This window comes from Agrobacterium tumefaciens (assembly GCF_009649785.1).
Lineage (GTDB): Bacteria > Pseudomonadota > Alphaproteobacteria > Rhizobiales > Rhizobiaceae > Agrobacterium > Agrobacterium tumefaciens.
Map to the genome: position 1 here is coordinate 281723 of NZ_WJOK01000002.1, position 56883 is coordinate 338605.

The 56883-nt window shown below is 58.3% G+C and carries 54 protein-coding genes, 2 tRNA genes and 1 riboswitch (2 of these 57 only partly in view); of the genes, 37 read left to right on the forward strand and 19 right to left on the reverse strand.

Going from position 1 to position 56883, the window contains the following annotated elements; all coding sequences use genetic code 11:
* The 7 genes from GH784_RS03305 to GH784_RS03335 form a co-directional block, all read left to right on the forward strand.
* Window positions 1-267 carry the 3' end of an alpha/beta hydrolase gene (locus GH784_RS03305; RefSeq protein ID WP_013635402.1) on the forward strand. Its footprint begins 1056 nt before the window's first position, so only the last 267 of its 1323 coding nucleotides appear in the window; the start codon falls outside the window, past its left edge; the stop codon is at window positions 265-267.
* Window positions 268-395: 128 nt separating this feature from the next.
* The gene (locus tag GH784_RS03310; protein ID WP_038489725.1) at window positions 396-1433 is read left to right on the forward strand and encodes a 4-hydroxyproline epimerase; all 1038 of its coding nucleotides are present in this window, start codon (window positions 396-398) and stop codon (window positions 1431-1433) included.
* 113 nt (window positions 1434-1546) lie between these two features.
* Window positions 1547-2584 (forward strand): dihydroorotase, encoded by a 1038-nt coding sequence (gene pyrC, locus GH784_RS03315; RefSeq protein WP_013635404.1) that lies wholly within the window; start codon window positions 1547-1549, stop codon window positions 2582-2584.
* A gap of 170 nt (window positions 2585-2754) precedes the next feature.
* On the forward strand, window positions 2755-3453 hold the full coding sequence (locus tag GH784_RS03320; protein ID WP_065703765.1) for an orotate phosphoribosyltransferase: 699 nt from the start codon (window positions 2755-2757) through the stop codon (window positions 3451-3453).
* 97 nt (window positions 3454-3550) lie between these two features.
* Window positions 3551-4477, forward strand: coding sequence for a carbohydrate kinase family protein (locus GH784_RS03325; protein WP_003514875.1), 927 nt, complete (start codon window positions 3551-3553; stop codon window positions 4475-4477).
* A 124-nt stretch (window positions 4478-4601) separates the two neighbouring features.
* On the forward strand, window positions 4602-5567 hold the full coding sequence (locus tag GH784_RS03330; RefSeq protein ID WP_153793200.1) for an acetylxylan esterase: 966 nt from the start codon (window positions 4602-4604) through the stop codon (window positions 5565-5567).
* Window positions 5564-6292 carry an esterase family protein gene (locus GH784_RS03335; protein ID WP_065703767.1) on the forward strand — a complete coding sequence of 243 codons (729 nt, stop codon included), beginning with the start codon at window positions 5564-5566 and terminating at the stop codon, window positions 6290-6292. Before GH784_RS03330 ends, GH784_RS03335 begins: the two co-directional genes overlap by 4 nt.
* 16 nt (window positions 6293-6308) lie before the next feature.
* Here the strand turns inward: GH784_RS03335 and GH784_RS03340 are convergent, their stop codons facing one another.
* The 3 genes from GH784_RS03340 to GH784_RS03350 all read right to left on the reverse strand — a co-directional run bounded on the left by GH784_RS03340 (window position 6309) and on the right by GH784_RS03350 (window position 10734).
* Window positions 6309-7178 (reverse strand): ornithine carbamoyltransferase, encoded by an 870-nt coding sequence (locus GH784_RS03340; protein WP_065703769.1) that lies wholly within the window; start codon window positions 7176-7178, stop codon window positions 6309-6311.
* Window positions 7179-7268: 90 nt separating this feature from the next.
* Complete coding sequence (gene pgi, locus GH784_RS03345; protein ID WP_038489735.1) at window positions 7269-8894, reverse strand: glucose-6-phosphate isomerase; 1626 nt, start codon at window positions 8892-8894, stop codon at window positions 7269-7271.
* 127 nt (window positions 8895-9021) lie between these two features.
* Window positions 9022-10734 carry a long-chain fatty acid--CoA ligase gene (locus tag GH784_RS03350; protein ID WP_003514883.1) on the reverse strand — a complete coding sequence of 571 codons (1713 nt, stop codon included), beginning with the start codon at window positions 10732-10734 and terminating at the stop codon, window positions 9022-9024.
* Between the two features lie 353 nt (window positions 10735-11087).
* Between GH784_RS03350 and GH784_RS03355 the strand changes: the two genes are divergently transcribed.
* The 6 genes from GH784_RS03355 (at window position 11088) to GH784_RS03380 (ending at window position 18923) form a co-directional block, all read left to right on the forward strand.
* Entirely contained in the window at window positions 11088-12137 is a 1050-nt protein-coding gene (locus GH784_RS03355) for an ABC transporter ATP-binding protein (protein WP_013635410.1), read from the forward strand.
* A gap of 154 nt (window positions 12138-12291) precedes the next feature.
* Window positions 12292-13308: an extracellular solute-binding protein gene (locus tag GH784_RS03360; RefSeq protein WP_065703773.1), complete on the forward strand. Its 1017-nt coding sequence runs from the start codon at window positions 12292-12294 to the stop codon at window positions 13306-13308.
* A 72-nt stretch (window positions 13309-13380) separates the two neighbouring features.
* On the forward strand, window positions 13381-15057 hold the full coding sequence (locus tag GH784_RS03365; RefSeq protein WP_065703910.1) for an ABC transporter permease: 1677 nt from the start codon (window positions 13381-13383) through the stop codon (window positions 15055-15057).
* A 172-nt stretch (window positions 15058-15229) separates the two neighbouring features.
* On the forward strand, window positions 15230-17419 hold the full coding sequence (locus tag GH784_RS03370) for a TonB-dependent siderophore receptor (protein WP_083211594.1): 2190 nt from the start codon (window positions 15230-15232) through the stop codon (window positions 17417-17419).
* 102 nt (window positions 17420-17521) lie between these two features.
* Window positions 17522-18403 (forward strand): helix-turn-helix transcriptional regulator, encoded by an 882-nt coding sequence (locus tag GH784_RS03375; protein WP_003514892.1) that lies wholly within the window; start codon window positions 17522-17524, stop codon window positions 18401-18403.
* 127 nt (window positions 18404-18530) lie between these two features.
* A complete protein-coding gene (locus GH784_RS03380; protein ID WP_003514894.1) occupies window positions 18531-18923 on the forward strand; it encodes a PRC-barrel domain-containing protein in 393 nt (130 codons plus the stop codon).
* A gap of 66 nt (window positions 18924-18989) precedes the next feature.
* Here the strand turns inward: GH784_RS03380 and GH784_RS03385 are convergent, their stop codons facing one another.
* From GH784_RS03385 to GH784_RS03400, 4 genes are all read right to left on the reverse strand, one after another.
* Entirely contained in the window at window positions 18990-19232 is a 243-nt protein-coding gene (locus GH784_RS03385) for a DUF982 domain-containing protein (RefSeq protein ID WP_003514896.1), read from the reverse strand.
* Between the two features lie 327 nt (window positions 19233-19559).
* Complete coding sequence (locus GH784_RS03390) at window positions 19560-19718, reverse strand: YqaE/Pmp3 family membrane protein (RefSeq protein ID WP_003514897.1); 159 nt, start codon at window positions 19716-19718, stop codon at window positions 19560-19562.
* 168 nt (window positions 19719-19886) lie between these two features.
* Window positions 19887-19962, reverse strand: a tRNA-Thr gene (locus tag GH784_RS03395).
* Between the two features lie 132 nt (window positions 19963-20094).
* Window positions 20095-21057: an NAD(P)H-dependent flavin oxidoreductase gene (locus GH784_RS03400; RefSeq protein WP_065703777.1), complete on the reverse strand. Its 963-nt coding sequence runs from the start codon at window positions 21055-21057 to the stop codon at window positions 20095-20097.
* Window positions 21058-21312: 255 nt separating this feature from the next.
* On the opposite strand from GH784_RS03400, the gene GH784_RS03405 reads away from it, so the two are divergent.
* Complete coding sequence (locus GH784_RS03405) at window positions 21313-22458, forward strand: hypothetical protein (protein WP_019564345.1); 1146 nt, start codon at window positions 21313-21315, stop codon at window positions 22456-22458.
* 61 nt (window positions 22459-22519) lie between these two features.
* Here the strand turns inward: GH784_RS03405 and ppk2 are convergent, their stop codons facing one another.
* Window positions 22520-23401, reverse strand: coding sequence for a polyphosphate kinase 2 (gene ppk2 / locus GH784_RS03410; protein WP_003514903.1), 882 nt, complete (start codon window positions 23399-23401; stop codon window positions 22520-22522).
* 240 nt (window positions 23402-23641) lie between these two features.
* On the opposite strand from ppk2, the gene phoR reads away from it, so the two are divergent.
* The 7 genes from phoR to phoB all read left to right on the forward strand — a co-directional run bounded on the left by phoR (window position 23642) and on the right by phoB (window position 31578).
* Window positions 23642-24901: a phosphate regulon sensor histidine kinase PhoR gene (phoR, locus tag GH784_RS03415; RefSeq protein WP_046205579.1), complete on the forward strand. Its 1260-nt coding sequence runs from the start codon at window positions 23642-23644 to the stop codon at window positions 24899-24901.
* A 195-nt stretch (window positions 24902-25096) separates the two neighbouring features.
* The gene (locus tag GH784_RS03420; RefSeq protein WP_003514907.1) at window positions 25097-26131 is read left to right on the forward strand and encodes a substrate-binding domain-containing protein; all 1035 of its coding nucleotides are present in this window, start codon (window positions 25097-25099) and stop codon (window positions 26129-26131) included.
* A 274-nt stretch (window positions 26132-26405) separates the two neighbouring features.
* The gene (gene pstC, locus GH784_RS03425) at window positions 26406-27890 is read left to right on the forward strand and encodes a phosphate ABC transporter permease subunit PstC (protein ID WP_003514909.1); all 1485 of its coding nucleotides are present in this window, start codon (window positions 26406-26408) and stop codon (window positions 27888-27890) included.
* Complete coding sequence (gene pstA, locus GH784_RS03430; protein WP_003514911.1) at window positions 27887-29209, forward strand: phosphate ABC transporter permease PstA; 1323 nt, start codon at window positions 27887-27889, stop codon at window positions 29207-29209. The genes pstC and pstA overlap by 4 nt, the downstream gene beginning before the upstream one ends.
* A 14-nt stretch (window positions 29210-29223) precedes the next feature.
* On the forward strand, window positions 29224-30039 hold the full coding sequence (gene pstB, locus GH784_RS03435) for a phosphate ABC transporter ATP-binding protein PstB (RefSeq protein ID WP_003514913.1): 816 nt from the start codon (window positions 29224-29226) through the stop codon (window positions 30037-30039).
* Between the two features lie 98 nt (window positions 30040-30137).
* Window positions 30138-30863, forward strand: a complete 726-nt coding sequence (gene phoU, locus GH784_RS03440; RefSeq protein ID WP_003514921.1) for a phosphate signaling complex protein PhoU — start codon at window positions 30138-30140, stop codon at window positions 30861-30863.
* Between the two features lie 31 nt (window positions 30864-30894).
* On the forward strand, window positions 30895-31578 hold the full coding sequence (gene phoB, locus GH784_RS03445; RefSeq protein ID WP_003493692.1) for a phosphate regulon transcriptional regulator PhoB: 684 nt from the start codon (window positions 30895-30897) through the stop codon (window positions 31576-31578).
* A 299-nt stretch (window positions 31579-31877) separates the two neighbouring features.
* Here phoB and GH784_RS03450 read toward each other — a convergent pair whose 3' ends face one another.
* The gene (locus GH784_RS03450) at window positions 31878-32411 is read right to left on the reverse strand and encodes a GcrA family cell cycle regulator (RefSeq protein WP_003514924.1); all 534 of its coding nucleotides are present in this window, start codon (window positions 32409-32411) and stop codon (window positions 31878-31880) included.
* A gap of 430 nt (window positions 32412-32841) precedes the next feature.
* Between GH784_RS03450 and GH784_RS03460 the strand changes: the two genes are divergently transcribed.
* The 3 genes from GH784_RS03460 to GH784_RS03470 all read left to right on the forward strand — a co-directional run bounded on the left by GH784_RS03460 (window position 32842) and on the right by GH784_RS03470 (window position 36229).
* The gene (locus GH784_RS03460; protein ID WP_003514925.1) at window positions 32842-34044 is read left to right on the forward strand and encodes an aspartate aminotransferase family protein; all 1203 of its coding nucleotides are present in this window, start codon (window positions 32842-32844) and stop codon (window positions 34042-34044) included.
* 54 nt (window positions 34045-34098) lie between these two features.
* A complete protein-coding gene (gene argF / locus GH784_RS03465) occupies window positions 34099-35016 on the forward strand; it encodes an ornithine carbamoyltransferase (protein WP_003514928.1) in 918 nt (305 codons plus the stop codon).
* Between the two features lie 223 nt (window positions 35017-35239).
* Entirely contained in the window at window positions 35240-36229 is a 990-nt protein-coding gene (locus tag GH784_RS03470; protein WP_003514930.1) for an Hsp33 family molecular chaperone, read from the forward strand.
* Window positions 36230-36266: 37 nt separating this feature from the next.
* On the opposite strand, the gene apaG is transcribed toward GH784_RS03470, so the two are convergent.
* The gene (gene apaG, locus GH784_RS03475) at window positions 36267-36659 is read right to left on the reverse strand and encodes a Co2+/Mg2+ efflux protein ApaG (RefSeq protein ID WP_003514932.1); all 393 of its coding nucleotides are present in this window, start codon (window positions 36657-36659) and stop codon (window positions 36267-36269) included.
* Between the two features lie 235 nt (window positions 36660-36894).
* Complete coding sequence (locus GH784_RS03480; protein WP_003514934.1) at window positions 36895-38079, reverse strand: O-succinylhomoserine sulfhydrylase; 1185 nt, start codon at window positions 38077-38079, stop codon at window positions 36895-36897.
* 42 nt (window positions 38080-38121) lie between these two features.
* Window positions 38122-38200, reverse strand: a riboswitch (SAM riboswitch).
* Window positions 38201-38273: 73 nt separating this feature from the next.
* Here GH784_RS03480 and GH784_RS03485 point away from each other — a divergent pair.
* The 4 genes from GH784_RS03485 to GH784_RS03500 all read left to right on the forward strand — a co-directional run bounded on the left by GH784_RS03485 (window position 38274) and on the right by GH784_RS03500 (window position 40724).
* Window positions 38274-39371, forward strand: a complete 1098-nt coding sequence (locus tag GH784_RS03485; RefSeq protein WP_065703911.1) for a 2'-deoxycytidine 5'-triphosphate deaminase — start codon at window positions 38274-38276, stop codon at window positions 39369-39371.
* Window positions 39372-39427: 56 nt separating this feature from the next.
* Window positions 39428-39501 (forward strand) — tRNA-Gly (locus GH784_RS03490).
* Window positions 39502-39655: 154 nt separating this feature from the next.
* Entirely contained in the window at window positions 39656-40342 is a 687-nt protein-coding gene (gene aqpZ, locus GH784_RS03495) for an aquaporin Z (RefSeq protein ID WP_065703780.1), read from the forward strand.
* A gap of 88 nt (window positions 40343-40430) precedes the next feature.
* Window positions 40431-40724: a hypothetical protein gene (locus GH784_RS03500; RefSeq protein WP_065703781.1), complete on the forward strand. Its 294-nt coding sequence runs from the start codon at window positions 40431-40433 to the stop codon at window positions 40722-40724.
* Between the two features lie 135 nt (window positions 40725-40859).
* Here the strand turns inward: GH784_RS03500 and GH784_RS03505 are convergent, their stop codons facing one another.
* Complete coding sequence (locus GH784_RS03505; RefSeq protein WP_162695629.1) at window positions 40860-42797, reverse strand: glycosyltransferase family 2 protein; 1938 nt, start codon at window positions 42795-42797, stop codon at window positions 40860-40862.
* Window positions 42798-42967: 170 nt separating this feature from the next.
* Between GH784_RS03505 and GH784_RS03510 the strand changes: the two genes are divergently transcribed.
* Window positions 42968-43729, forward strand: coding sequence for a transporter substrate-binding domain-containing protein (locus tag GH784_RS03510; protein WP_019564339.1), 762 nt, complete (start codon window positions 42968-42970; stop codon window positions 43727-43729).
* A gap of 40 nt (window positions 43730-43769) precedes the next feature.
* Here the strand turns inward: GH784_RS03510 and uppX are convergent, their stop codons facing one another.
* Window positions 43770-44996, reverse strand: a complete 1227-nt coding sequence (gene uppX, locus GH784_RS03515; protein WP_003514941.1) for a Wzx-type polysaccharide biosynthesis protein UppX — start codon at window positions 44994-44996, stop codon at window positions 43770-43772.
* Window positions 44997-45346: 350 nt separating this feature from the next.
* Here uppX and uppY point away from each other — a divergent pair, with 350 nt between their 5' ends.
* Both uppY and GH784_RS03525 read left to right on the forward strand, forming a co-directional pair.
* Window positions 45347-46642 (forward strand): Wzy-type polysaccharide biosynthesis protein UppY, encoded by a 1296-nt coding sequence (gene uppY / locus GH784_RS03520; protein WP_065703913.1) that lies wholly within the window; start codon window positions 45347-45349, stop codon window positions 46640-46642.
* Between the two features lie 27 nt (window positions 46643-46669).
* The gene (locus tag GH784_RS03525; protein ID WP_065658369.1) at window positions 46670-47422 is read left to right on the forward strand and encodes a polysaccharide deacetylase family protein; all 753 of its coding nucleotides are present in this window, start codon (window positions 46670-46672) and stop codon (window positions 47420-47422) included.
* A 74-nt stretch (window positions 47423-47496) separates the two neighbouring features.
* Here GH784_RS03525 and GH784_RS03530 read toward each other — a convergent pair whose 3' ends face one another.
* Window positions 47497-48147 (reverse strand): S24 family peptidase, encoded by a 651-nt coding sequence (locus GH784_RS03530; protein WP_003514944.1) that lies wholly within the window; start codon window positions 48145-48147, stop codon window positions 47497-47499.
* A 111-nt stretch (window positions 48148-48258) separates the two neighbouring features.
* Window positions 48259-48909 (reverse strand): response regulator, encoded by a 651-nt coding sequence (locus GH784_RS03535; protein ID WP_065703787.1) that lies wholly within the window; start codon window positions 48907-48909, stop codon window positions 48259-48261.
* A 244-nt stretch (window positions 48910-49153) separates the two neighbouring features.
* Here GH784_RS03535 and GH784_RS03540 point away from each other — a divergent pair, with 244 nt between their 5' ends.
* A complete protein-coding gene (locus tag GH784_RS03540) occupies window positions 49154-49507 on the forward strand; it encodes a DUF952 domain-containing protein (protein ID WP_003514946.1) in 354 nt (117 codons plus the stop codon).
* Complete coding sequence (locus tag GH784_RS03545; RefSeq protein WP_013635431.1) at window positions 49507-50598, forward strand: quinone-dependent dihydroorotate dehydrogenase; 1092 nt, start codon at window positions 49507-49509, stop codon at window positions 50596-50598. Before GH784_RS03540 ends, GH784_RS03545 begins: the two co-directional genes overlap by 1 nt.
* Before the next feature lie 125 nt (window positions 50599-50723).
* Here GH784_RS03545 and GH784_RS03550 read toward each other — a convergent pair whose 3' ends face one another.
* Together GH784_RS03550 and GH784_RS03555 are read right to left on the reverse strand one after the other, a co-directional pair.
* Entirely contained in the window at window positions 50724-51221 is a 498-nt protein-coding gene (locus GH784_RS03550) for a CAP domain-containing protein (RefSeq protein ID WP_013635432.1), read from the reverse strand.
* 1 nt (window position 51222) lies between these two features.
* A complete protein-coding gene (locus GH784_RS03555) occupies window positions 51223-51489 on the reverse strand; it encodes a DUF6460 domain-containing protein (protein ID WP_065703789.1) in 267 nt (88 codons plus the stop codon).
* Window positions 51490-51657: 168 nt separating this feature from the next.
* Between GH784_RS03555 and GH784_RS03560 the strand changes: the two genes are divergently transcribed.
* The 3 genes from GH784_RS03560 to GH784_RS03570 all read left to right on the forward strand — a co-directional run bounded on the left by GH784_RS03560 (window position 51658) and on the right by GH784_RS03570 (window position 54060).
* A complete protein-coding gene (locus tag GH784_RS03560; RefSeq protein WP_065703791.1) occupies window positions 51658-52599 on the forward strand; it encodes a class I SAM-dependent DNA methyltransferase in 942 nt (313 codons plus the stop codon).
* A gap of 134 nt (window positions 52600-52733) precedes the next feature.
* Window positions 52734-53345: a YitT family protein gene (locus GH784_RS03565; protein ID WP_003514951.1), complete on the forward strand. Its 612-nt coding sequence runs from the start codon at window positions 52734-52736 to the stop codon at window positions 53343-53345.
* A 73-nt stretch (window positions 53346-53418) separates the two neighbouring features.
* Window positions 53419-54060, forward strand: coding sequence for a YitT family protein (locus GH784_RS03570; protein ID WP_003514952.1), 642 nt, complete (start codon window positions 53419-53421; stop codon window positions 54058-54060).
* A 26-nt stretch (window positions 54061-54086) separates the two neighbouring features.
* Here GH784_RS03570 and GH784_RS03575 read toward each other — a convergent pair whose 3' ends face one another.
* Both GH784_RS03575 and GH784_RS03580 read right to left on the reverse strand, forming a co-directional pair.
* Window positions 54087-54548, reverse strand: coding sequence for a carboxymuconolactone decarboxylase family protein (locus GH784_RS03575; protein ID WP_003514954.1), 462 nt, complete (start codon window positions 54546-54548; stop codon window positions 54087-54089).
* A 100-nt stretch (window positions 54549-54648) separates the two neighbouring features.
* Window positions 54649-55152, reverse strand: coding sequence for an RrF2 family transcriptional regulator (locus GH784_RS03580; RefSeq protein WP_013635435.1), 504 nt, complete (start codon window positions 55150-55152; stop codon window positions 54649-54651).
* 152 nt (window positions 55153-55304) lie between these two features.
* Here GH784_RS03580 and GH784_RS03585 point away from each other — a divergent pair, with 152 nt between their 5' ends.
* Window positions 55305-56883: the 5' portion of a ligase-associated DNA damage response DEXH box helicase gene (locus GH784_RS03585; RefSeq protein WP_065703792.1), read on the forward strand. The gene runs 911 nt beyond the window's last position; the window shows 1579 of its 2490 coding nt (coding positions 1-1579); it begins with the start codon at window positions 55305-55307; its stop codon lies off the right edge, out of view.

Below are 56883 nucleotides of genomic sequence, written 5' to 3' on the forward strand. Positions count from 1 at the left end.
GCGCTGGGCGCGGTCAGCATCGGTGCCGCGCAAACTGTCGGAACGGCGGCAAGCGTCGTGGTCAGCGCGCCCATTGCGGTTTTCGATCCGCGCACGCGTGAAAATTACGGCAGGCAGGTGGAGAGGCTCGGCCGCTCTGTTGAAAACACCGTCGGATCGGTTGGTGATACGGCCGGCTCCGTGGTGGACGATCAGGCAGTTCAGTCTTCGCGAGTGAATTGCGACGCCGCCGCCAATCGTAACCGGGCGGAGTGCCGAAATCGCTAGATCATGATGAGAACTGGATGGCGAAAACCATAAGCGATTTTCGCCATCCAGCTCGCGCAGATTTGTATACAGCTTGTATTTTTACCTATATGGTCCGGTCAACAGCTCAACTTCCGGAGTAAGATCCCATGCGTTGGAAACGCACCCTGCAGCTTCTCGATGTTCATTGCGAAGGCGAAATCGGCCGTGTCGTCACCGGCGGCGCGCCGAAAATTCCCGGCAACACCGTGGCCGAGCAGCTTAACTGGATGAATACCGATCCAAAAGGGGAAGCCCTGCGCCGCTTTCTGACTCTGGAGCCGCGTGGCACGCCCATGGGGTCAGTCAATCTTCTGCTGCCGCCGAAGCACCCGGATGCCCATACAGCCTTCGTCATTCTCCAGCCGGATCAGGCGCATGCCAGTTCCGGCTCCAATTCCATCTGCGCGACGACAGCACTTCTGGAAAGCGGCATGGTGGAGATGCAGGAACCGGAAACGGTCGTCATTCTGGAAACGGCCGCCGGTCTGGTCAAGGCCACCGCCACATGCCGCGACGGGCGCTGCGAAAAGGTCAAGCTGACCATGGTGCCGTCCTTCGTGCATGAGCTGGATGTGACCATCGACACGCCCGAATGGGGCAAGGTGACGATGGATATTTCCTATGGCGGCATCTTTTACGCGCTGGTCGATGTGCGCCAGATCGGCCTGACCATCGAAAAGGCCAATGCAGCGAAACTGGTTGCTGCGGGCATGATCCTCAAGGACCTCGTCAACAGTGAAATGACGGTCGTGCATCCCGAAATCCCCGCCATATCAGGCGTGGCCTATGTGATGTTCCGCGATGTGGATGCCGATGGTTCCATCCGCACCTGCACCACCATGTGGCCGGGCCGGGCGGATCGCTCGCCCTGCGGTACCGGCAATTCCGCCAATCTCGCCACGCTTTATGCGCGCGGCAAGGTGAAGGTGGGAGACGAATACAAATCCCGTTCGATCATCGGTTCGGAATTCGATGTCGGCCTTTCCGCCGTCACCGAAGTGGCAGGTCGTCCGGCGGTCATTCCCACCATTGCCGGCCGCGGTTTCACCTTCGGGCTGCACCAGGTCGGCCTTGACCCCTTCGATCCCTTTGCGGACGGCTTTGCCATGACGGATGTGTGGGGTCCCGAAGCGGGCGGCATCTGAGGCTCGCTTCAAAAAAATGACATTTACAGCCGCCCGATGCCTCTCGGCGGCTGTTTTCCTGTGACGAAAGATGCTAAGCGGGCGCCAATTCCGTCATGCTCCGAGGTATCCCGATGAAGTCGCTCACCCTTCGCCGCCCTGATGACTGGCATCTGCATCTGCGCGATGGCGCCATGCTGGAAGGCGTGATCGGAGATACGAGCCGCCATTTCGCCCGCGCAATCATCATGCCGAACCTGGTGCCACCGGTGGTCACCTGCGCCGATGCCCGAGCTTATCGAGAACGCATCGTCAAGGCCATTCCTGCGGGCGACCGTTTCGAGCCGCTGATGACGCTTTATCTCACCGAGGACACGCAGGCCGACGACGTGGAAGAGGGCAAGAAAAGTGGCCTTATCACCGCCGTGAAGCTCTATCCGGCCGGCGCGACCACCAATTCCCACGGCGGCGTGCGCGACTTCAACAAGGCGATGCCGGTTCTGGAACGCATGGCGAAGATCGGCCTGCCGCTTTGCGTGCATGGCGAGGTGACGACGCCGGAGGTCGATATTTTCGACCGCGAGAAAGCTTTCATCGACACGGTTCTGGAGCCGCTGCGCCAGCGCCTGCCTGAGCTCAAGGTGACGATGGAGCACATTACCACCCGCGATGGCGTGGACTACATAAAGTCGTCCAAGGCCAATCTCGCCGGTTCCATCACCACTCACCATCTCATCATCAACCGCAACGCCATTCTGGTCGGCGGTATCAAGCCGCATTATTACTGCCTGCCCGTCGCAAAGCGCGAGGAGCACCGGTTGGCACTCCGTGCGGCCGCGATTTCGGGTGATGCCCGCTTCTTCCTCGGCACCGATTCCGCCCCGCATGTCGATCCGCTGAAGGAATGCGCCTGCGGCTGCGCCGGCATATATACCTCGATCAACACCATGAGCTGTCTTGCGCATGTCTTCGAGCAGGAAAACGCTCTCGACAAGCTGGAAGCCTTCGCTTCCCTCAACGGCCCAGCCTGGTACGGGTTGGCGCCAAATGAGGAGACCATCACGCTGGTGAAGCGCGATGAGCCGGTGTCGTTTCCCGCCAAGATCGAGACGGGCGCCGGGCCGGTGACCGTATTTGATCCGATGTTCCCGCTTCATTGGGACGTGAGCTGATTTTTTTGATGACCGCCGGCAATGCCGGCGGTTTTGTTATGGTCCACAGGCATCCATAAGTTCCGGTGCCGCCTGCGGACGTCTGCAATGCTGAACCGAGACGTTGTGCTTTCCGAAAACTGGCCCCGGTTTTCGGAGCGATAAACCAAGGCCGAAAAAGGAGAACGCCTATGAACCATTTCACATTCACTGACCGCACTGTCGTTGCAGAACTGGTTGCGAAGATGTTGTGGGAAATCAAGGCGGTCCACTTCAATTCGGAAAGCCCGTACACCTTCGCTTCGGGCATGAAGAGCCCTGTTTATATCGACATGCGCAAGCTCATTTCCTTCCCGCGTGTTCGCTCTGCGGCAATGGATTTTGCGGCAGCGGCGGTGATGCGCGAGGCCGGTTTCGAGAAGTTCGACTGTGTCGCGGGCGGTGAAACGGCGGGCATTCCCTTCGCGGCTTTCCTTGCCGAGCGTCTTGGCCTGCCGATGATCTATTGCCGCAAGAAGCCAAAGGGCCATGGCCGCAACGCCCAGATCGAAGGCCATATGCCGGAAGGCGCGCGCGTGCTCGTCATTGAGGACCTGACGACGGCTGGCGGCTCGATGTTCACCTTCATCGACGCCATCCGCGCGGCAGGCGGCATTGTCGATCACGGTATTGCGCTCTTCTATTACGGCATTTTCGAACAGGCCGAAGCGCGCTTCGCCAATGGCAATGTCAAGCTGCATTATCTCACGACCTGGCGCGATGTTCTGGCTGTTGCCCGGGCTGAAAAGCTGTTCGACGAAAAGACCCTGTCGGAGGTCGAGGCCTTCCTCGATAACCCGTTGCCATGGTCTGCAAAGCGCGGCGGCGTCAGCGAATTGCCGCAATCTTAATTTCGGATGCGGCCAGCCAGCTTGTGGCTGGCCTTCCGATCGATCTTCGTCTAAATCGATTTAAGTCCATTTGATTTGCTGTTTGAGGAGGACCGTAATGATCCTGTGTTGTGGTGAAGCCCTGATCGACATGCTGCCCCGGCAGACGACACTGGGTGAGGCGGGTTTTGCCCCCTATGCAGGCGGAGCGGTCTTCAACACGGCCATTGCGCTCGGGCGTCTCGGTGTCCCGTCCGCGTTCTTCACGGGTCTTTCCGATGACATGATGGGCGATATCCTGCGGACAACCCTGCGGGCGAGTAACGTGGATTTCAGCTATTGCGCAACACTTTCGCGGCCGACCACCATCGCCTTCGTCAAGCTCGTCGATGGCCATGCCACCTACGCCTTTTATGACGAAAACACCGCCGGCCGGATGATCACCGAGGCCGAGCTTCCGGCCTTGGGCGCCGATTGCGAGGCGCTGCATTTCGGCGCGATCAGCCTCATTCCGGAACCCTGCGGCAGCACCTATGAGGCGCTGATGGTGCGCGAGCATCAAAGCCGAGTCATCTCCCTCGATCCGAATATCCGCCCCGGTTTCATCAAGGACAAGCAGTCGCATATGGCCCGCATCCGCCGTATGGCTGCCATGTCTGATATCGTGAAATTCTCCGACGAAGACCTCGAGTGGTTCGGTCTGGAAGGTGACGAGGACACGCTCGCTCGCCACTGGCTGCATCACGGCGCGAAACTGGTCGTCGTCACCCGTGGCGCCAAGGGTGCGGTCGGTTACACCGCCAATTTCAAGGTAGAAGTGGCTTCCGAGCGGGTGGAGGTCGTCGATACCGTCGGCGCGGGCGACACCTTCGACGCCGGCATTCTCGCCTCGCTGAAAATGCAGGGGCTTCTGACGAAGGCGCAGGTCGCTTCGCTGACGGAAGAGCAGATCAGAAAGGCTTTGGCGCTCGGCGCAAAGGCTGCTGCGGTGACCGTCTCGCGAGCTGGCGCAAATCCGCCCTTCGCGCATGAAATCGGATTGTAAAGGATATGGTTGAACCGTTTTGAAAAGGCGGTTCATCACTCCTGCCTGGGCCAGGGTCGTAAAAAACCGATATTTGGATATCAAGAAGCTTGTGTCGGCCGGTCTTTCACGAAACAAGCATCGCATGAGCGTTCCAACAACCCATCCTTTCGATTTCGACCCGACCTATGGCATGCGGCGCGAGCAGTTGCTGGCCATTATCCCGCCTGAGGCGCCGCCGGGCTTTGATGATTTCTGGAAGAAGCGTTATCGCCGCGCGCTGGCCACGGATCCGCGACCGGTGCTGCGCAAGAGCAAACTCAGCCATCCCCGCTGGCATGTTCTCGATATCTCATACACATCCACCGGCGGCTTCCGCATCGGTGGATGGATGCTTCTGCCGTGCAAAGGACAGGTGCGGCGCGGACTTGTTGTCGGCCATGGTTATGGCGGGCGGGGAGAGCCCGATTTCGACGTGCCGGTGGAAGAAACGGCCGTGCTGTTTCCCTGTTTTCGCGGGCTTTCGCTAAGCGCCTGTCCGCCGATTTCGTCCGACCCGGCCCTTCATGTCCTCTACAACATCGAAAGAAAAGACGACTACATCATCGGTGGCTGTGTCGATGATCTGTGGATCGCCGTCTCCACGCTCGTCACGCTCTATCCATGGCTGGAAGGGCAGGTGGGTTACAGCGGCATCAGCTTCGGGGGCGGGATTGGGGCTTTGGCGATACCATATGATGCGCGCATCGACCGGGGCCATCTGGTCGTACCGACATTCGGACACCGGCCGTTCTGGCTGACGCTGCCGACGGTCGGCAGCGCGGATGCGGTCCAGACCTATCAGAAGACCCATGCCAATGTGCTGGAAATGCTGCGTCTGTTCGATGCCGCTTCTGCGGCTTCCCGCATAAAAGTGCCGATGCTGGTCGCGCCCGCCCTGTTCGATCCGGCGGTGGCGCCGCCGTGCCAGTTTGCGGTTGCCAATGCCCTGCCGCTCTCAAAATTTAATGAAATCTTCATCCTAGACGCGGGACATTTCGAATACGCTGACAGTGCATCCCAAGATGCGGTCCACAGGGACAAGGTCAGACAGTTTTTCAAGGTGCCATGAAACGCGAATATCTCCGCTGGTATAGTCAAAGGCTTCATCGTGATATGGAGCTGTTGATATTCGGTCATTCTGGCGCCAAGGTGCTGATGTTTCCTACACGCGACGGGCGCTTCTTCGAATATGAGGAACTTGGCCTTGTCGACAGTATGGCCGATAAAGTGGAGGCCGGTCATCTTCAGCTCTATTGTGTCGAGGGGCTGGCCAAAGAGACCTTTTATGCGGCCCATAATCACCCGGCCGAGCGCATTCGCCGCCATGCCGCCTTCGAAGATTATATTCTCAATGAAGTGCTGCCGCTGATGGCTGAGAAAAACCCGCATGGCGATACCATCGTGCAGGGCTGCAGTCTCGGCGCGTTTCAGGCCGCCAGCCTCGTCTTTCGTCACCCACATCTTTTCCGCAAGCTCGTCGCCTTTTCCGGCCGCTACGATCTGACGATGAAGGTGGAATCCTTCGGCGATCTGTTCGACGGTTACTACGATGACGATGTCTATTTCCACATGCCGAGCCACTTTCTGCCGGACCTCGCCTGCGGCTGGCGGCTTGAAAACCTCCGCCGCATCGACATGGTTTTCACCATCGGCGATGCCGATCCGTTTTTGGACAACAACCATCACCTAAGCCGGGTTCTTAATGACAAGCAGATAGGGCATCAGTTGCATGTCTGGGAGGGACGTGCCCATCGGGCAGGCCCCTGGCGCAAGATGGCGGCGCTGTATATCTGAGGCGACCGGCGCCGCCTCAGGCGAGGAGAAATTCCATCAGGGCATTCTGCGCGTGCAGAAGAAATGCCTTTGCGGGCCGGCTTTGACAGGCCGGATGGGTCATTGCGTCTGCCGTCACTTCCTGACCACGGGCGACCGGTGGGCAGGGTAAAAAGATCACCTCGGGCTGCATCCTGTCGAGAAGGGATGCGGATATGCGGTAGTCGATCAGGATATGATCCGAACCGGCGGGCCAGGAATCGGTAATGACCACATCCGCGTCCAGCAACTCCGCCATATCAGAGCTGGCCCGGAAATTCGGGTTGACGAGCGCAGCATCGGTGACGTGCCATTGTTCGGGGTAAACTTGTGTGACCTGAATTGGCAGGGAAATCGAGGCCTCGACCCACGAGCGCAAAATATTGGCATCCGGCGCGACGCCGACGATCTTGAGACCGTCGACCCGGCTTCTCAAGCTTTTGATGTGGGCAAGATCGCCAAGCGTCTCGCAGGGATGATTGGACTTGGTCCGCGCGTTGATGACGGGTGCGCGCATTTCGCCCGCAAGCGCCCGGAGGGTCGAGAGTTCTTTCGTGCGGATAATGACTAGATCGAACCAGTTGTCGAGATAGCCCGCCAGGTCGGCAATTTCTTCGCGGCCATTAAAGCTGATCGGGACGGTGACACAAATACCGCCCATGGCCTGAATGCCGAGATCGAAGGCAGCGGTGTTGCGCCAACCGGTGTCGTCGACGATCAGCCCGATGCGTTTTCCCTTGAGCAGCTGTGGCATCGTGCCCTTTGACCAGTCCTGCGCCAGACTGCCTGCACGGTCTATGATCGACAGCACCGCATCTTCAGGCAGGTCATGAAACGCCAGAAAATCCTTGCCTTGCCGCAGTGCCATATGTGCCTCCAATCGGCGTTCCATCGATGCTGAATTGAAAAAGCCGGAAGTTTCCTTCCGGCTTTCGTAATTATCAAGGGAGCAAGGATTTTACCCCGCCAGTCCCGACAGCGCTTTCACCAGACCCTGTGTCGAGCTGTCATGGCCGGCTGCACTTTCCTTGCCTTCAACGACGGGAAGCAGGCCGGTTGCCAGTTCCTTGCCAAGCTCCACACCCCACTGGTCGAAGGAGTTGATGCGAAACAGCACGCCTTCCACGAAGACGCGGTGTTCGTAGAGCGCGATCAGACGGCCAAGCGCAAATGGCGTCAGCTTGTCGTAGACGAAGGTAATGGACGGGCGGTTGCCGGTGAAAACGCGGTGCGGCGCGATGAAATCGGCTTGGCTGTCTTCCATGCCCTTGGAGGTGAGCTGGGCTTTCGCTTCGGCCAGCGTGCGGCCCTTCATCAGGGCTTCCGACTGCGCCAGGCAATTGGCGATGAGAAGCTGGTGCTGATGGCGCAGTTCCGGTTCGAAACCGTTGGCGGCGATCATGAATTCCGCCGGAATGACGCTCGTGCCCTGGTGGATGAGCTGGTAGAAGGCGTGCTGGCCGTTGGTGCCGGGTTCGCCCCAGACGACCGGGCCGGACTGGCCTTCGACAGGTGTCCCGTCGATCGTCACGCCCTTGCCGTTCGATTCCATGTCGAGTTGCTGCAGATAGGCAGGGAAACGCGACAGGCGCTGGTCATAGGGCAGGATCGCCCGTGTGGAATAGTTTAGCACGTTGCGGTGATAAAATCCGATGAGACCGAGCAGCATCGGTAGGTTTTCACGGATCGGTGCCTCGCGGAAATGCTTGTCCATGGCATGCGCGCCATCCAGAAACTTTCCGAAATTCTCCGGCCCGATGGCGATCATCAGCGGCAGGCCGATAGCCGACCAGATCGAATAACGTCCGCCAACCCAGTCCCAGAAACCGAAGATGCGATCGCTCTCGATGCCGAAGGCGGCAACCTTTTCCAATGCTGTCGAAACGGCGGCGAAATGGTGCTTCACAGCCTCTTCACCCAGCTTTTCGGCAATGAAACGGCGCGCGGTCGCGGCATTCGTCATCGTTTCGATTGTGGTGAAGGTTTTGGAGGCGACGATGAAGAGCGAGGTCTCGGGATCAACGAGCTTCAGCGTGTCGGCAATATGCGCGCCATCAATATTGGAGACGAAATGCGCACGCGGACCATCATGGAAAGGCGCAAGCGCCAGCGTCGCCATGACGGGGCCGAGATCGGAGCCGCCGATACCGATATTGATGATGTCGGTGATCTTCTTGCCGGTCGCACCTTTCAGGGAACCGGAGCGAATGGCGTCGGCAAACTTGCCCATGGCGGTGAGAACGGCGTTCACATCCGGCATCACATCCTTGCCGTCAACGAGAACCGGCGTGTTGGAGCGATTGCGCAGTGCGGTGTGCAACACGGCACGATCTTCCGTGAAATTGATCGCCTTGCCGGAGAACATCTCCTCGCGCTTTGCCTCGACGCCACCGTCGCGCGCCAGCTGTTCGAGAAGCGTGACGATTTCGTCATTAACAGCGCATTTGGAATAGTCCATCAGCAGGTCATCGAATTTGGCGCTGAAACGGCTGAATCGTTTGTCGTCGGCCGCAAAAGCAGCGCGCAGATCGGTTGCGGCTGTGCTGCTTGCCGTTGCTTTCAGTTTTTCGATGGTGGCCTGCATCTCGTGCTCCTCGGCTTCCTGGAAGGATGAGGAAACTATTCTTTTTCAGGCGACCAAATCAAGGCGACTTCGGTAAAAGAAATGGACTGGGAGAAAAGAAAAGAGCCGGTCACCCGGCTCTCGTCCTTCAGTTCAGATTGCGCAACTCACGCCGCAAGATCTTGCCGACGTTCGATTTCGGCAGCTCCGTTCGGAACTCGATGATTTTCGGCCGTTTGTAGTTTGTCAGGCTTTTGGCGCAGAAGGCCTTGAGTTCCGCTTCCGTCAGCGACTGATCCTTCTTGACGACGAAAAGCTTGACGGTCTCGCCGGAATGTTCGTCGGGAACCCCGATTGCCGCGCATTCCAGTACGCCGGGATGGCTGGCGGCCACTTCCTCGATCTCGTTCGGATAGACGTTGAAACCGGAAACGAGGATCATGTCCTTCTTGCGGTCGACGATCTTGGTGTAGCCGCGCTCGTCCATGAAGCCCATGTCGCCTGAACGGAAGAAGCCGTCTTCGGTCATTGCTTTCGCGGTTTCATCCGGCCTCTGCCAGTAACCGGCCATGACCTGCGGCCCGCGAATGCAGATCTCGCCGACCTCGCCGGTCGGCAGGCTTTTGCCTTCCTCGTCGCGAATGTCGATTTCCGTAGAGGAAATAGGCAGGCCGATGGTGCCGCTGAATTCCGTGGCATCGAGTCTGTTAACGGTGGCAACGGGCGATGTTTCCGATAGCCCGTAACCTTCGGCGATTGGGCAGCCGACCATGGAAAGCCAACGCTCGGCCACCGGCCGCTGCACCGCCATGCCGCCGCCGAGGACGAGAATGAGCGAGGACAGATCGAGCTTGCGGAAATCCTCATTGTTCATCAGCGCATTGAACAGCGTATTGATACCCGGAAAAATATGCGGTCGATAATGCGACAGCTCTTTCACGAAGCCGGGAATATCGCGTGGATTGGCGATCAGCAGGTTATGGCCGCCAAGCGCAATGCCCATCAGCGAATTCACCGTCAGCGCAAAGATGTGGCACAGGGGCAGCGCGCAGATGAAGTTGAGGACTTCTGGACGGTCCTTGCGTTGGGTGAACGCAGCATCCAGCCACAGGCTGATCTGCGCCTTGTTGGCCAGAAGATTGGCGTGGGTGAGGATCGCACCTTTGGAAATGCCCGTCGTTCCGCCGGTATATTGCAGGAATGCAATATCCTGCGGCAGGAGGCGGACCGCCTTCAGGGAAAATCCCTGACCTTCCTTCAACACGGCCTTGAAGCTGATGGAGCCGGGAATAGCGTAGGCCGGCACCAGTTTCTTCACCTTGCGAACCACAAGATTGACGATATGTCCCTTGAGGCCGAGGAGATCACCCATGGCCGCAACGACCACATGTCTGACGGCGGTTTTCGGCACCGCCTGCTGCGCCACATGGGCGAAATTCTCCAGTACGAAAAGTGCTTTTGAGCCGGAATCCTTCAGCTGGTGTTCCAGCTCGCGCGGCGTATAGAGCGGATTGACGTTGACCACGATCATGCCTGCCCGCAAAATTCCGTATACGGCGACGGGGTTCTGCAGGATATTCGGCATCATCACGGCAACCCGGTCGCCTTTTTCCAGCCCTCTGGATTGCAGCCATGCGGCCACCGCGCGGGTTTCAATATCCAGATCCCGGTAGGTCAGGGACTTTCCCATGCTGGAAAAGGCCTTCCTGTCGGCAAATTTCGCGCAGCTCTTTTCGAGAAGTTCGACAAGGGAGGTATTGGCGGATGCGGGGATTTCGGAAGGTACGCCCGGCGGGTAGGATGCCAGCCAGCGCTTCTCTGCGCTGACATTTTCCGGATGTCCCAGGGACAATTCACTCATGCTTCTCCTCCCAGAGTCTCTGTCGCGCCGTGCGTTCGATGGAACGCATGAAAGGCGCTATAAGCTGCCTGATCATCATGAGACCCCCAATCAACCGGCGTAATGGCCGGATTGAGGGAACCGCATGTGGCGTCACCGGATCGACTGCTCCTCCGCTCCCCGATGACGAATGATAGACGTCTAATCACCTGACGTCCATCGTATCGGCAAAGCCTATTTAACTCTAACGTAAACGTCAATATTCCTGCCGAACATCTCGCAACCTCGTGAATGGAAACCTATTTTCCCCGCCTTTTGACTTTAATCCTGATTTGAGCGATCAACATAATTCGCAAAGCAGGGCAGGATTGGAAATGGCAGGCAACGCAGCGCTTGAACTGAAATCGGTCGGAAAAAGATTCGGCGACACGGATGTATTGTCCGATATCGATCTGACCGTCGAACGCGGCGAAATCATTTGTCTGGTGGGACGTTCCGGCTGTGGAAAATCGACCCTGCTGCGCATTATAGCGGGTGTGGAAACGCCGGATCATGGCAGCGTTTGTGTGAATGGCGCAGTCGTTGCTGGTCCGGCTGGTTTCGTGGAACCGGAAAAGCGCAATATCGGTTTCGTCTTTCAGGATTATGCGCTCTTCCCGCATCTCACCGTCGAACAGAATGTGATGTTTGGTCTCAGGTCATTGCCAAAGGCCGAGGCCCGCCGCCGGGCTGCGGAGATGATCGAGCACGTTCATCTGCAGGAGTTGGCCAAGCGCTACCCGCACACGCTTTCGGGCGGTGAGCAGCAGCGCGTAGCCCTCGCCCGCGCCCTTGCCCCGCAACCGGGCCTGCTGTTGATGGATGAGCCTTTTTCCAATCTGGACCGGGGATTGCGCGACACTGTGCGCGAGGAAACGCTGGGCGTCCTGCGGCAACTGGGCACGACGGCGATCATGGTCACCCATGATCCGGAAGAAGCGCTTTCCGCCGGCGATCGTGTGGTGCTGATGCAGCGAGGGCGTATCGTCCAGAGCGGCACGGGCTACGAAATCCACGATCATCCCAAAAGCCGCTACGCCGCCGATTTTTTCTGCGCCTTCAACAAGATCGAGGGCAGGGTGAGGGAGGGGCGGGTGGAAACGCCGCTCGGGCCTCTGGGCGATGCGTCCGGTCTGGCGGAAGGTCTTGCCGCCACCGCCTATGTTCGCCCCAATGCGATTTCGATCATCGAGGACAGCGCTGCGAAAGACGGGATTGCCGGCGAAATATCAAGTCGTGTGTTTCTCGGCGAGATCGAACAACTCGGCATAGCCGTTCCCGGCCTTCCAGCCGACCTGCGCGTCAGGACGATGCAGCGCACACCCGCCAAGACCAAGGCCGTGCGCTTCGGCATCGATCCGAAGGGTGTCCTGATATTTACCTGAAGTTGAATGAGCGGATTTGCATGTTTATTTTCGCTCCATTTTCAACTGTTGGTGATCGAAACCCTCCTGAAAACGGCCAAATAAAACTTGATTTGATACGTCATGTATGATGTTTGCTCCCCCTATATTGCGCCATCGAAGAGGGAGACACACCATGACGAAATTTGCCAAACTTGCCCTGCTTGCCAGCACGGTCACTTTTGCAGCGGGATCAGTCAGCGCTGCTGAACTGAACATCTACACCACGAGAGAGCCGGCCCTGATCCAGCCCCTGCTGGAATCCTTCACGGCCTCCAGCGGTGTCAAGGTCAACACCGTATTCCTCAAGGATGGCCTTGCAGAGCGCGTTCTGAGCGAGGGTGCAAGCTCACCTGCCGACGTGCTGATGACGGTGGATGCCGGCAATCTCGTCGATCTCGCGGAAAAGGGTGTTACTCAGCCGGTTGAATCCGAAACCCTGAACAAGGCTATTCCGGCGGAACTTCGCGACGCCAAGGGCCACTGGTTCGCACTTTCCATGCGTGCCCGCGTTCTCTATGCGGCGAAGGATCTCGACCTTGCCTCCTTCAACTATGAAGACTTGGCAGATGCGAAGTGGAAGGGCAAGATCTGCATTCGCGCTGGCCAGCATCCCTATAATACGGCTCTCTTTGCCGACTACATCGCTCACTATGGCGCAGCGGACACCGAAAAGTGGCTTGCCGGCGTCAAGGAAAACCTGGCCCGCAAGGCAGGCGGCGGCGACCGTGACGTTGCCAAGGATATCCTCGGCGGCATTTGCGATATCGGCATCGCCAACTCCTATTATGTCGGCCTGATGCGCTCGGGCAAGGGTGGCGAGGAGCAGGTGAAATGGGGCGACGCGATCAAGGTCGTTCTGCCGACGTTCAAGAATGGTGGCACGCAGGTCAACATCAGCGGTGCGGCTGTTGCCAAGAGCGCTCCGAACAAGGCCGAAGCCGTCAAGCTTCTGGAATACCTTGTTTCGGACGAAGCCCAGAAGATTTATGCCGAAGCCAACTTCGAATATCCGGTCAGGCAGGGCGCAGCACTCAACGACATTGTTGCCTCCTTCGGCACCCTGAAGGTTGACAACAAGTCGCTGACGGAGATCGTCTCTCATCGCAAACAGGCGAGCGAGCTGGTCGACAAGGTCGGTTTCGACCAGTAAAGGCCAATTGGCGACAACAAGTTGGAAGGCGTTCGCATCCGCGGGCGCCTTCCCTGTATTTTCAAGAAGCTCATGAATCCAGACGCCGTCCAGCCATTGATGCCCCGCGCAAGACCAAGGTTTTCATCCTCCTTCTGGTGGCTGAGCCTGTCTCTGGCAGCGGTCTGTGGCGCCATGCTGCCGGTTCTGGCACTCGTCTCGCAGGCGGTGCAGGGGTCTGATGGCCTTTGGTTCCATCTCGGTTCCAGCGTGATTTTGACGGCTTTGCCGGATACCGCCGTTCTGATGCTCGGCGTCGGGTTGCTGGCCGGTGTTATCGGCACATTTGCCGCCTGGCTGGTTACGGCCTATGATTTTCCCGGCCGCAAAATACTGGAATGGGCGCTGCTGCTGCCGCTCGCCATGCCCACCTATATCGTCGCTTACGCCTATCTCGATATCCTGCATCCGATCGGGCCGGTGCAGGGGGCGATCCGCTGGCTGCTGGGCTATTCCAGCCCGCGTGAATTCCGCCTGCCGGACATAAGGTCCATGACGGGCTGCATCATCCTGCTCGGTTTCGTGCTGTTTCCCTATGTCTATATTCCCGTGCGCGCCATGTTCCTCACGCAGGCGGGCAACCTGCTTGAAGCGGCACGCACGCTTGGCGTTTCCAGACGCGCGGCTTTCTTCAAGGTTGCGGTGCCTTTGGCGCGCCCGGCCGTCGCGGTCGGCATCAGCCTTGCCCTGATGGAAGCGCTGAACGATATCGGCGCATCGGAATTCCTTGGTGTCCGAACACTCACCGTTTCGGTCTATACCACATGGGTCACGAAATCCGACCTGCCCGGTGCGGCGCAGATCGCGCTTTCCATGTTATTCATCGTGGTTGCCCTCGTGGCATTTGAACGATGGGCGCGGCGCAAGCAGCGTTATACCGTGTCGGCGCAGAAAAGCAGGGAACTGGAGCCTGTGCGTCTCACCGGTCTTAAAGCTTGCGGTGCCTTTGCGCTCGGCAGCCTGCCGGTTCTGATCGGCTTCGTGGCGCCGGCAAGCTATCTCGTCACCGAGGCATGGAAGCGTTTCCGGTTCAGCGGACTGTCGTCCCGTTTTGCCGATGAGGCTCTGAATACCATCCTCTTTGCCGGACTGGCGACGGCGATCACCCTCGTCCTCGGCCTTGCGGTCGCTTACGCGATGCGCCTTGCTCCGGGACGCCTCTCGCTCTGGTCCTACCGGCTTTCCACGGTAGGTTACGCGGCCCCCGGCACGGTCATCGCCATAGGTGTGCTGATTGCGCTTGGCGGCTTCGACCGGTTTGTCGACCAGACCATGCGCGACTGGTTCGGCATATCCACCGGCCTCATTTTCATCGGCAGCGGTGCGGCCCTGATTTACGCCTATTCGGCGCGGTTCCTCACCATTGCGGCTGGCGGCGTCGATGCCGGCCTGAGTCGTATCCCGCAATCCTTCGATCACGCCTCGCGAACACTGGGACGATCCGCAACACAGACATTCAGACAGATCCATCTGCCGCTTTCAAAGGCATCGCTGGCCGCCGCCGCCTTGCTGATCTTCGTCGATTGCGTCAAGGAACTTCCCGCCACACTCCTGTTACGGCCGCTGAATTTCGAGACTTTCGCGACCCATCTTTACGGTGAGGCGGCGCGTGGCACCTATGAGGAAGCGTCGATTGCGGCACTGGCGATTGTCGTCGTCGGCATCCTGCCGGTCATGCAGCTTGCAAGGATCGGGCGGCGCAAGAGCTGACGCCTGCACCATAAATGACAGGCGCAAAACTGTGCGAGAAGCCAATAAGCTTCAAATCTCCCCAGAAAACGACAAGCATCCGGCCTTAATCCTGATGTAAATACTCAGCTTAATTGAGGTGCTGCGGCCTGCCGTATATAAACGTCGGCCGTGATCTGTTTCGGGGCATATCTTGAAAAATTTGCATGAGATGTTTTTGGGCCGCCTGGCTTTGGGAACGGCTGCCATTGTTTTGATGGCGCCATTGGTAGGTCACGCACAGCAGACGACCGTCCTGCGTGAGATTACCGTCGAGGGGCAGGGCGCGGAAAACGCCACTGGTCCGGTCCGGGGGTACGTTGCGAAGAAAAGCGCGACGGGTTCGAAAACTGAGACGGAAACGAAGGACATTCCTCAGTCCGTATCGGTCGTCGGCCGCAAGGAAATGGATGACCGCGGTGTCGTGACCAAGATCGACGAGGTACTGCGCTACACGCCCGGCGTAACGGCGGAACCTTTCGGCACCGATCCGGATACGGACTGGTTTTACATTCGCGGTTTCCAGGCAACCCAGACCGGCGTGTTTCTGGATGGGCTGAACCTGTTCAGCTACGGTTTCGGCGGTTTCCAGATGGATGCCTATGGTTTGGAGCGGGTGGAGGTGCTGAAGGGACCGGCTTCGGTGCTCTACGGCGGCGCCAATCCCGGCGGCATCGTGCAGATGGTTCGCAAGCGCCCGCAGGATGAGCCGGTCCGCGAAACGGAAATCGGCATCAACAATTTCGGCAATGCTTTCTTCGGTTTCGATCTCGGCGACAAGATCGATGGTGAGGGTGTGTGGAAATACCGCGTCACTGGCAAGGTCTCGGGCGGCGATAATTACACCGACTACTCCGAGGATCTGCGTGGCTTCATCATGCCGCAGATCACCTTCGAGCCGGATGCTCAGACCAGTGCCACGCTCTACGGCTATTTCTCGGCGCTGGATCAGGTCCATGTCGGCAATGGCTTCCTGCCCTATGTAGGCACTGTGGTTGACGCACCTTTCGGCAAGCTCGACCGCAAGGCCTTTTATGGCGAGCCTGATATCGACAATGGTCGCGTCTACCAGTCCATGGTGGGTTACGAAGTCAGCCACGAATTCGACAATGGCTGGAAGATCAGCCAGAACGCACGCTACGGCCACCTCTACAAGCATGAAACCGGACCCTATGCGGGCGGCTGGGCCAATACTGACGCCAATGGCCAGCCAATCCTCGATGCCACCACCAATGACTATATGCTGACCCGCTTTGGTTATGACGGCCTGTCGAAGGTCGACAGTTTCGGCGTCGACAACCGCGTCGAAGGCCAGTTCGATACCGGTGCTGTCAGCCATTCGCTGCTCTTCGGTCTCGATTATAAATACTACAAGCTGGATCAGGTGCAGGCGTGCTGCGGATCGAATGCGATCGGTGCGCTCAAACCGGTCTATGGTTCGACGCAGGGAACGAATTTCGTCTACGCCAATAACGTCGTGACGCAGCAGCAGATCGGCATCTATGCACAGGATCAGCTGCGTTTCGGCGATGGCTGGCTGGTAACGCTGAACGGGCGCTACGATTACGTCGATACCGAACTGAACAACAGGCTGCCAGCGGGTGTGTCTCGCCGCTCAAATGACGATGCGCTGAGCGGTCGCGCCGGTCTTGCCTATGAATTCGACAATGGCCTGACGCCCTATGTCTCGGCGGCCACCTTCTTCAATCCGCTCATCGATACACTTGCGGATGGCAGCTCCGCCGTACCCGAGGAAGGACATCAGTTCGAGGCCGGTATCAAATACGAGCCGACCTTCTTCGATGGCAGCATCACCGCCTCTGTCTTCAAGCTTGTGAAGGACAACGCCATCGTTTCCTATACCGCCGGCGGCGTAACGACGAGCGGCCAGTTCGGACAGGTGGAGTCCACCGGCTTTGAGCTGGAGGCGAAGGCCAATCTCACCGACAACTGGAAAACCATCGCCTCCTATTCCTATACCGATCTCGATATCACCAAGGACGCCAATCCTAACCTGATCGGCAAATCGCCGTGGATCGTGCCTGCTCACACCGCGTCGCTTTGGGTGGATTACGCCTTCACCGATGATACGTTTGAAGGCCTCAGCATTGGCGGCGGCGTGCGTTATCAGGGCAAGTCCTGGGCAGATGCGGCAAACACGCTGCGTGTTCCGGATGCTGCGGTCTTCGATGCCGCGATCCGCTACGAGAAGAACGACTGGACGGCATCCGTCAACGTTGCGAATGTCTTCGACAAGGAATACGTCAAGAGTTGCGCCGGCGTCTCGGTTTGCGGCTGGGGTGACAGCCGCACCATCACCTTCAAGCTTTCCAAGAAGTGGTAACGGGTAGCTGGCAGTTGCGGGGAAAATAGTTTGCCCCTATAAATATGAATAATCTTATCATGTTTATAGGGGCGCCTTTGCGCCTTGCGGGATCGAGAGGCCATGGCTTTCCGCGTTCGGATGGAAAATGAGATCGAGGGCTTTGCCGTCATCGGCGGCCCACGCTCGCGGGTGTGGAACGGCATCGTCGCCGATCTCTGGGACGTGCGTTGCGCATCGAAGGCGGGTGGCCGCTATGTCGGCAAGGACCCGCGTTTCGTTTTCCTGCTTGATATGGATGGGACGGATGATGGGCGGTTCATGATGAATCGTAGCCGCCGCGACAATTACGCGTCATCCGAAGCGAACCGCATTTCCTTCGTACCGGCCGACCTGGACGTACATGCGGAACTCAGCAATGTTTCCTTCGTGCGCCATCTCGATCTGCACTTCGATGCGGGATTGCTGGGGGCGCGGCTGGTGCAGGGGTTCGATCCGCACGGGTTGCTCGATCCGCACCTGATGTTCGAGGATGAGCGCCTGCTGGTGCTTGCGCGGCTGATCGCCGCAGAATGTGATAATCCAGACCCTTTGCACGATCTATACGGCGAAAGCCTCGTGCTGGCGCTATTGACGGATTTCCTCAAGGTGAAGCGGGAGCCGGTCAAAAAACGCAGCAAGCTGGCCTCCTGGCAGTTGAGGGCGGCGACCGATTACATTCGCGAACATTGCCTGCGGTCGATAAGGCTGGAGGAACTGGCAGAACTCACCAACCTGTCGCAATCCCATTTCAGCCACGCCTTCAAGGCGTCGACAGGCGTACCGCCGCATCAATGGCAGATGCAGGCGCGTATCGATCGGGTCAAGGACCTGATGATGCGAACCGACATGGCGCTGACCGACATCGCCATCGCAGCCGGGTTTTCGGATCAGGCGCATTTTTCCCGCGTCTTCCGTAAAATGGTCGGCGTTTCTCCTTCCGTCTGGCAAAAAATCCGCCAATAGGGCTTTTTCCGCGCCTCCTGATCCGCGTCTTCAGTCCGCAGCGCGCGAAAAGCTTCGGAACGAATTTCCGGTGGAGGGGTTTACCAAGTGTAATACTCACGAGGAAAATCCAAGGAGGAAAGACGTTATGTTGCATCAAGAACCCCGTGCCGGGCAGGACCCTTACGTCAAAGACACACCGAGCCTGATCGCCAGCGACAAGGTTGAAGGCACGCGCGTCTATGGCGCCGATGGCAAGCATATCGGCTCGATCCAGCGGATCATTCTGGAAAAACGCGGCGGCCGTGTCGCCTACGCGGTATTGAGCTTCGGTGGCTTTTTCGGAATCGGCGACGACTATTATCCGCTGCCGTGGGAAAAGCTCCATTATGACGAAGAGCTTGATGGCTATCGCATCGATCTTACCAAAGAGCAGATCGAAAATGCGCCTCACTTCGCCAACCTGGACGATGATGACCTGCTGCATGCGCGAGACCGCAAGGTTTACGACTACTACGGCGTCGCACCTTACTGGATGTAGATCGAACGAAATATGGCAAGCATGAAAATGGCCCCTTTCGAGGGGCCATTTGTCGTCTGAATATGGTCAGTGCGGATTTTTCTGCATCTCGGAAACCGCATCGGTAAAGCACTTTCGCGCTTCCTCCGGCGATTTGCGTCCATCAAGCGCAGCGCGGCAGGCGCTTCTGGCTCTCACGAAACTCAATCCGCGAATTTTGGGCCAGCCTTCCGTCAATAACATCAGTGCCTCGAACGGGCCGGCGATAACGCTTTTGCCCTTCGCCTCGAGATTGACCTCGACAGGCTCTGTCCATCTCTCGTTCTTCATCGTGCACCTCCCAGAGCAACGCGATCCCGAAATACACCCGACAGCAAAGCAACCCATGAACGCAGCCGTGTGTTACCGCTGATTAGAATAAGCGCAAGCGATCGAATTGACAACGGTGATCAACGAAAGCCGAAAAACGAAAGAATCGCCAGAACGATGACGACGAGGCCCACGATGTAGATGATCTGGTTCATGATTTTCTCCTTAGCTGGTGTCATCACCATAACGTGAGGGAGAAGATGAGGTTCCAGTCGGAATTACGAATTTAATCACGCACTAAAATATTGTGCGCATCTGATGGTTGTCCCGTCATATGCCGCGCAAATCTCATTTGCGCAGGATCACCCAGATCGCGTGAATGATGCCGGGAATGTAACCGCAAAGCGTGAGCAGGATATTCAACCAGAAATGCAGGCCTAGTCCGACCTGGAGAAACACGCCAACCGGCGGAAGAATGATGGCGATAAGAATACGAAGGACATCCACGATGGCAGGCTTTCCATTTGATTGCGACTTGCTGCTCAACGTGCGGAGGCCCGTTTGGTTTCAAAGGTTTTATGATTGCAGCAGCAGCGCCAAATGACGATTTCCGCCAGTGGACAACGCCGCGCCAAAGGCAACTAAGTGTCGGAAATGAATTTTTTTAGGAAGAAATGGTGCCGCTTACGTGACTCGAACACGTGACCCCGTCATTACGAATGACGTGCTCTACCAACTGAGCTAAAGCGGCCCGATTGTGACCCGTTTGTTACGGATCAGCTTCATGGCGGGCTGATACAGGCAATGCTGACGGATTTCAAGCCTTGAATGCGCGGGTTTCGAAAAATCCGAAAAAAAGCCTGCCCGTTGTTTATAGGTGGCCTCAGCCTCTCGCGCAGATGCGCTGTCTGGCTGCCTCATACTCGCGTGCCAGCCGATCGACGAGGTCAGCCACCGGCTCCACCACCTTGACCGCTCCGATGCCTTGTCCGGCGCCCCAGATATCCTTCCAGGCCTTTGCGCCGCCGGTGGCGGTTTCGAAGTCCATCTTGGAAGGATCCGCTTCGGGCAGGTTGTCGGGGTCCATGCCTGAGGCGACGATCGAGCTTTTCAGGTAGTTGCCGTGTACGCCCGTGAAATAGTTCGAATAAACGATGTCCTTGGCCTGTGCCTCCACGATCGCCTGCTTGTAAGCGTCGGAGGCCCGGGCTTCCTGCGTCGCGATGAAGGGGGAGCCTATATAGGCCATATCCGCGCCCATGGCCTGCGCCGCAAGGATGGAGCCGCCATTGGCGATGGCGCCAGCCAGCAGCAGGGGGCCATCAAACCATTCGCGGATTTCCTGAACCAGGGCGAAGGGCGAAAGCGTGCCCGCATGTCCGCCGGCACCCGTTGCCACTGCAATCAGCCCGTCCGCGCCCTTGCGGATGGCGGAGCGGGCGTGGCGATCGTTGATGACATCATGCAGCACGATACCGCCATAGGAATGCACGGCCGCATTGACTTCCGGTACTGCACCAAGCGAGGAAATCACCACCGGCACCTTGTATTTGACGCAAAGGCCGAGATCGTGTTCCAGCCGCCGGTTGGACATATGTACGATCTGGTTGACGGCGAAAGGAGCAGCCGGGCGCTCGGGGTTAGCCTTGTTGTGGGCGGCCAGATCCTCGGTGATCATTGCCAGCCATTCGTCCAGCTGGCTTTCGGGCCGCGCATTCAGCGCCGGGAAAGCGCCGATGACACCCGCCTTGCATTGCGCCAGCGTCAATTGCGGATGCGAAATAATGAATAGCGGTGACGCTATGACCGGAAGACGCAGATTGTCTTTCAGCACGGACGGCAGCATGTCTCCTCCCACGGATTACGTTTACGCGCACGTAAGTCAATATCGTGTTCGGCAGCGGATTGAAAGCGAAAACAGCGTCGTACTGGCCCGGCAGACCTGCGCTCACAGCGCCACAATGGATCGATTTTCCCCAAGGCAATCCGGTCTTTATCGCAAACGATGCTTGCGGAGGCGCGGCATAGCCGTTACCGAATCGTAAACCAATGGCGCACTGCCACATATTTTTTGCGAAGAGCAGTAGAATAAGGATCGGTCGTGAGCGGACTGGAAACGGCAATCAGAAATGCTCTGGAAAAATCGGACAGATCGAACGCCGAAGTTCGTGCACGAATTTACCAATCGTCCCGTCAGGCACTGGAAGCGGGCCTGCGCAAGCAGGGCATAGACGACCCGCAGATTGTGGGCCAGCAGCGCCAGCGGCTCGAAAGCCTTATCCATGTTATAGAGAATGAAGAGCGGAATCGTCTTCTGGACAGGGTGGAGCAGCAGTTGCGGCCGCCTGTGCCGGAAAGTGCGGCGCATGACGGCCCCTCGGTCGATCCCGTCTCACAATCGCAGCATCACGGCGATATGGCAGTCGAGCCGGAATTGCGTGGCGAAACGCGCGACGTGCGGCCTGGCGTCGCTGCCTCTCCGGAGCCGCTGAGTGCTGGACGTCGTAATGGAAAACCGCCAAGGAGAGGCTCCAGCGCAGGTGACGCCTCGCTCGCGTTTCGTCCGGAAGGTGCCGTTGGCCGCCGCAAGCGTCGCGGACTTTTCGCCCGGCTTTTCATGCTCGTATCGCTTCTGGCCTTTGTCGGTTTCGGCGCCTGGTGGGTCTATTCCTCCGGCCTGCTGCTCACGCCGGAGCAGCGCGATACCAGCGTGCCTAATCCGCCGGCACAAGTCCAGGCGGAGGACTTCAACGGTACTGAGCCCGCGCCGAGCCTTTCCGCCGGCCGCGGTTTTTCTGACGACTGGGTGGAAGTATTTAATGCGGAGCGCGGCAGTTCCGGAGTTTCGGCAGGCTCCCGCGCCAGTGTCGAGAACATCGCCACACCCGCCGGCAAGGCGATACGGGTGACGTCGAGAAGCGTCTCTCAGGACGGCGCAATCAGCGTCGAGGTTCCGGTGGAAGTGATGCGCGACATGGCGGGTAAATCCTCGACCATCTCGATCACGCTGCAATCCTCCAGCGATCGGCAAACGCAGGTTTCCGTAGCATGCGATTTCGCCACGTTGGGCGATTGCTCCCGTCACCGTTTCACGGCCACGGCCGAGCGTGCGGATATGCTGCTGAACACGACGTTCGAGCGTTCGCTTGCCCCGAATGCGCCCGGCAAGATCTTCATCAACAGCGATATCGATGGTAATGCCCGCCCGGTGAACCTGTACTCCGTGCGCATTTTGCCGGGTCAGTAAGAATCCAGCAAGAAGAGGGAACAAGCGCCGCAGCCGGGGCGCTTGTTGACGTCTCCCAGTCTTATTTCAGAAAACCCGGTCCTGATCCCAGGATCTTGTCGTCGATTTCGCCAATCGCCTTTTTGTCCTTGCCGTCGTAGTCAAGCGTATTGAGGATGTGGCGAATGAGGTTCACCCTCGCACGGCGTTTGTCGTTGGCGCGCACCACCGTCCACGGGGCGACATCGGTGTGGGTCTTTTCCAGCATCTCGTCGCGCTTTTGTGTGTAGTCGTCCCACTTCGTCAGCGCGGCGATATCCATGTCGGAAAGCTTCCAGCATTTCAGCGGGCTGTGGCGACGGTCATGGAAGCGCTCGATCTGCGTTTCGCGGCCGATATCAAGCCAGAACTTGAACAGATGAACACCCTCATGGACCAGCATCTTTTCGAGGCGTGGTGTTTCCTTGAGAAAGCGCTTGTGCTCTTCCGGGGTGCAGAAGCCCATAACAGGCTCCACCCCGGCGCGGTTATACCAGGAACGGTCGAAGAGGACGAATTCTCCAGCCGTCGGGAAATGCGAGATATAGCGCTGGAAATACCATTGGCCACGCTCGGTCTCGGTTGGTTTGGTCAGCGCCACGACACGGGCATAGCGGGGGTTGAGGTAAGCGTGGGCCGCAAAGATCGCGCCGCCCTTTCCGGCAGCATCGCGTCCTTCGAAGACTGCCATCACCCGTTTGCCGGTGGCCTGCAGCCAGAACTGCACCTTGACCAGCTCCACCTGCAGCGCCTCGAGGGTGGCGTCGTATTCCTCCCGCTTCATCTTTTTGTCGTAAGGAAAATCTCCGGCGGAAAGCTTTTTCTCCTCCACCCAGTCGGGAAGAACCGGATCATCGATGTCGAAGCTGCGCAGCTTGCCGCCAATGGTGATCTCCACCGATCGCTTCTTCGTTTCTTCGCCCATGCTTTCCTCCTGATGTTGTTGTGTAAAGGCAACTCGCTGCCAATGAGTTCATATCCACCCGCATAATTCAAGTGAAAGAGGATTGGTTAGCCGGAGTGCTACCGCAGTGACGATTGCGGCGCAGATTTTGCGCATATACGCTGTGGAAAATACGCGATGATGAATCTCTGTCATGAAGCTGGCCTATGAGACTCCGATGCGCTGTCAGGTGAAAGTGGAAAGTGTGCTGAAATGGCAGTCATGAAAGGCGAGAGCGGATTGAAGCTTTTTGCGAAAAAGCTTGGCCGAAACTGGTTGCCTGTTCTCGTCGTCAGCATGCTTGCAGTCGCTGCCGTTTCTGAGTTGCAAACGCCCTACATGCCCGCCGTCCTGTGGCTCTGTGCCGTCATCGCTATTTTGACCGCCCGGCAAAAGCCGGAGGAGCCGGCTAAGGATGAAACCGCAGCTGCTGAGGCGGAAGAACCTGATGTGCCCGGCGAAAACGTCATTTCCGGGGTGAGGGCGGGTCTGGCCGTTCTGGATACGCCGGTCTTCATCCTCGATAAAAACGCAGGCGTTCTTTATCAGAACGGCGCGGCGGAACGCGCCTTTGGCCAGCTTCCGGCCGGCGCGCATATTTCCGCCCGGCTGCGTTCGCCGGGCTTGCTGGATGTCATTCGCGAGACCATCACCACCGGCCAGCCCAACCAGGTCGAGCATTCCGAGCGTTTTCCCTCAGAGCGGGTCTTCATCGTCCGCATTGCCCGGGCGGATGCGGGAGAGGCAGCGGGTCCACCGTTCTACATACTTTCGTTCCGCGATGTTTCGGAGCTTCGCCGCATCGACCGCATGCGCAGCGACTTCGTCGCCAATGCAAGCCATGAATTGCGCACCCCGCTCGCCTCGCTGCGCGGTTTCATCGAAACCATGCAGGGGCCGGCCCGCAACGACCCCAAAGCGCAGGAACGTTTCCTCGCCATCATGCTGGATCAGGCCACACGCATGAGCAGGCTGGTGGATGACCTCATGTCGCTTTCAAGGCTGGAATTGCGGGCGAATATTGCGCCGGACCAGAAGGTCGATCTCGTCCCAGTCATCGGCCATGTGCGGGATGCGTTGCTGCCGCTCGCCAACGAGCTGGATGTGGTTATTACGCTGCATCTGCCCGACCGGCCGGCAGAAGTGCAGGGCGACCGCGACGAGCTGGTGCAAGTGTTTCAGAACCTCGTTGAAAATGCTTGTAAATATGGCCAGGAAGGCAAGGTCGTGGATGTCTGGCTGCGTGCCGAACCCGGTAAGCCGGTGGAGGTGAGCGTCATTGACAAGGGGCCGGGCATTCCTGCTGAACATGTGCCGCGTCTGACGGAACGGTTTTACCGCGTCAGTGTCGCTGACAGTCGCTCCAAAAAAGGGACCGGCCTCGGGCTTGCCATCGTCAAGCACATCCTCACCCGCCACCGCGCCCGCCTCATCATTAAATCGGAACTGGGCAATGGCACTGACTTTACCGTCAGATTCTGACATAGAGTACGTAACAGTCTTTAGCTTCGAAAAATTTTATAAATAAAATCAATAATTTAGGCTGTCACAAATCTTTCACCGAAGTGACATAAAAGGAAGTGGTTACGGTGGTTAAGAAGAGACCGCCGAGCGCATGCTAAGAGCGTCTGCCGCTATCGGCTGCGTCCACAAACAAGCCCACGACGGGAGAGACAAATGAACTTCGTTAAATTTTCCGCAGCAGCTCTGGTGGCTTCTGTCGCCTTCGCTGGCGCCGCCGCTGCTCGCGACCAGATCCAGGTTGCTGGTTCCTCCACGGTTCTGCCCTATGCCAAGATCGTTGCCGAAACTTTTGCTGAGACTTTCCCGAACTTCAAGGCTCCGGTTGTTGAGTCTGGCGGCACGGGCGGCGGTCTGAAGGCGTTCTGCTCCGGCGTCGGCGAAGGCACCATCGACATTGCAAACGCTTCGCGCCCGATCAAGAGCGACGAACTCGCCGCTTGTAAGGCCGCTGGCGTTGCCGACGTTCAGGAAGTGAAGATCGGCTACGACGGCATCGTCTTCGCAATGGACTCTTCCAACAAGGACATCAAGCTCGAGCCGAAGGATCTGTACCTCGCGCTCGCCGCTGAAATCGTCAAGGACGGCAAGCTCGTTGCCAACCCTTACAAGAAGTGGTCGGAAATCAACAAGGAACTGCCTGATGTAGCGATCGCCGCTTACATTCCGGGTTCCAAGCACGGCACGCGCGAAGTCTTCGAAGAGAAGATCATGGCTGACGGCTGCAAGGAAGCCAAGGCGACCGACGCCATCAAGGCGCTGATCACCGACGCCAAGCAGGCTGCTGCCAAGTGCGTTGCAGTTCGCAAGGACGGCGCTGCAGTCGACATCGACGGCGACTACACCGAGACGCTTGCCCGCATCGACGCCAACAAGACCGGCCTCGGCGTTTTCGGCCTGGCATTTTACGAGAACAACGCTGACCGCCTGAAGGTTGCGACCGTCAGCGGCGTTGTTCCGTCCACGGAAACCGTTGCCAGCGGCAAGTACCCGGTTTCGCGCCCGCTGTTCTTCTACGTGAAGAAGGCTCACCTGGGCGTTATCCCGGGCCTCAAGGAATATGTCGAGTTCTTCGTTTCTGACGAAATGATCGGCCCCGACTCTCCGCTCGCAAACTACGGCCTCGTTGCCGCTCCGGAAAAAGAACGCGAAGAAATTCGCTCCAAGTTCGCTGCCGGCGCTTCGATGTAATAAACAAGGAGGGGTGCGGCCTGCCGCACCCCTCTCTCCGCTCCGGTACCGTTGTGCTTAAGGCGGCTGTCTCCGGTTGACAGTTCCCATCCATCGCCGTCCACATAATTGTTGATGGATTACAGATGGATAGGATGTATCAACCTTGACGCTTGCCAGACTTTGTTACAGTCAGGCGGCAAGCATCTCTGGATGGTCCAGCGGTCTCGTTTTGATGACTTTTTGATTTGCCCGATATCGCACCGTGCTCTTGAGGCACGACGAGGGAACTCTAATGAACACATCGATCCTTTTGCTGATACTGGTGTTGATCGGCATCGGCAGTTATCTGCTCGGCAGCCGCCGCGCCGTTGCTTTGTCTGGTGGGCGTCCCTCCAGCATGCATTCCCGTGCCGGTTATCACGGTTCCTACGCTGTCGTCTGGGCGGTGCTGCCCGCAGCGCTCATTCTCTGTATCTGGCTTGTTATCAGCCCGCTGATCGTTACCTCTGCGGTGCGTGGCGAATTTCCCGAAGATGTGCGCTCCCAATCCGAAGCGCAGCAGAGCCTGACCTACGGCATGGTAACGTCCATCGCCCGCGGTCTTCAGCGTCTGACGCCGGAAGAAACCGCAAAGGTTGATGCGGATACGGCTGCGGTAAGATCGCTTCTGGCATCGAAGGGCGTGGCAATTGCCGGCGAACCCCAGCGTTTCATGGTCGATGCCGCCCAGACGCTGAATGCGATGACCTCCACCAGCCGCCTGGGCATGATCGCCACCGTGCTGCTGGCCGCATTCGCCGGTGCCGCTTATGCACTGCGTTCAATCGCGCCGCGTTTTCGGGCGCGCAACAGGGTGGAGCGGGTCATTCTCGCGGCTCTGGTCGTCGCGTCGTCCATCGCCATTCTGACGACCATCGGCATCGTCCTTTCGATGCTTTCAGAAGCAATCCAGTTCTTTACCATGGTTCCGGCGCACCAGTTCTTCTTCGGAACGGTATGGGATCCGCGTTTTGCCGCTGCCGGTGCGACTGACTCTTCCGGCCAGTTCGGCCTGATCCCGCTGCTCGCCGGCACGCTCTATATTGGTTTCGTCGCCATGCTGGTCGCCGTTCCGGTCGGGCTGTTTTCTGCGATCTATATGTCGGAATATGCGACGCCGCGCCTTCGCTCGATAGTAAAGCCACTGCTCGAGGTGCTCGCGGGCATCCCGACAATCGTCTACGGCTTCTTTGCGCTGACGACCGTTGGTCCTTTCCTGCGAGATATTTCCACGCAGATCAGCGGTCTTGCGACAGGCAACTACGCCAACTTCATCCAGGCGCAGAGCGTCATCACCGCCGGCTTCGTCATGGGCATCATGCTGATCCCTTATGTTTCGTCGCTGTCTGACGATATCATCACCGCCGTGCCGCGTTCGCTGCGCGATGGCTCTCTCGGTCTCGGCGCCACGCGCTCTGAAACCATCAAGAAGGTCATCCTTCCCGCCGCTCTTCCCGGCATCGTCGGCGCCGTGCTGATGACGGCGTCGCGTGCGATCGGCGAGACCATGATCGTGGTTCTTGCGGCTGGCGTCGCTGCCCGCCTGCAGCTCAACCCCTTCGAACCCATGACAACAGTGACGGTCAAGATTGTCAGCCAGCTGACGGGTGACCTTGAGTTTACCTCGCCGCAAACGCTGGTGGCCTTCGCGCTGGGCATAACTCTTTTTGCAATCACGCTTTGCCTGAATATCTACGCGCTTTACATCGTGCGCAAATACCGGGAGCAATATGAATGACCGACATCGTTTCCCCGGCGGCCGGTGCTGCCGCCGTGAACAAGGCCACGCGCCGTGATATCGGCATCAAGCGTCGCTATGCAGCTGAACGCCGCTTCCGCGCCTATGGATTGGCAGCAATCTCGTTCGGCCTAATCTTCCTCTTTCTGCTGCTCTGGTCGGTCGTATCCAAGGGTCACACCGCCTTCCAGCAGACGATGATCACCGTTCCGGTCGAGTTTTCCGAACTGATCATCGATCCAAAGAACGAGCGCGCAACCAATCCGGCAAAGCTGATGACGGCCAACTACCCCGTCCTCGCCCGTGATGCGGTGGCAAAGGTTCTCGGGGTCGCGCCGACGGATAAGGCCGGTCTTCGCGCCGTCAACGTCATGATCTCCGACAGCGTACGCACCCAGCTGCGTGATATCGTCGTCGCCGATCCGTCCGTCATCGGCACCACGCGCAGCGTCACGCTTCTGGCGTCGGGTGATGTCGACAGCGCCTTCAAGGGCCAGGTCGACATGTCGGGGGATGAAGCAAACCGCCGTATCTCGAACCAGCAGCTCGGCTGGATGAACCAGCTCGTGGAAAGCGGACAGCTTGGCAAGCATTTCAATACCGGCATCTTCGTCAACGGCGCTTCGAGCCGTCCGGAAGCCGCGGGTGTTGGCGTTGCGCTGATCGGCTCGTTCTACATGATGCTGATCGTGCTGGTGCTGTCGCTGCCGATCGGTGTTGCGGCCTCCATCTATCTGGAGGAATTTGCCCCCAAGAACCGTTTGACGGACCTTATCGAGGTCAACATCAACAATCTGGCGGCTGTTCCCTCCATTGTTTACGGTCTGCTCGGTCTCTCCGTCTTCATCAACTTCATGGGCTTTCCACGCTCGGCCTCGCTGGTCGGCGGCCTCGTCCTGACGCTGATGACCCTGCCGACGATCATCATCGCCACCCGCGCTGCATTGAAGGCCGTGCCGCCGTCGATCCGCGCCGCCGCACTCGGTCTTGGCGCTTCCAAGATGCAGACGATTTTCCATCACGTCCTGCCGCTGGCAATGCCTGGCATTCTGACCGGCACCATCATCGGTCTCGCCCACGCACTGGGCGAAACGGCGCCGCTGCTTCTGATCGGCATGGTGGCATTCGTCGCGAACTATCCGACAACGCCTATGGATCCGTCCACGGCCCTGCCGGTGCAGATTTACATGTGGGCGAACGAAGCTGAGCGTGCCTTTGTCGAACGGACATCTGGCGCTATCATCATCCTGCTTCTGTTCCTCATTCTCATGAATGTTGGCGCAATCCTGTTGCGTCGCCGCTTTGAGCGGCGCTGGTAGAGGGAGCTAGAGCAATGAACATGTTGTCGGAAGCAGCAGTTGAAAAGGCGCTGGACAAGAAAATGAATGAAGTCTCATACAAGATGATCGGCAAGGATGTTTCGGTTTATTACGGCGAAAAGCGCGCGCTTTACGACGTGAACCTCAATGTCCGCGAAAACACGGTGACTGCACTTATCGGCCCGTCCGGTTGCGGTAAATCCACTTTCCTGCGCACCTTGAACCGCATGAACGACACGATCGACGGTTGCCGGGTCACCGGCAAGATCACGCTCGATACCGACGATATCTACGATCAGCAGATCGACGTCGTGGAACTGCGTGCCCGCGTCGGCATGGTGTTCCAGAAGCCGAACCCGTTTCCGAAGACGATTTATGAGAACATCGCCTACGGCCCGCGTATCCACGGTCTCGCCCGCAACAAGGCGGATATGGACCAGATCGTCGAGCATAGCCTGCAGAAAGCGGGTCTCTGGAACGAGGTGAAGGATCGTTTGCTGGAATCCGGCACGGGCCTTTCCGGTGGCCAGCAGCAGCGTCTGTGCATCGCACGCGCGGTTGCCGTCAGCCCGGAAGTGATCCTGATGGACGAGCCGTGCTCGGCGTTGGATCCGATCGCGACTGCGAAGGTCGAGGAACTCATCCACGAACTGCGCACCAACTACACCATCGTCATCGTCACGCACTCCATGCAGCAGGCGGCGCGCGTTTCCCAGCGTACGGCCATGTTCCATCTTGGTCATCTTGTCGAAGAAAACGAAACCGACAAGATGTTCACCAATCCGGACGACCAGCGCACGCAGGACTACATCATGGGCCGCTTCGGCTGATCCCCGGCCGGTGCTTTATCGTAACCGTACAAGACTGGTGCCTCTGCCGTGCCCCGCTGTTGGGCACGCGCATGCAGGCCAAGCCGGAGGAATAGACCATGACACAGACAACGACCCATTCGCATATCCTGTCTGCCTATGACGACGAACTGAAGTTTCTGACGCGCCGCATCGCCGAAATGGGCGGTCTTGCCGAGCAGATGTGCGGTGACGCCGTGCGCGCACTCGTCAATTCCGATGCTGCGCTCGCGCAGAAGGTCATTTCGGACGATACCATTCTCGACCATGCTGAGCGCGAAATCGGCGACAAGGCGATCGTAACCATCGCCAAGCGTCAGCCGATGGCGGCAGACCTTCGCGAGATCATCGGCACCCTGCGTATCGCCGCCGATCTCGAACGCGTCGGCGATCTTGGCAAGAACACGGCCAAGCGCGTTATCGCTGTCGCCGGCACCGGCGTTCCGCGCAAGCTCGCCCGCGGCATCGAGCATCTGTCCGACCTGGCGCTGGTGCAGCTCAAGGAAGTCCTCGACGTCTATTCCACGCGTTCCGCCGAAAAGGCCAATGCGATCCGTGAACGCGACGAGGAAATCGATGCCATGTACACGTCGCTCTTCCGGGAGCTTCTGACCTACATGATGGAAGACCCGCGCAACATCACCACCTGCACGCATCTTCTGTTCTGCGCCAAGAACATCGAGCGTATCGGCGATCATGCGACGAATATCGCAGAGACGATCTATTACATGACCACCGGCAGCCAGCCGGAGGGCGAGCGTCCGAAGGACGACAGTTCCAACACGCTTGGTTCGGTGACCGAGTAACAGACAAGCAGAAGCTTGCGGAGTTCAGCATATGGTGCCCAAGATTGCAGTTGTGGAAGACGAGGAAGCGTTGAGCGTCCTGCTTCGTTACAATCTCGAGGCTGAGGGATACGACGTCGACACGATACCCCGTGGCGATGAGGCGGAAATCAGGCTGCAGGAGCGCATTCCGGATCTTCTCATCCTGGACTGGATGTTGCCCGGCGTCTCCGGTATCGAACTGTGCCGGCGCTTGAGAATGCGGCCGGAAACAGAACGCCTGCCCATCATCATGCTGACGGCGCGTGGCGAAGAGAGCGAACGGGTTCGCGGTCTCGCTACCGGCGCTGACGATTATGTCGTCAAGCCGTTCTCGACGCCGGAACTCATGGCCCGGGTCAAGGCCATGTTGCGCCGGGCCCGTCCGGAGGTTCTGTCGTCGGTGCTCAAATGCGGCGATATCGAACTGGACCGCGAGACCCATCGCGTTCACCGCAAAAGCCGCGAAGTGCGCCTCGGCCCGACGGAATTCCGCTTGCTGGAATTCCTGATGACGTCGCCGGGTCGGGTGTTTTCCCGCTCGCAATTGCTGGATGGCGTCTGGGGTCATGATATCTATGTCGACGAGCGTACTGTCGATGTGCATGTTGGACGTCTGCGCAAGGCCCTGAATTTCTCGCACATGCAGGATGTCATCCGCACGGTGCGTGGTGCGGGATATTCGATGGAAGCCTGAGCGAAGCGGAACCAGATAGTTTCGCTGGCGAAGTAGTGCACCAAAAAATCAGGAAGCCCGAAATCTGAAACGATTTCGGGCTTTTTCTATATGAGTATCCGCCAAACTCGATGCCATTATCCGTTTTGACCGGAGAAGATCGGCTGCGCGTTGAAATCCGGATTGAGGGGTCACGCCCAATAGTAAGGGGAAAGGGTGCGGCCTGCCATCAAGCCGCCCAGAAAGCCGCTTTATTTTTGTCATAAAAAAACGGGCCCGAAGGCCCGTAATTTTTGAGTGCTGAATGCGTGCCGCAACACTCAAGCCTTGCGGCGCTCGCTCACCGGCTGGTAGGCGAGTTTCGCATGGAACTTGCAATAGGGCGAAGATTCCAGCGCTTCACAACCGCAGAAATGGAAGTCGTCCTTCAGCGGATCGCCAACCGGCCATTTGCAGGTGCGCTCGGTCAGTTCCGTCAGCGTCAGGCGACGGGAAATCGGCGTGACAACGTTCTTGGAAGGAACGTAATCGAGAACCTGCGCGGTCTCGATATCGATCTCCTCGTGCAGCGCCGTTGCCGCGTTCGAACGGGTGAGGATGCGTGCCGGTGCCGCGTTGACGCGACCTGCGAAAGTCGTCGCACGCGGGGCAGGGGCAGCGGTGCGCTTCGGCGCGGAGCGTGCCGAAGTCACTGGACCGCCAGCCTTGACGCGTCCCGGCAGATTGAGACGATGGACCTTGCCGATCACGGCATTACGGCTGACGCCGCCCAGCTGCGCTGCAATCTGGCTGGCGCTAAGGCCCTCGGACCACAATTTCTTGAGCTTTTCGACTCGTTCGTCTGTCCAGTTCATGCCGCTTCTCCGCTTGTCGCGTGTATTTTCGGCAGAATCCCTCTCCGTCTCGCGCGCATGCCGCAAGCGTGGTTTCCGCCTGATTTTCGGTGACTAGTTCCGCCGCAATGCAGTCTAGTAATTAGCGATTAACCTAGTGCCAGCCCGACTCCGTGGCAAGAGTCGCGGGAATCATCTGGAATCGATTTTCCGGTTTTCCCCAACTTGCTGGCGTATTGAGTCTGAAAGGCAACACCTTGGGGCTGGCCCGCCGCCGCATACTAGTGCTTGAGAAGCCCGGGAAACGCTGACTTTTGTTGACATCGGCAAACGAAGTGACAATAGTGCCCCTGCCGCCGCAAGGCGGCATTTTGATTTTCAGGCGAGGGATAACCCCGCAAGCCTATTGACAACAGTTTGACAGCGCATCTGCGCAAGGAGTGATACAGCCATGGCCGAAGCCGGCGCGCCATTGTTTGATACGTTCTCAAGAGCCCCCCTGCGCTTCGAGCGCGGTGAGGGTGTATGGCTGTTCACGGAAAGCGGCGAGCGATATCTGGATTTTGCGGCCGGTGTTGCTGTCAACTCGCTGGGCCACGCCCATCCTCACCTCGTTGATGCGATCAAGACGCAGGCCGAGAAGGTCTGGCACGTCTCGAACCTTTATGAAGTACCGGGACAGGAAAAACTCGCCAGGCGCCTGACGGAAGCGACTTTCGCGGACAAGGTATTCTTCACAAATTCAGGCGCGGAAGCCCTGGAATGCGCCATCAAGACCGCCCGCCGTTATCACTATACCAAGGGCCATCCGGAGAAGTTCCGCATCGTGTCCTTCGAAGGCGCTTTCCATGGCCGTACACTGGCGACGATCGCCGCGGGTGGCCAGCAGAAATACCTCGAAGGTTTCGGTCCCAAGGTCGAAGGTTTCGATCAGGTTCCGTTCGGTGATGTCGATGCCCTCAAGGCCGTCATCACGGCTGAGACTGCAGCACTTCTGATCGAGCCCATCCAGGGCGAGGGCGGCATTCGCTCGCCCAGCAAGGAATTCCTGCAAATCCTGCGCGGATTGTGCGACGAGCACGGTCTGCTGCTGATTTTCGATGAGGTCCAGACGGGTGTCGGCCGCACAGGCAAGCTGTTTGCTTATGAACATACCGGTGTTGCGCCCGATATCATGGCGGTCGCCAAGGGTATCGGTGGCGGTTTCCCGCTCGGCGCATGCCTTGCCACGGCAGATGCCGCTTCCGGCATGACGGCGGGCGTACATGGCACCACCTATGGCGGCAACCCGCTGGCCATGGCAGTCGGCAATGCCGTGCTTGACGTCGTTCTCTCCGAAGGTTTTCTCGAGAAGGTCCGTGACGTCGCGCTGGTCTTCCGGCAGGGTCTGGCCTCGCTCAAGGACCGTTATCCTGACGTGATCGACGAAATTCGCGGCGAAGGTCTGCTTCTGGGCATCAAGGCGAAGATTCCTTCGGGCGAATTGCTGCAGGCCATGCGCGCAGAGCATCTGCTTGGCGTTCCTGCGGGCGACAATGTCATCCGTCTTCTGCCGCCGCTCGTCACCACGGCTGAAGAGGCCCGCGAGGGTCTTGCACGTATCGACGCGGCTGCCGCCTCCCTGACGGTTGCGAAACAGGCAAAAAGCGCCTGAAAAAATCAAGAGCGGGCCTCTCTTCAGGGGCTCGCAAGCATGGGACAGATTAGAATGGGTTCACCAAAACATTTTCTGGACCTCTCGGCCGTCGGGTCGGAGGATCTGCGGACAATTCTTGATGATGCGCGCACGCGCAAGATTGCCACCAAAACCGGCACGGCGGAAAAGCCGCTTGCTGGCAAGATGCTGGCAATGATTTTCGAAAAACCGTCCACACGCACCCGCGTCTCCTTCGATGTCGGCATGCGCCAGCTCGGCGGTGAGACCCTGTTCCTGTCGGGCACGGAAATGCAGCTGGGCCGCGCGGAAACGATTGGCGATACGGCCAAGGTGCTGTCGCGCTATGTCGATGCCATCATGATCCGCACCACGGATCACTCGCGTCTGCTCGAGCTTGCCGAACACGCCACCGTGCCTGTTATCAATGGCCTGACGGACGACACGCATCCCTGCCAGATCATGGCGGATATATTGACGTTCGAGGAACATCGCGGCCCGGTCAAGGGCAAGACCATTGCCTGGACGGGTGACGGCAATAACGTGCTGCATTCGTTCGTGGAAGGCTCCGCCCGTTTCGGTTACCGCATGGCGATGGCAGTACCGATGGGTTCGGAACCGCACGACAAGTTCCTGAACTGGGCACGCAACAATGGCGGCGAAATCTCGCTGTACCACGACGCCGACAAGGCAGTGGCGGGCGCTGATTGCGTCGTCACCGATACCTGGGTGTCCATGAACCAGGAACACAAGGCGCGCGGCCACAATATCTTCCAGCCTTATCAGGTCAATGAAGCGCTGATGGCGAAGGCCAACAAGGAAGCGCTGTTCATGCACTGCCTGCCGGCGCATCGCGGCGAGGAAGTAACGGATGCAGTGATCGACGGGCCGCAATCGGTGGTCTTCGACGAGGCGGAAAACCGGCTCCATGCGCAGAAGTCCATTATCGCATGGTGCATGGGCGTCATCTGACCGCTATCGGCCGGGTGCTTGAACTCGGCGATGCACATTCCCATCTGTGGGGCTTCGAAGACGCTCGTCGGCTTTTCGCTGGCGGGCCACCTCACGATTTGCACGATTTTCCCCGGAGGCGGTTTCGCTTCCCGGATCTCTGTGCGACAAGCTGAAAAAGTACATTTTAAAAGCCGGACTTTTGGACGGTAGCGGCGCAACGGCTGCGCCAGGGAGTTATGACATGGCAGATGTAACGGTTGAACTGGACAATCTCGATTTAGCTGGCGACGACAAGGTTGTGCCCTTTCAGGTCGAGGGTCTGGACGTGCGCGGTCGCGCCGTACAGGTCGGGCCGCTGTTGAATGCCATCCTCGAACGTCACGAATATCCCGAGATTGTCGCCCGCCTGCTCGCGGAAGCAACGGTTCTGACGGCGCTGATCGGCACATCCCTGAAATTTTCCGGCAAGCTGACCGTGCAGACCAAGGGCGACGGCCCGGTTGACCTTCTGGTGGCGGATTTCACCGCGCCCGAGAGCATGCGCGCTTATGCTCGTTTCGATGAGGAGCGGCTGGCGGAAGCTGTCGCTGCGGGGCAAACCTCGCCCGAACAACTGCTCGGAACCGGCATTCTGGCCTTCACCATCGATCAGGGCGTCGGCATGCAGCCTTATCAGGGCATCGTGCCGCTGGACGGTTCTTCGCTGGAAGAAATCGCCGGGGTTTATTTCCGTCAGTCGGAACAGCTTCCCACCCGCGTGCGCCTCGGCGTTGCCCAGTTCTTCGACCGTGACGGCGAAGGCAAGCCGCGCCATAGCTGGCGTGCAGGCGGCGTGATTGCCCAGTTCCTGCCGCAGGCGCCCGAGCGTTTGCGCATGCGCGATCTCCATGGCGGTGACGGCGACGAGGGCGATTATGAAGTGGCGGAGGACGATGCTTGGACAGAGGCGGTGTCGCTGCTGAATACGGTGGATACCGACGAGCTGACCGATCCGCAGGTGCCAGTGGAGCGTCTGCTTTACAGGCTTTTCCACGAGAGCGGCGTGCGCATCTACGATCCGCAGGTCATTTTCGACCGTTGCAGCTGTTCACGGGACAAGATTAAGGGTGTGCTGTCCGGTTTCACCGCCGAAGAGATCAAGGCGAGTGAGGAAGACGGTGCGATTGCCGTAACGTGCGAGTTCTGCTCCACGACCTATCGCTACGATGTCAGTGAATTTGAAAACGTCTGACGAGGAGAGCCGCGCTTGTGAATGGCGCGGCTTTTTGTCAGTTCAGCACCCGCAACAGGCCGGGTGAATCCAGTGAAAAGGCGGGTATGGTGACGTTGAACACCTCGCCTTTGTCCGTTTCCATTTCATAATGGCCAAACATAAGGCCAGACGGCGTATCCAGCGGGCAGCCGGATGAATATTCGTAACTGTCGCCGGGGTTCAGATGCGGTTTTTCGCCGACGACACCCGGCCCGTAGACCTCATCCACCTGTCCGTTCTGGTCGGTGATGTGCCAATAGCGGTTGACGAGTGTTATCGGAACATCGGAATTGTTCGAGATCACGACTTTATAGCCCCAGACATAACGATCGTCATCCGGGTCGGACTGCTCCTCGAGATAATACGGATCGACCGTTACCTCGATATCCCTTGTCAGAGCACGATACATACGCGCCACACCTCGATATTTTCCCTGCTGCCATCATCCTACACTACAGGTTCTGGCTATCGTCAAGAAAATGAATGACTTGACGACCACGCGCATCTTCTGTTGCGCCGTTTTTTCACCGTTAGGGATAACGGTAAAGGTAAATATTGGTTGCCCGACGCGGGCTTTCACCCAGGCGGGATGTGTGCCATGGCCCGACGGGAAGTCGGGCCATGGCGATATGTCGATTGAATCCTTAAACTGAAACGGCCGCAAGACCCTTCGCCAGATCTTCCAGCAGATCGTCCGTATCTTCGATACCGCAGGAAAGACGCAAGGTCCCGCCGGAAATACCCAGTTCGGCACGCGCCTCGTCGGTCAGGTTCTTGTGCGTCGTGGTGCCAGGGTGGGTAATGAGGCTCTTGGCATCGCCGAGATTGTTGGAAATCTTCACGATATCAAGCGCATTCTGCAGTGCGAATGCCGCTTCCTTGCCGCCCTTCAGTTCGAAAGCCACGAGCGTCGAGCCGCCCGACATCTGCCGCGCGATGATGTCTGCCTGCGGATGGTCGGCGCGACCGGGATAGATCACTTTGGCAACCTTGCCGCTGTCGGCGAGGAAATCGGCGATCTTCGAGGCATTGGCCGTCTGCTGCTTGACACGCAGCGGCAGGGTTTCGATGCCCTTCAGCAGTGTCCAGGCATTGAACGGCGACATGGCTGGGCCGGTGTGGCGGAAATAGTCCTGCAGCTCTTCCTCAATCCACTTCTTGTCGGAAAGGATCACGCCGCCAAGGCAACGGCCCTGACCGTCAATGTGCTTCGTCGCCGAATAAACGACGATATGGGCGCCGAGTTCGAGTGGCTTCTGGAAAAGCGGTGTGGCGAAAACATTGTCGACAACCACTTTCGCGCCGATCTGGTTGGCGAGCTTCGCCACGCCGGCAATATCCACCACTTCGAGCGTCGGGTTGGTCGGGCTTTCGAGGAAAAACAGCTTGGTGTTCGGCTGGATCGCCTTTTCCCAATTGTTGAGATCGCGTCCGTCGATCAGCGTGCACTCGATGCCGTATTTGGGTGCAAGCGTTTCTACCACCCAACGGCAGGAGCCAAAAAGCGCGCGGGCAGCAACGATGTGATCGCCGGCACGCAGCTGGCACATGATGGCGGCTGTCACGGCGGCCATGCCGGAGGCAAGCGCACGGGCGTCTTCCGCACCTTCCAGCAGGCACATGCGCTTTTCGAACATGTCATTGGTCGGGCTTGCATAGCGGGCATAGATGAAGCCATCCGTTTCGCCCTTGAAGCGCGCTTCGGCGGCTTCGGAGTTTTCGTAAACGAAACCCTGGGTCAGATAGATCGCTTCCGACGTTTCACCATAGGGTGAGCGTAGCGTACCACCGTGAACGAGCTGGGTTGCCGGGCGCCATTTATTGCTCATGTGATCACCTCAAAACAAAAAAACCGGTCGCAAAAGCAGACCGGTTCCTAGCACCCGGTCTTTTTAGCCACTTGTTTAACGTGGCTGCAAGCCGACCGGCCAAATCACCACGGGATAAGCTTGCCATACTGCCGTTACCGGCTTGCGTCAATGCTTTCCTTTTGGTTTTGTCGCCGTAAAAAGGAATGATGATCATGACCAGAACCACGGGCATTTTGGCGGATGGCGCGATCAGGGCGCTGTTTGCGGGCGGCAAGCTGAGAAGCGAGGCTGATCTCGATGGCGATCAGGTGCAACCCGCCAGCCTCGATCTGCGACTGGGCTCCAAAGCCTATCGCGTGCGCGCCAGTTTCATGCCCGGCCCCGGAACGCGAGTCATCGACAAGCTCAACCGCTTCAGCCTGCACGAGGTCGATCTGAGCGAGGGGGCGGTGCTGGAAACCGGTTGCGTCTACATCGTGCCCTTGATGGAGAGCCTGGAGCTGCCGGCGGATATGTCGGCTTCGGCCAATCCGAAAAGCTCGACTGGGCGTCTTGATATCTTCACCCGCGTCATGACCGACAATGCGCAGGAATTCGACAAGATACCTGCGGGCTATGCCGGCCCGCTCTATCTGGAAATCAGCCCGCGCACCTTCCCGGTCGTCGTGCGCCGTGGCTCGCGCCTCTCGCAAATCCGTTTCCGCATCGGCCACTCGTTGCTCAACGAGGCCGAGCTTCTGAAATTGCACGAGACGGAGATGCTGGTCGCCAGCGAAACCCCTAATGTGACCGGCGGCGGCATCGCGCTTTCCATCGACCTTAAGGGTTTTGGCGAAAAAGGGCTGATCGGCTATCGCGGCAAGCATCACACAGCGGTAGTAGATGTCGACAAGAAGGCTCAGCACGATGTTCTCGATTTCTGGGAACCTCTATACGCCCGCGGCCGTGCCGAACTGATCCTCGATCCGGATGAGTTCTATATTCTCGTTTCGCGTGAAGCGGTGCATGTACCGCCACTTTATGCGGCCGAAATGACACCCTTCGATCCCTTGGTGGGCGAGTTCCGCGTGCATTATGCGGGCTTCTTCGATCCAGGCTTCGGCCATGCGCAGGCGGGCGGCACGGGCAGCCGCGCCGTTCTCGAGGTGCGCAGCCACGAGGTGCCCTTCATCCTCGAACACGGCCAGATCGTCGGCCGGCTGGTTTACGAGCACATGTTGCAAAAACCTGATGGCCTCTACGGCAGCGGCCTTGGCTCCAACTATCAGGCACAGGGCCTGAAGCTCTCCAAGCATTTCCGCACGGAGTAATGATCCTGTCGGGTGCTTGACACCCGATAAGAACTGTCCGATGTCTTGTGCGCGGCGCGGGTGTAGCTCAATGGTAGAGCAGCAGCTTCCCAAGCTGAATACGAGGGTTCGATTCCCTTCACCCGCTCCATATTTTCAAGGCAATCCAAACAACTTCCTGGCCAGCCAAAAGCGCGCATGTCACCGCCATCGCTGCGGCAAACGTGCGACTATGCGATTTAGCTTGACTACAATTAAATTGCACGTAATAGTTGATGCGGTCGTAACATTATTGGGGGAGTGTTATGAGTCGCAAGCTTCTTTCGGAATTTCTTGGCACTTTCTGGCTCGTTTTCGGAGGTTGCGGCAGTGCGGTTTTTGCCGCTGCTTTTCCTGAACTCGGCATTGGCTTTCTCGGTGTCGCTTTCGCTTTCGGTCTCACGGTTTTGACCATGGCCTATGCGGTCGGCGGCATTTCGGGCGGTCATTTTAATCCGGCCGTTTCCGTCGGTCTGTCCGTTGCTGGCAAATTTCCGGCATCGAACCTCGTTCCTTACATAGTGGCGCAGGTTTTAGGGGCGATTGTCGCGGCGGGGGCGCTTTATGTCATCCTTACCGGCAAAGCCGGTGCCGATATTGGCGGTTTTGCCGCAAATGGTTACGGGGAACATTCACCGGGTGGATATTCGCTCGTGTCGGCGCTGCTGATCGAAGTCATTTTGACGGCATTTTTCCTGATCGTCATTCTGGGATCGACGCATGGCAGGGTTCCCATTGGTTTTGCGCCGATCGCAATCGGCCTTGCTCTCACACTTATTCATCTGATCTCCATTCCGGTCACCAATACATCCGTCAATCCGGCCCGCTCGACGGGACAGGCATTGTTTGTTGGTGGATGGGCGCTGCAACAGCTCTGGCTGTTCTGGCTCGCTCCGATCCTCGGCGGCGCAATCGGCGCCGTGGTCTGGAAACTTTTCGGCGAGAAAGACTAAGGCTCAAGGCCCGCTTTCTCCGGCCCGCACACATGAATGGGAAGCATTGTTTCTCCGAATGGTCGGGGAAACCTGTGAGGAGGATGACATGGATCTTACTTCGATATTGGCCCAAATTGTCGGCGGTGCGGTTGGTGGTTCGGCCGGCGGAAAAATACTCAAGGATTCTGATCTCGGTGCGCTCGGCAACCTGATTGCCGGCGCTATTGGCGGCATCGGCGGAGGAACCGTGCTCGGATCGCTGCTCGGGACGGCGGGAACTGCTGCCGCCGGCGGCATGGATATAGGTGCTCTTGCCGGCCAGCTTGTTGGCGGCGGCGTCGGCGGCCTGATTGTCCAGATCATTGTAGGCCTCATCAAGAACAAGCTTGTTGCCAAATAGAGCTGCTCGGCCGATCTTTTGCGAAGCGATAAAGCTTGCCGATGGAGAAGCCTCGATCGGCAAGGCGTTTTGGTTTGTGCAATATCCGCAGTGGCGGCGCTGACGGAACCGGAATTCGTTTATAAAATCCGGTCGTCAGGCCTTGTTCCTGATGAACGGCATATGCGGCGTCTTGTTCCAGACGAACGGCTTGGTTTTCAATTCCACCACGGCGCGCCATGCGGCGAATGACAGCATCAGCCAATAAAGCGGGATCGCCAACCAGCGCCGTCCGACCTGTTGTTTCTCATGAGCTATCATCCTGTTTCTGCCCATCAGTACGAATATGGCGTAGCTTCCGAAAATATTCAGCGTATCGATAAAAAACAGAATGCCCTGCCAGGAAAGCAGCATATCCGCGCCGTTTTCCCGGATTGCCATGGCCATGAAGGCGAAGGAAACAAACAGCAAGGGATGGGCCAGCGACGACAGAAGCATGCCGCCAATCAGCAGCTGAAAGACGATATAGGCGATCCATCCCATGCGGTGCGCGGTCGTGAAGGGCGAGCGGGTCATGACCAGCCAGCTTTGCAGCCAGCCCTTGTACCAACGCGCGCGCTGGTTCAGCCAGACGGAAAGGGAGGTCGGAGCATCCTCCAGTGTCTGTCGCCGGATGACACCACAGCGATAACCCAGCCTGTGCAGCCGGAGGCCCATATCGGCATCTTCCGTCACATTATACGGGTCCCATCCTCCCACCCGGCGTAACACGGCGGTGCGAAAATGGTTGGAGGTGCCGCCAAGCGGCAGCGGCAGCTTGCACGCTGCAAGAACGGGCAACAGGCAGCGGAAAAGGCCGGAATATTCCAGTGCGAAACAGGCGCTGAGCCAGGAGGAGCTGGCATTGCTGATAATAAGCGGCGCCTGCACACAGGCCACCTCGTCCGGCTGGCCGCGGAAGGCGGCGTAGGCTTCGCGCAATTGCAGCGGATGCGGCCGGTCCTCGGCGTCGTAAACGGCAACGAAAGTGCCACGCGCGCCGGAAAGCGCATAGGTCAGGGCCTTGGGCTTCGTGCGTGGCATGGATGGCGGCACGCTGACGATCTCGATATGCGGACCGGGATTTATCCGCTGGATGGCCTCGATCGTCGCTACGTCGTCTGCCTCGCAGACGAGCTTGATATCGAGCCGGGATTTGGGCCAGTCCAGCCGCTCCAGCGCATGAATGAGCTGCTCAACGACCGCCTCTTCGCGATAAAGCGCCACAAGAATAGTGTAGACCGGCAGCTCCCCGTCCTGCTGGAGTGGTATGACGGTTTTCGCATCGTTTCCTTTTGGCGTATGGACGAGTGCAAACAACCTGAAAAGCAAGGTGGAGAGATAAAGCATCGTGAGGGTGACGTGAATATAGGCCAGGGCCGCCTGCGTATAAAACAGTAGCGACAGAACGAGCAGGGTAACGAAAATGCCGCTGACAAAACCCTGCTCGCCATGCAGCGTGATCCTTGCGGAATGCTGCGGCGCGGCGTTGAAAAGCTGATGTCGCGTGTCTCGGCAGCGGCGTGCTTCGCCCGCCTTCCAGATTGCGCTGCGCATGGCTTGTGGCGTGGTCACGGCAAGTTCTTCGAGAAGATACGGGCGCTGATCGAGGATGCCTTTCAGCAATTCCATCCTTGCCAGTTCCGGCACGATCAGCAACACTGGCTTACCATTCAGCGGTGTCAACCGCAGGAGCCGTGGTTCGGCTAGTTGCGCGTCCAGGTGATTGAGGTCTGCCACACGACCCGGATCGATTTCCGGTCGAAACGGCAATCGCAACAATCTGGCAAAAGCACCGTAATACGCATCCGCATCGACCAGGCCGCTCGCCAGCAATTCGTCTTCCACGGTTGAGCCGTTTTTGAGGGCCTGCTCTTCGAATGCAGCGATGTAAGGCTTGCCGAACCCCAGCGAAGAGAGAAAGCGTGTTGGCCCATGCTCGTCCGGTTCGGGCGCTGTCCAAAGCGGATTGTCGCCGATGAGCGAAAACGCAATTTTTCGCCCCGCTGACGTCGTGCGGAACGATTCTCGTGTATAGTGCCTAAAATAATCCATGCATCGCCGCCGCCGCCATGGTAACGCCCTGCTTCTTGCTACGGACAGTATAGATGAGAATGATGAATGTAACGCGAAATATAGTTATTGGTTTTACTTTAGCTGTCGCTTTACAATTCGGTGGTAATTTGGGAGAACTTCACGCGGAAGGTCTCTCGGACAGAAACCGCATGCCGGTGCTGTTTGATGCGCAGGAGCGGTTTCCGGGTGGCGATCTCTCCTCCGTGCCCCGGATCAGGTTTTTGATGTCGGTCGATTTTCCACCCTTTAATTTTACCGATCAGGAAGGCCGGCTTGCCGGTTTTCATGTCGATCTGGTGCGCGAAATCTGTGCCCAGCTGAAGGTTGAGAGCAAATGCCAGGTGCAGGCACTGCCGTTTGACGAGCTGGAGGCAGCGCTGGAAATGGGAGAGGGCGAAGCGGTGATTTCCGGCATTGCCACTACCGCCGATCTGCGAAAGAGTTTCACCTTCTCGCGACCCTATCTGCTGTTGCCTGCGCGTCTTGCCGTCAACAAGGCGGCGAAATTCACTGGCTCCGGCGCTGATGCCCTGTCGGGAAAGAAGGTGGGTGTGGTCACGGGCTCGCGGCACGAACAGATGCTCAAGGCATTTTTTCCCAAAGCCTCGGCTGAAGGCTTTAATGGTTACGAACCCATGTATGAGGCGTTGAAGACGGGCAAGGTGGACGCCGTTTTTGCGGATGGGCTGCGCCTGCCTTTCTGGGTTTCGGGAAGCGCGTCCGGTGCTTGCTGTGCGCTTTTCGGCGGACCTTATTTATCCGACAGATTTCTTGGTGAAGGCCTTTCCATCATGGCAGTTGATCCGGACGATGTGCTTGTACCGGCCTTTGATCAGGCGCTTGCCGCACTTTCGCGCAATGGCCGGCTGGAAGAAATCTACCGGCGTTATTTCCCCTACGGGCTTTATTAGAGAAATCCGGTTTCACTCGGATCGGGGCCCGGATGACGTTCTATTTGGCGGGCGCAAAGGCTTCTTCGTTGCGCCGCAATCGCAAAAGCGCGATCCAAACGGCGGCGGCGATGGCGGCTTCCACGAAGAAATAGCTGCCGATCGTTCCCGAAATGCTGAAGGACCAGGTGAGGAAGGCGACGATAACGGAGCCGATGAGATTGCCGCTGTTCCATATCTTGGCGCGGATATCCTGCCGTCCGGAAGCGCCAAGCGCCTCAAGCGCGGTTGCCGCAACGGCCATCGGCAGCACGACCCAGCAAAGGATACGGGTGATGATCGGCAGCGAGACGTATTCGTCGCCGAACAGTAGCGGCAGGAAGGGTGCTATGATGAAGATGACAAGTGCGCTGCCGACTGCGATGACAAGCGCTGCCTTCAGCACATTATAAGCGCGCTCTATGGTCTTTCCGATACCCTGCAGGGCGGCTGAGGCCGACCCCGGATAGATCAGCCGGTTGAGAGCCTCGACGGAGAGGTAGGAGCTGTCGAGAATTCGCCGGGCAATGGAGTAGCTGCCCAGAACCTCGGCGCTCGCAACGGCACCGAGAACGAGAATATCGGCATTGCCACGCACGGCCTTGAACAGGAACTGGGTGGAAAACAGGATGCCGATGCGGATTTCATCGCGAACGATCCGGAAAACCGGCCGACCGAGCCTGCCGATCGCCTTCAGCGAAATCACTGCCGCAATCGTATGGGCAGCCAGGTTCCACAGGGCCCAGGCCTCCACCGTCTCCACCTTGAAGATGAGACAGGCGACCACGGCGGCAATTGTGCGGGCAACGGCGAACATCACTTCCAGCTTGTTGGCGGAGGCGAAGTCGGAATGGGCGATGAAGCTTTGGGTCGAAAGCGAAATGACTTTCAGAAGGATGAGGTTCGTCACCAGGATCACGAAAGTGGTGATGAGGGTATGCAGCAATGTTTCCGACGTCGGGAAAAACACCGGGATCGTGACCATGCCGATGATGGTCAGCACAATGCCGGTAGCGGCGCTCAAGAGATAGCTGTGGCCGAGCATCACGGGAAACATGCTGCGATCCTGCGCCACGCGGCGGATCAGCGATTCCTGCGAACCGAAACCACAAATCTGTACGCCGAGATTGGTCACGGCCGTGATCGAGGCATAGAGCGCGAATTGTTCCACGCCGAGATGGCGGGCAAGCAGGGCGAAGGTCAAAAGCTGGGCGGCGCTGGACATCAAAAGCGCCCCGCCGGATGCCATATAGGTCAATCCCAGTCTGACTAGATGGCTGAACCGCGGCGTATTCAACGACACCTTATTCTCCGTGCTTTCCGGCGTCGCCGGGCGAATTCAAGATAACTGCCGTGTTCTTAAAATTGATGAACTGAAAAACCCGGCAAGGGGGCAATAATTCGAAGGCCGTTGACCTCTATGAATGGCAGTTGCCCAGTCTTAGCCTTCTTGAGGTAAGAGAGGGTTAAAGCAATTGTATAATAATGATGATAATGACTGTTATGGTTATTTGGACATGGCCCGGTTTAAAAAAGGGTTTCGTTGTTCGTCACAAGGCAGGCCAATGATCCGATTATCCTTTTTCGATGTGGCCGACGATGCCGCCTTTTACTGATACGCAGTCCATTCCTGTACAGAGCAACAGCATGTCGCTTACGGGCGGCCGTCGCGACGCGATTTTTTTCGTCGTCACGATGCTTTATATCTGGATTTCCGTTGCGCCTTTCGAAAATCTTGCTGCCGCGCCCGTGCCGCACGCCGCCGCAAACCAGCTGACCGGGCTGGTGATTGCGCTGATGCTGGGTGTTTTTGCCCTGCGTCATCGGCTGACGGGGCTTTTGTTGCGGCCGCGTCTGCCCATTATGCTGTTGTTTTCCTGGCTGGTGATTTGTTCGGTGCTTGGCTCCCAGCCCGGCACCTCGCTGCAACGTTTGCTCTTTACGGGCCTTCTGTGCTTCATCACCAGCGTCCTCGTCGTCATGCCGCGCGACAGGCGGCAGTTCGACCGGATGATGGCCATCTTCGCCGTCATCCTGCTGGCGCTCTGCTACTTCGGGGTGATCTTCCTGCGCTCGCGCTCGATCCACCAGCCCTACGATCTCGATGAAACGGCGCTCGCCGGCGATTGGCGCGGTATCTTCAATCACAAGAATGCCGCCGCTCCGGCCATGATCATTCTCGTCATGATCGGGCTTTACCTGCGCAATAGCTGGTCGACGGTTGGCGGCATTGTCATCACGCTTCTGGCAGGGTTCTTCCTCTGGAAAACCAACGGGAAAACCGCAGCGATGCTGTTGCCCGTCACTGTTGCGCTGGTCTGGGTCATGGAAAGACATGCCGGTCGGACATTGCTGATGATCGGAGGTCTTCTGGCTTTCCTCAACATCCTCGCGGTCGGCTCCACCTATTTTCCGAGCATACGGCATGTGGTCGATAGTCTGGGGATCGATTCCACCTTTACCGGCCGAACGGATATATGGCGCCTGTCCTTCGACACGTTTGCGCAATCGCCGATCTTCGGGCAGGGTTTTCAGGCATTCTGGACGAGTGACCGGCTTCTGGCGCAGGCCGATACTGCCGGCACCTGGGCGGTCACCGCCTTCCATGCCCATAACGGCTTTGTCGAAAGCCTGCTGAATGGTGGCCTGCCGGCCTTTGTTCTCATCGTCATATGGCTCGTCATCATACCCGCAAACGATTTTCGTATAGCTGTGAACAAGGGTACCGATCCGGCATTAACGCGGCTTTTTGCACGAATTTGGGTGTATGCACTGCTTTCTTCGTGTCTTGAGAGTAATTTCTTTACCGGAACCGGGCCTATCTGGTCTTCTCTACTGATTGCAATCTATTGTTTGAGGCATCAGGCGTACGACATACTTGAGCAGGGGCAGTAATTTGCAGACAGGCCGGGGGGCTTATGCATGACACAAAAAATCGGGACATTTGCAGACAGGATCAATAACCGGCTGGTGCAGTACTTTCCAGGACCGGCGTCGCTGATCAAAACGTCCGAACCAATCGTCTCCTTCACATTCGATGATGTGCCGGCGACCGCCTGGACAAAGGGCGCGCGCATTCTGGAAAGCGAGGGTGTTCGCGGGACATTTTATCTCGCAGGAACTTTTATCGACCAGCACTATGAACAGCAGGACATGATTTCAACCGAAGGCTGTTCGGAACTTGCAGCGGCCGGCCACGAGCTTGCCTGCCATACTTTTTCCCATCGCAAACTCTCGAGCTTTTCACGGCGCGGGCTTGAAGAGGATCTTGATCACAACGAAACCGTGCTGGCATCGTTCGCCGAAAACCGAGGCAGGCGGAATTTCTCCGTTCCTTTCGGCATGGCCTCGCCCGTCATGCAGCCCCTGTTACGACGAAGGTTCAAGACCGCTCGCGGCATCATGCCTGGCATCAACCGGGGCAGCATCGATCCGTACAATCTTGCCGGGGTGGAGTTGCGCGCGGACCAAAACTATCTCGATGCCGCCGATCGTTGGCTCGAGGATGTTTTGCAAAATGGCGGCTGGCTCATCATTTTCACCCATGATGTTTCGCAGACGCCGAGCTTTTACGGTTGCCCGGAAGACAAACTTCAGAGCCTTGTCCGCAGGGCAGCCTCCGGCGGTGCGAAGATCATGACGGTTGATGCCGCGGCAACGTCACTCGGTCTGTAAAGGGATAGTATCGACGCCTGCTCTCTGAGTTGGGCCCGGGCAAGTAGGACGCCTGTCTTCGCAATGGCGGGTGTCTATTGGCTGGCCCAGATGATGCGGGCGATCCATTCCACATCGGCCATGTCGAAACTGCGGTTCGGATGTTCGGGATTGAGCGAAAGAAGCTCGATATTCTTGGGGCTTTGCCGCGCCAGCACCTTGGCCATCACTTCGCCGTCACGGCTTTTCAGCACAACGCGGTCGCCGCGCCGAACCTGCGCGCCCGGCTCCACGATCAGGATATCGCCGTCGCGGTAAAGCGGCATCATGCTTTCGCCCTGTACTTCCAGCGCGTAGACGCCCTGCTTGCGTTCGGGAGAAGAGGGGAACTCCACCACATCCCAGCCTTGACCGGCCGGAAAACCGCCATCGTCGAAAAAGCCGCCGGAGCCCGCCTGCGCAAAACCGAGCAGGGGGATGGCATTGTCCGCACCGGAAGGCTGCATTGTCTGCGTCCTGCCGAAAGCATAACCAAAAAACTGGTCGACGCTTGCCCCCGTCGCCTCCAGCACCTTGGATACCGATTCCGTCGAAGGCCAGCGTTTGCGGCCATCCGGGCCGAAACGTTTCGATTTGTTGAACGAGGTGGGATCGAGACCGGCACGCTTCGCCAAGGCCGAAGGCGTCAGCTGGTGACGTTTGGCAAGCGTATCGATGGCGCTCCAGATCGTCTCGTGTGAAAGCATGATGAAAGCCCGCAGGTGGAGCCCGTGGCGGAAAAGCTCCTGTCGTTTACTCCGCGGAATCTAGACCATATCCCGTCAGGAGTAAAGAAAAGAAAGGAATAAAATCCTCGATTATGCCACCATGGCCGATGTGTTTATCTTGCTGAGCTGTATCACCGCCTGTGTACGGCTATCGACCTTAAGCTTCAACAGAATAGCGGAGACATGCGCCTTGATGGTGGCTTCCGAAACATTCAGCGCATAGGCGATCTGCTTGTTCAGCAGGCCTTCGGCCAGCATGCCCAGAACCCGGCTCTGTTGCGGCGTCAGCGTTCTGAGCCGGCCGATGAGATCAGCCACGTCAGGATCATGCTCCTTTTCGCCCTGACAGCTTGCCGGTATCCACACATCGCCTTCAAGAACCGAGCGAATGCCATCCCTGATATCGTCGATGCCCGAGGATTTGGAAATAAAACCGGAAGCGCCGAGTTCGATGGACCGGCGAACAGTGGTCGCGTCGTCCGTTGCCGAAACGATGACGATGGGCAGGCTGGAAAATTCCGCCCGCAGCGCCATCAGGCCCGAAAATCCGCTGACACCCGGCATGGCGAGGTCCAGAAGCATCAGATCGGCGTCGTTGCATGCCGTCGCGGCACTTCTGGCAGCCTCGAAATCCCCGGCTTCCATGATTGTCTGCTGCCCGTCGAGACCGGATACGGCCTGTTTGAGGGCACCGCGAAAAAGCGGGTGGTCGTCTGCAATGATAATGACAAGTTCCGACATTCTGGCCCCCTCCCAAGGGCGTTATGCGGTTCTTTGAAAGGTATGGCGCACTCCCGTTTGCCGGCAGTCTAGACTGCTTCCGGCTCCTCTGCTGAAAGGTTGCTCTAATCGGTTGCGTATTACAAGAAAAAGCTTGGGAACAGCCGTCGCGCCAATAAAAATGCCGTGGAAACTGTGGACAATCGACCCGCTTTGCGGCAAACCGCCCAGACTGAAAAGCCTTGGAAAGCCTTCGGAGAGCCCCATGCACGAAACGCCCGCGATCATTTATAAAATCGTGCCGGAGACGTTGTGGAATGCAGCCAGGGCACAAGGCGTCTTCGAAGGCGCCGCCATCGATCTGACGGATGGGTTCATTCATTTTTCAACGGCAAAGCAGGCGGCCGAGACTGCCGCCCGGCATTTTTCCGGCCAGACCGACCTGCTTCTGATCGCTGTTGATGGTGCAGCACTTGGCGACAAGCTGGTTTATGAACCCTCGAGAGGCGGCGATCTTTTCCCCCATCTCTATGCGTCTCTTCCCTTGACCGCCGTGCTTTGGGAAACGCCGCTTTCACTTGGCCACGATGGCCAGCACCAGTTTCCGGAGATTTTGTGATGAGCGGATTATTTTCCTCAATCGGCCGCAAGGGCCTGTTTCTTGTCGATCCGGAAAAGGCACATGGTCTGTCCGTGGCGGCGCTGAAAAGCGGCTTTCTGCCCACCTGCATGGTGCCGCACGATCCGCGGCTGCAGCAGACCGTTGCAGGCCTCGTTTTCCCCAATCCGCTCGGCATGGCGGCGGGTTACGACAAGAATGCGGAAGTCCCGGGACCGCTTCTGAGGCTCGGTTTCGGCTTTACTGAAATCGGCACCGTCACGCCGCGTGGGCAATCCGGCAATCCCAAACCGCGCATCTTCCGTCTGGTTGAGGATGAAGGCGTCATCAACCGCCTCGGTTTCAACAATGAAGGCCATGCCGCGGCGCTGGAGCGCCTGAAGCAGGCGCAGCTACGCGGCATCGTCGGCGTCAATATCGGTGCCAACAAGGACAGCGAAGACCGCATCGCCGATTATGTCCAGGGCATCGAGGCCTTTTATTCGGTCGCATCCTATTTCACCGTCAACATCTCTTCGCCCAATACGCCGGGTCTGCGTGACTTGCAGGCGCGCGAAAGCCTCGCGGCACTTCTTGGCGCCGTGCTGGAGCGCCGCAGGGCAGAAGCCGAACGTTTTGGCAAACGCATTCCGATCTTCCTGAAGATCGCGCCCGATCTGACCGAGGAAGGGCTGGATGACGTGGCGGAAGAGGCGCTGGCCCATGATCTCGATGGCCTGATCGTCTCCAACACCACGCTCTCGCGTGAAGGCCTGCGGCCCGGTCCGCATAAGGGTGAGGCGGGTGGATTGTCCGGCAAGCCGCTATTCGAGCTGTCGACCACTGTTCTCGCCAAGATGCGCCGGCGCGTCGGCAGCAATCTGCCCATCATCGGCGTGGGTGGCGTTTCTTCGCCGGAAACGGCACTGGAAAAGGTAAGGGCAGGGGCCGATCTGGTTCAGCTCTATTCCTGCATGGTCTATGAAGGCCCCGGCCTGCCGTCGTCCATCGTCAAAGGCCTGTCGAAGCTGGTCTCTCGCGAAGGTGTGCAGTCCATTCGTGACCTACGCGACAGCACGGTCGACCGCTGGGCCGACCGCAAGCTTGGATGACGATGACCTGAACGGTCGAGACGCTGCGTCGGTTAAGATAAGTGCTTATCGTGGTGGTGTGCTCTCCTGCCTCATCCCTGTGACAGGGACAGGAATGAGGGTGTAGGGGGCGTCCCCCCGTTATCTCACGCGCAGAGCACCATCGCCCAATAGGGCCGGTTGCGGCTTGCGGCATCATAGGCAACCGCGACGCCAAGGCCATTATAGGGTCCGAGCATGTTTTCGAGATGATGTTTCGAGCCGATCCAGGCCTTGACGACACGCTCCACGCTGTCCTGCCCGGCCGCCACGTTTTCCGCTGCTGGTAGCGGCACATTGCCGTCCTTCATGCGGATGAGGAAACTGTCGGTCAGGCCGATCAGATGCGCCATCTTCTGCGCCTTGACCATGCGTCCGGCCTGATAAGCGGCCGCACCACTTGCCGCACTACTGAAGGAGAGTGGCGAAAGCCCTTTCGAGCGGCGCAACTCGTTGACCATTGGAAGCGCTGCCGCGGTCTCATCGCGGGTGCCTGACGGCATGCCCTTGTTTGTAGGCACGGAAACACAGGCGGAAAGAACGGAACCGGCGGAAATCAGCACGAAGCCGCGCCGCGTAAGCGTCTGGAAAGATGTGTCGGTCATGTCAGCGGCGATAGCTCAGGAGGCGCAGGATGATGAAAATGGGTATGACGATCGTCGCGCCAAGGATCAGATAGTCGCCGATTGCGCCAAGCGCTTGGAAACCGCTGCGCCACAGATCGACCACGAAGTCGCGTGCGCCATAGATGATATTCCATGGCGTCAATCCGAAGATCGCCATCAGAAAGCCGACGAGCAATGAAACCACCAGTAGCTTCACCACGGTGCGGGCCACCGTATCACCCAGCATTTTGTTGACCTCACCGGCCATCAGCAAGTCTCCTGTTTTGTCCTGACATATGAAGCACGCTGCTTCGATGCAAGTTTCGGTGCACTATATCGCGTCATATTCGCAATTCCATGAGTGCGCCATGAAATAGGACTTGAGTTTTTTTATGGCTTGATAAATGACAGCCGACATCTTCTCAGGAAATCTTGAATGGCCCCAAACCAGTTTTCTTCCGGTGACGTCATTGCCGACCGCCGGGCGGACTATGCCCGCATGTTGGCGGAGAGTGGTGATTATCCCGCCGCCGCCGAACTCATGGAGCAGGCGCTTGAACTTGCGCCACGGTGGACGGCGGGCTGGTTTCGCTTCGGGGAATATCATGAAAAGGCGGGGGAAGCGGACAAAGCTGTGGCGGCTTACGAAAAAGTCGCCGAACTGGATACGGAAGGGCTGTTTGCAGCCGAACTGAAACTCGCGGTTCTCGGCGCCGCGGACACACCGGAGCAGCCGCCGAGCCGTTATGTAGAAGGGCTGTTCGACGATTATGCAGACCGTTTCGAAACGTCGCTCGTCGAGAAACTGGATTACAGCGTACCGCAAAAGCTGGCGGAGCTGATCGGCAAGGCGGCGGGAGGCGGCGTCTTCGACACCATTGTCGATATTGGCTGCGGCACCGGCCTTCTCGGCGTTGAAATCCGCCTCCTGGCAAAGCGGCTGGAAGGTTTCGACATTTCCCAGAACATGCTCGCCAAGGCGGAGGAAAAGGGACTTTACGACCATCTCGGCCAGGCCGATCTATCGCTGGAAGCTGACACCTCGGGACTGTTCGCGCCGGCAATGCCGCACCACCGCGCGGACCTCGTCGCCGCCGCCGACGTGATGATGTATCTCGGCAGTCTCGAAACAGTCATGCCCCTCGTTTCGGCCCTGCTTGCGCCCTCCGGCTTCTTCGCCTTTTCGGTGGAGGACGCAGGGGATGAAGATGGTTTCGTGCTGCGGGAATCGCTGCGTTACGCACATTCGAAAAGCTATGTGAGCGGCCTTCTTGAGCGGGCAGGCTATTCTCTTATCGAAATCCGCAAAACCACCATTCGCAAGGATGCCGGAAAACCCCTTTCCGGCATTCTTTTTCTTGCCCGCGCCAAAGCCTGAACATTTCGTTTCTTGCCTTTTTCACGATAGGTCAGTCGTCCTTACGTATCCATCTTGATCGCGTGTTTGTTGCAGTGCAAAATGCGCGGAAACCTGAGGGAAAAAGCGTGAGCAGAACGAGAAGCGTTTACAGCATGTGGAGTTCGGATCCGGCCAAACATGCGCCGGTGGAAGACGTGCAGGGCATCGTTACCGGAGCTATCGTATCGGCGCTCGGTTTTTATCTGCTGAACAAGGTCGGCCTTTTGACCGGTGGCACCGCCGGCGTCGCCTTCCTCATTCACTATGCCTTCGGCATCAGCTTCGGCCTCCTGTTCTTCCTCGTCAATCTGCCCTTCTATTACCTCTCCTTCCGCCGCCTCGGTCTTGCCTTTTCCATCAAGACCTTCATTGCCATCGGTCTTGTTTCGGTGCTGACGGAAGTGGAAGCGCGCTGGATGGTCATTGACAGCATCAACCCGCTCTGGGCGGCGCTGCTCGGTGGCCTGCTCCTCGGTTACGGGTTGCTGGCGCTTTATCGCCATCGCGCCAGCCTCGGCGGCATTGGCATTCTGGCCATCTATATTCAGGACCGCTTCGGCATCCGCGCCGGCCTGATCCAGCTTGCCTTCGATGCATTCGTGATGCTCTGCGCCTTCCTCGTCATCGATCCGGCCACCGTCGTCTATTCGATTGTCGGCGCCTTCGTGCTGAACATGTTTCTCGCCATCAACCACCGCTCGGACAGATACATCGTTGTGCGCTGAAGAAAGTACGCTTGAAATCTCTCGCGCTTGGGCGCAATAGCTCGATCAAGGCCGGAAAATCAGGGGAACAGGCATGGGCGATACGACTACGCGCAAGCGCGTGAATATCTGGGCTTCCGCGCCCGATCGCCATTCGCTGCTGGAAGATGCCCAGGGCGTTCTGGCGGGCAGCATGCTGGTCTCGCTCGGCGTGACGCTGCTTTCCGCTGCGGGCCTCCTCACCGGGGGTGTGGTGGGTATTGCCTTTCTGGTGCACTATTCGATCGGCTTCAGCTTCGGCGCGGTGTTCTTCCTCGTCAATCTGCCGTTTTATTATCTCGCCTTCCGCCGTCTCGGCCTTGCCTTCACGGTCAAGACCTTTTGCGCCATTGCCATGACGGCGCTGCTTTCGGAATATATGCCGGGCTTCTTCGCGTTCGAAAGCATCAATCCCGTCGCGGCCGCCCTTTTCGGCGGGTTGACGGTCGCGGCAGGCATGCTGGCACTGTTCCGCCATCGCACCAGCCTCGGCGGCTTCGGCATATTGGCGCTTTATCTCCAGGACCGTTTTGGCTGGCGCGCCGGTCTCGTCCAGCTCGCCTTCGATGGCATGGTGCTGGCGTGCTCATTCTTCGTGGCGACACCCTTCGTCATCCTCTGCTCCATCCTCGGCGCGCTGGTCATGAATCTCGCGCTCGCCATCAATCATAGAAACGACCGCTACATCGCCATGTAACGGTCGTCCGGTGCAGGTAAAGCGGATCAGGCTGCTTTTGCTGCCGTTTCGACCGGGTGCTGCGAACGGAAGCCGACGGCGATGCGGTTCCAGGTGTTGATGGCACCGATGGCAACGGTGATCTTCACGATGTCCTCATCGGAGAAATGCGCCTTCAGGGCCTCGAAGGCGTCATCCGGAGCGCCGGTTTCGGCAATCTTCGTTACCGCATCCACCCAGCCGAGCAACGCCCGTTCCTGTTCGGTATATACCGGGGATTCCCGCCAAACGCTCATCAGGTTGATCCACTGTTCGGAAAGACCGTCGTGACGGCTTTCCTTCACATGCATGTCCACACAGAACGCGCAGCCATTGATGATTGATGCGCGCAGCTTGATGAGATGAACGAAGCGGCGCTCGAGGCCGCTGCTCTGGACGTAGGTTTCGAGCGCCATCACGGCTTTGAAGGCTTCAGGGGATGCCTTGGCATAGTTCAAACGGGTTTTCATGTGTCTCTCTCCATTCGTGGTTCAGTTTGAGGGGCATGTGTCATCGTTCCGGGAAGCTGCGAAGCTCTCCGGTATTTCAGATGGTTGGGTCTTTTAGGTTCTAGCGCGTCGCCGTCCTGCGCTCGTTCAGCTCCAGAAAGGCGCAACCGCGTGCCGCAATGCCGCCGTCGTCAGTGGCGGCAAGGTCGCCCAGAATGTCGGCAATGCTGGTTTTAGCGAGTTCCGCCCGATAGGCTTTCTCCGCCTTCAGCATCGCGGCGTTGATGCCGCAGGGCTTGGTGAAATAACGTCCCGGCAAGGGGTTCGGCCCGCGCTGGCGAATTTCCGCGCAGCGAAAGGCAGGCTGTGGTCCCTCCACGGCCAGAACAATATCAAGCAGGGTAATCTTGTCGGTTGTCCGGGCCAGACGATAACCGCCCTTCGGCCCTGGTACGGTGGAAACTATTCCGGCACCGGAAAGCAATTGCAGGTGCTTCAAGAGATAACTCGTGGAAACGCCATGGAATTCTGCCAGCGCCGCCGCCGAAAGCACGCCACCTTCGGAAAGTCCCGCTAACATGCCCACGCTGTGAATGGCCTGTTCAACGCCGTCGCCGAGTTTCATTCGATTTGCTCACGTTTGGTTTGCTTTAGTAGCGTGGATATTATTTATCCATGATTATGCATTCCTGTCAAGCAGCTCTGTTCCGCTCTTCTTTTTTCAAGGTTTCTCACTACCTTGAAGGCGTGAAACACGCTGAGCCTCCCATTTCCGGCATGCATGTCGGCACCTTGCCCCTTTCATTCCAGAAATGGTTTGCCGAAAAAGGGTGGTCCCCGCGCGCGCATCAATTGGAGCTGATGGCTCGGGCGCGTGGCGGCGAAAACATGCTGCTGATTGCACCGACGGGTGCCGGCAAGACGCTGGGCGGCTTCATGGCGTCGCTCACCGATCTTGCTGAACGCGGCAAGGTGCCGCCGGGCTCCGCCTTTGTCGGCGTGCACACGCTTTACATCTCGCCGCTCAAGGCACTTGCGGTGGATATCGAACGCAATCTCACCAAGCCTGTCACGGAAATGGGCCTGCCGATCTCAATCGAAACCCGCACCGGCGATACGCCGCAGGCAAAACGCCAGCGCCAGAAGGTCAAACCGCCCGATATTCTCCTGACGACGCCGGAACAGGTGTCGCTGCTGCTTGCCAACAAGGAAGCCGAGCGCTTTTTCCGCGACCTGAAATATGTGGTGCTGGATGAGCTGCACTCGCTCGTCACCTCCAAGCGTGGCCATCTGCTGTCGCTCGCGCTCGCGCGGGTGCGCAGGCACGCGCCGCATGTCCGCTTCATTGGCCTTTCCGCCACGGTGGCGGAGCCGATGGATTTGCGCCGTTACCTGGCACCCCAGGGGCAGGGAGAACCGCCCGCAGGTCTTATAACAGTGGAAGGCGGAGCCAAGCCAAACATCGCCATTCTGCAGACGGAGGAGCGTATTCCATGGTCCGGCCATTCCGCGCGCTACGCCATGAAGGATTTGTATCCCGCTCTGAAGGCGCACCAGACGACGCTCATCTTCGTTAACACCCGTTCGCAGGCGGAAAGGATTTTTCAGGAACTCTGGAATGTAAACGACGATAATCTTCCGATCGCCTTGCATCACGGTTCGCTGGATGCCGGACAGCGCCGCCGGGTGGAGGCCGCGATGGCTGAAAACAAATTGCGCGCGGTCGTCGCCACCTCCACGCTCGATCTCGGCATAGACTGGGGCGATGTCGATCTCGTCGTGCATGTCGGCGCGCCAAAGGGGGCGAGCCGCCTTGCCCAGCGCATCGGCCGCGCCAATCACCGCATGGATGAGCCGTCAAAGGCAATCCTCGTTCCCGCCAACCGTTTCGAGGTGATGGAGTGCCGGGCCGCACTCGATGCGAACTATATCGGCGCGCAGGATACGCCCCCCATCGCGCAAGGCGCACTGGATGTTCTTGCCCAGCATGTGCTCGGTATGGCCTGCGCCGAACCTTTCGATGCGGATGATCTCTATCGTGAAGTGACCAGCGCTTCACCCTATGCCGATCTACCGCGTTCTACCTTCGACCGCGTCGTGGATTTTACCGCTACCGGTGGATACGCACTGCGCACCTATGAACGTTACGCCCGCATCCGCCAGATGAAGGACGGCCGCTGGCGTGTCTCCAATCCGGCGGTCGCGCAGCAATATCGCCTCAACCTCGGCACCATCGTCGAGGCTGCGGAACTTAATGTCCGCATGGTCAAGCGCAATGCCAAGGGCTCGGTCGGACGCGGCGGCATGTCGCTCGGCAAGGTCGAGGAATATTTCCTCGAGCAGCTGGTGCAGGGCG

Coding starts and splice junctions, on each gene's coding strand:
- GH784_RS03310 (WP_038489725.1), top strand. CDS start 396: ATGCGTTGGAAACGCACCCTGCAGCTTCTCGATGTTCATTGCGAAGGC.
- pyrC (WP_013635404.1), top strand. CDS start 1,547: ATGAAGTCGCTCACCCTTCGCCGCCCTGATGACTGGCATCTGCATCTG.
- GH784_RS03320 (WP_065703765.1), top strand. CDS start 2,755: ATGAACCATTTCACATTCACTGACCGCACTGTCGTTGCAGAACTGGTT.
- GH784_RS03325 (WP_003514875.1), top strand. CDS start 3,551: ATGATCCTGTGTTGTGGTGAAGCCCTGATCGACATGCTGCCCCGGCAG.
- GH784_RS03330 (WP_153793200.1), top strand. CDS start 4,602: ATGAGCGTTCCAACAACCCATCCTTTCGATTTCGACCCGACCTATGGC.
- GH784_RS03335 (WP_065703767.1), top strand. CDS start 5,564: ATGAAACGCGAATATCTCCGCTGGTATAGTCAAAGGCTTCATCGTGAT.
- GH784_RS03340 (WP_065703769.1), bottom strand. CDS start 7,178: ATGGCACTGCGGCAAGGCAAGGATTTTCTGGCGTTTCATGACCTGCCT.
- pgi (WP_038489735.1), bottom strand. CDS start 8,894: ATGCAGGCCACCATCGAAAAACTGAAAGCAACGGCAAGCAGCACAGCC.
- GH784_RS03350 (WP_003514883.1), bottom strand. CDS start 10,734: ATGAGTGAATTGTCCCTGGGACATCCGGAAAATGTCAGCGCAGAGAAG.
- GH784_RS03355 (WP_013635410.1), top strand. CDS start 11,088: ATGGCAGGCAACGCAGCGCTTGAACTGAAATCGGTCGGAAAAAGATTC.
- GH784_RS03360 (WP_065703773.1), top strand. CDS start 12,292: ATGACGAAATTTGCCAAACTTGCCCTGCTTGCCAGCACGGTCACTTTT.
- GH784_RS03365 (WP_065703910.1), top strand. CDS start 13,381: ATGAATCCAGACGCCGTCCAGCCATTGATGCCCCGCGCAAGACCAAGG.
- GH784_RS03375 (WP_003514892.1), top strand. CDS start 17,522: ATGGCTTTCCGCGTTCGGATGGAAAATGAGATCGAGGGCTTTGCCGTC.
- GH784_RS03380 (WP_003514894.1), top strand. CDS start 18,531: ATGTTGCATCAAGAACCCCGTGCCGGGCAGGACCCTTACGTCAAAGAC.
- GH784_RS03385 (WP_003514896.1), bottom strand. CDS start 19,232: ATGAAGAACGAGAGATGGACAGAGCCTGTCGAGGTCAATCTCGAGGCG.
- GH784_RS03400 (WP_065703777.1), bottom strand. CDS start 21,057: ATGCTGCCGTCCGTGCTGAAAGACAATCTGCGTCTTCCGGTCATAGCG.
- ppk2 (WP_003514903.1), bottom strand. CDS start 23,401: ATGGGCGAAGAAACGAAGAAGCGATCGGTGGAGATCACCATTGGCGGC.
- phoR (WP_046205579.1), top strand. CDS start 23,642: ATGAAAGGCGAGAGCGGATTGAAGCTTTTTGCGAAAAAGCTTGGCCGA.
- GH784_RS03420 (WP_003514907.1), top strand. CDS start 25,097: ATGAACTTCGTTAAATTTTCCGCAGCAGCTCTGGTGGCTTCTGTCGCC.
- pstC (WP_003514909.1), top strand. CDS start 26,406: ATGAACACATCGATCCTTTTGCTGATACTGGTGTTGATCGGCATCGGC.
- pstA (WP_003514911.1), top strand. CDS start 27,887: ATGACCGACATCGTTTCCCCGGCGGCCGGTGCTGCCGCCGTGAACAAG.
- pstB (WP_003514913.1), top strand. CDS start 29,224: ATGAACATGTTGTCGGAAGCAGCAGTTGAAAAGGCGCTGGACAAGAAA.
- phoU (WP_003514921.1), top strand. CDS start 30,138: ATGACACAGACAACGACCCATTCGCATATCCTGTCTGCCTATGACGAC.
- phoB (WP_003493692.1), top strand. CDS start 30,895: ATGGTGCCCAAGATTGCAGTTGTGGAAGACGAGGAAGCGTTGAGCGTC.
- GH784_RS03450 (WP_003514924.1), bottom strand. CDS start 32,411: ATGAACTGGACAGACGAACGAGTCGAAAAGCTCAAGAAATTGTGGTCC.
- GH784_RS03460 (WP_003514925.1), top strand. CDS start 32,842: ATGGCCGAAGCCGGCGCGCCATTGTTTGATACGTTCTCAAGAGCCCCC.
- argF (WP_003514928.1), top strand. CDS start 34,099: ATGGGTTCACCAAAACATTTTCTGGACCTCTCGGCCGTCGGGTCGGAG.
- GH784_RS03470 (WP_003514930.1), top strand. CDS start 35,240: ATGGCAGATGTAACGGTTGAACTGGACAATCTCGATTTAGCTGGCGAC.
- apaG (WP_003514932.1), bottom strand. CDS start 36,659: ATGTATCGTGCTCTGACAAGGGATATCGAGGTAACGGTCGATCCGTAT.
- GH784_RS03480 (WP_003514934.1), bottom strand. CDS start 38,079: ATGAGCAATAAATGGCGCCCGGCAACCCAGCTCGTTCACGGTGGTACG.
- GH784_RS03485 (WP_065703911.1), top strand. CDS start 38,274: ATGACCAGAACCACGGGCATTTTGGCGGATGGCGCGATCAGGGCGCTG.
- aqpZ (WP_065703780.1), top strand. CDS start 39,656: ATGAGTCGCAAGCTTCTTTCGGAATTTCTTGGCACTTTCTGGCTCGTT.
- GH784_RS03500 (WP_065703781.1), top strand. CDS start 40,431: ATGGATCTTACTTCGATATTGGCCCAAATTGTCGGCGGTGCGGTTGGT.
- GH784_RS03505 (WP_162695629.1), bottom strand. CDS start 42,797: ATGGATTATTTTAGGCACTATACACGAGAATCGTTCCGCACGACGTCA.
- GH784_RS03510 (WP_019564339.1), top strand. CDS start 42,968: ATGCCGGTGCTGTTTGATGCGCAGGAGCGGTTTCCGGGTGGCGATCTC.
- uppX (WP_003514941.1), bottom strand. CDS start 44,996: ATGGCATCCGGCGGGGCGCTTTTGATGTCCAGCGCCGCCCAGCTTTTG.
- uppY (WP_065703913.1), top strand. CDS start 45,347: ATGCCGCCTTTTACTGATACGCAGTCCATTCCTGTACAGAGCAACAGC.
- GH784_RS03525 (WP_065658369.1), top strand. CDS start 46,670: ATGACACAAAAAATCGGGACATTTGCAGACAGGATCAATAACCGGCTG.
- GH784_RS03530 (WP_003514944.1), bottom strand. CDS start 48,147: ATGCTTTCACACGAGACGATCTGGAGCGCCATCGATACGCTTGCCAAA.
- GH784_RS03535 (WP_065703787.1), bottom strand. CDS start 48,909: ATGTCGGAACTTGTCATTATCATTGCAGACGACCACCCGCTTTTTCGC.
- GH784_RS03540 (WP_003514946.1), top strand. CDS start 49,154: ATGCACGAAACGCCCGCGATCATTTATAAAATCGTGCCGGAGACGTTG.
- GH784_RS03545 (WP_013635431.1), top strand. CDS start 49,507: ATGAGCGGATTATTTTCCTCAATCGGCCGCAAGGGCCTGTTTCTTGTC.
- GH784_RS03550 (WP_013635432.1), bottom strand. CDS start 51,221: ATGACCGACACATCTTTCCAGACGCTTACGCGGCGCGGCTTCGTGCTG.
- GH784_RS03555 (WP_065703789.1), bottom strand. CDS start 51,489: ATGGCCGGTGAGGTCAACAAAATGCTGGGTGATACGGTGGCCCGCACC.
- GH784_RS03560 (WP_065703791.1), top strand. CDS start 51,658: ATGGCCCCAAACCAGTTTTCTTCCGGTGACGTCATTGCCGACCGCCGG.
- GH784_RS03565 (WP_003514951.1), top strand. CDS start 52,734: ATGTGGAGTTCGGATCCGGCCAAACATGCGCCGGTGGAAGACGTGCAG.
- GH784_RS03570 (WP_003514952.1), top strand. CDS start 53,419: ATGGGCGATACGACTACGCGCAAGCGCGTGAATATCTGGGCTTCCGCG.
- GH784_RS03575 (WP_003514954.1), bottom strand. CDS start 54,548: ATGAAAACCCGTTTGAACTATGCCAAGGCATCCCCTGAAGCCTTCAAA.
- GH784_RS03580 (WP_013635435.1), bottom strand. CDS start 55,152: ATGAAACTCGGCGACGGCGTTGAACAGGCCATTCACAGCGTGGGCATG.